The organism is Microbacterium testaceum (genome assembly GCF_001476285.1).
Classification (GTDB): domain Bacteria; phylum Actinomycetota; class Actinomycetes; order Actinomycetales; family Microbacteriaceae; genus Microbacterium; species Microbacterium testaceum_B.
Window position 1 is genome coordinate 1 of the sequence record NZ_LDRU01000085.1, and the last position, 57,553, is coordinate 57,553.

Here is a 57,553-nt window from a genome sequence, read left to right on the forward strand (position 1 = left end):
CTCCGCCCCGCGCCCCGCGGCACCCGCGCAAGGCCCATCGCCCCCGGGTGAGCCCGTCCCTACAATGACGCCATGACGGCAGGCCAGCCCGAGTGGGTGATCCGAGAGGACGCGGGGTCGCCGGTGCTCGTCGCGCTGTATCTACGCCAGGTGCTCGGCATCCGGTCTCCCGAAGACCTGCCCTCCCTGCGGCACGTGCCGGCGGCCGCGGAGACGACGAGAACGGATGCCGCGCAGTCGGAGCTCGAGAGACAGTGGCGCGCCTACTGGGCGTTGACGGTGGAGCCCCAGGCGCATCCCTCCCCCGTCCCGCTCGAACTGGTCGAGGGCTTCGACGGACTCGTGACGCTGCCCATCGAGGGCGCGGAGGCCCTGCGCGACGCCGCGTCGCCCTTCGCCGACGAGGCCACCGACTTCGCTCAGCAGGCGCACGGACGGTACGCGCGCGAGACGTCGGCACGGCCGGGGGTGTCGTATCGCGCCTACGCCAGCGCAATCGCGGCGCACGAACGCATCGTCGGTCGTCGCGCGCACTCGTTCGAGCTGAACGTGCAGATCCTGCCGCTGGCTCAGCGCGGAGTGTGGTGGATCGGCTCGCTCACGGTCGCCGTGACCGACGGTCTGCGCGGAGACGTGGCGGCATTCGACTCCGCGATCCACCCGATCATCGCGGAGCTCGCCTGAGCGTCAGACGCCGTGCTGCTCGTGGTCGACGATGACCTGGCGGGTGCGTCCACCGAGGACGCGCTCGAAGATCAACGCGACGATGGCCGCCACCGTCACACCGGCGACGACGCAGATCAGCGCGGTGAAGCCGAACACCTGCAGCTGCGAGTACACGACCTGCGTGTACGGGCTCACGTCGGTGCTGTCGATCGCGAACGTGAGGATGAGGGCGACCAGGATGCCGACGAACGCGCCCGCGGCCAGGAAAACGCCGTACTTGGGGGCGCGACGAACGCTGGCCGTCTCGATCTCATCGCGTGAGAAGGACGGTCGTTCGGGGGCGGGCTGATCGGCCATGACTCCATTGTCCCACCACCGCGTCGCAGACGGGGCGCGCGGGATGCAATCGAGCAGCGAGCACTGACGCCCCACCCCGAGCGGCGCAACGTGCACACCCGGCACGCCGACGCCTTACACCTCGTGGAGCGGGAATGAGGTGGTCGGATCTACTCAGCGCCCTTCAACGCCCCCAGCACGTCAACCCGACGCAGACGACGCGCCAGGAGGAAAGATGCGCTCAGGCCGCACCCCACGACGATGACGACGCACAGCGCGATGGCGGCCGGCGATGCGGCCGGTGCGTAGACGATGCGGTCCGTGCGGAAGACCGCGAGGTACGCCGACAGAAAGGCGATGCCGGTAGGGATGCCGATGAGCGCACCGGCGACGGTGACGGCGACGTTCTCGCGCAGCAGGAGCGCTCGGATCTCGCGCGGACGCACTCCCAGCACCGCGAGTGTGGCGTAATCGCGGGTGCGCTCGGCGAATGCCAGAGCGCCCAGGTTCACCAACACGACCATGGTCAGCAGCAGCCCAAACCCTTTGATGAGCGCGAAGACGTCGCCGAGGCCGTCGATCACCTGCTCGGCGTTCGCGCGCCGGGCGTCGTGTGTCAGGACGCTCGCGATTCCGGGTCGACCGTCGAGGACCTCGGCGGCCTCAGCCCCCCTTGCAAGCAGCACGTTCGGTTCGAAAACGCCGCCCGCGCGCTCCCACGCGGACCGCGAGAGGAAGAGTCCCTGCGGCTCCGCCGCGTCAGTGACCCCGCGCACGGTGACGGCGACGCCCCTCGCGGAGCCAGGCGGAAGCACCGTGACCTCATCCCCGAGCGCGATCCCGCGCGCGTCGGCGAGCGCGATACTCACGAGCGCACCATCGGCGGGTAGTGCCACGGCGGTGTCAGCGTCCGACAGGCGATAGAGGTCGCCGTCCGACAGGACGTTCACGGCTTCTCCCCCTGACAGAGCGTCACCTGGCGCGAGGAACGTCATCTGCCACTGGACGTCGGCGATTCCGGATGCCAGGGCCTCACCCTGCTGCGACCACGCGCCCGGAGAGAGCCGCGCCTGCGCGTCGAAGAGGTATTGCGATTCGAACGACCGCGCGACCTGGTGGTGCAAGGAATCCGGCATCCCGAATCCCGCGATGAGAAGCGTGGTCCCGCCCACCGTGGCGGCCAGCGCCGTGAGAAGTCGTCCGCGCGCTACCGCGATCTCCCGCAGGCCCCACGCGTTCAGCGGCGACAATCGTCGGAGCCGCGGAAAGACGCGCCGGGCCGTCGCGCCCCCTCCGCGCATCGCCGCGGCCGGCTCCGCGCGCCGCGCCGCGCGAGTGGCGACGACCGACACGATCGACGCACCCGCGACCAGAGCGACCGCCAGCGCCACAGGCGCGGGGGTGTACGCCGGAATCCAGGTGATCAATCCGAAGCTCGACCGTTGAGAATCCAGGACGAAAAGAGAGAGCACGGGGGCGAACGCGAAGCCGACGAAGGCCCCCAGAGCGACGACGACTGCGTACTGGGAGTAGTGCCGTCGCAGCTCCGCGTCGGTGACACCGAGCGCCTTCAGCGTCGCGATGTCGCGCTGCTGCATGTCGACCAGTCGCCGCATCGAGGTGAACATCGCCAGCATCGCGACCACGACGAACAGGCTGAGGAACAACAGAGACAGACTGCGGATCTGTCGAATGCGGTCGGTCAACCCCACCACTCCCGGCTGAGAGGAGCGATCGGATATGGTCAGGCGTTCCGCCCCGAGCAGCCCGGGCGCCTCGGCCATGATCTGCTCAGGCGAGCCCGCCAGGGCAACGGATACACGACTCGGACCGAGAGCTTGCATCTGCTGCCGCGAGACGTAGGCATACCCGTACGCCGCCGGGTCAGGCGCGTACAGACCATCGACGCCGGTATCCGACACCCGGTCGACTGCCCGCACCGAGGCCGCGACGGTGAAGGAGTGATCCGTCCCCGCGATCCGTAGCCGCACGGTGTCCCCCACCCGAAGCGCGTGCGCCGAAGCGAACGCGGCGTCGAGAGCGATCTGGTCGTCCGAGAGACCGTCCAGGCCTCCGTCGACCGATTCCGGGACGTCGATCCGTTCCGGCAGCGCGCTTACGACGAGGACGCTTCGACCATCGACGACGGTCGCATCGACGAGACCCGACGTCTCCGCATCCGAGACCCCCGAAAGACCCCGCAGCGCGTCGAACTGTTCGGGCGACACGGACGACGCGGTGATCCAGACGTCGGCGAGGTGGGCCTCGGCATCCATCCGCTCCTGCTCGACCTGCATCCCCCGCCACCCGCCCTCGAGCCCGCCGTAGACGGCGAGGCACAGCGCGCTCATGACGAAGACGGCGCCGAACTGCGCCGCGCGGATCCGCAGATCGCGTATGAGCTTGCGACGCAGCAGGGCCGGGACGCTCATGAGACGGGCGGGCGGGAGTCGGCCACGACCCGCCCATCGCGCATCGCCACGATGTGATCAGCGAGGTCGCGGATCGCGGGGTCGTGCGTGACCACCGCCACGATCGTGCGGCCCTCGCGGGCGACGTCCGTCAACAGGGCCATCACCTCGACCCCGGATGCCGAGTCGAGGGCTCCCGTCGGCTCATCGCACAGCAGCACGTCGGGCCCCTTCGCCAGCGCCCGCGCGATCGAGACCCGCTGCATCTGGCCGCCCGACAGCTGCGGAGGAAAATGGCCTGCGCGATCACGCAGCCCGACGCGCTCGAGCAGTTCGATCGACGTCGGCACGTCCGCGCGTTTACGAGATGGGAGGCGGCGCGCCAGCTCGACGTTCTCGAGGGCCGTGAGCTGCGGGAGCAGGTTGTAGAACTGGAACACGAATCCGACGCGGTCGCGACGGAACTCCGTGAGCTTTCGCGGGCCCGTGCCCGTGAACGTGGCGCCGTTCAGTTCGGCATGACCAGAGTCGGGTGTGTCCATCCCTCCGAGCACGTTCAGCAGCGTGCTCTTGCCCGACCCCGATCGTCCGACTATCGCCGCGAGCCCGCCCGGTCGCAGGTGCACGGAGACCTGATCGAGAGCCATGACCCTTGTCGGTCCCGTGCCGTACTCGCGCGACAGCGCCGTGGCGCGCAGCCCGGTTCCGGATGCCATCTGCTGCGTCCTTCAGTGCTGGTAGATCACGCCGCCGTAGAGCGTGCCCGACCCTGTCCCGACGAGGAGGAGACGCTCGCCCTCGGCGATCTGCGCCCGGTGGAGCGCGACGGGAATACTCGCCGCGATCGTGTTGCCGAGCTCGGGGAGCGTGACGACGACCTTCTCGGGCGACCACAGCTTCGCCATCAGTTCGATGCCCGCGCGGCTGGTCTGATGCGGCACGACCCTATCGACGCTCGGCGCCCCCTTGCTCAACTTCGGTTCGATGCTCTCAAGGAACCGGGGAAGGACCCTTAGCGCACCCCCCATGAGTTTCATGCCGTCCATATCGAACTGGTAGTCCGTTGCATTCCCCCGGACAGATCCGGCCGGGAGACGCGAGCCACCTCCCCGAATCTCGGCCGACCGGACACCCTTCGTATCGAGCAAGAACTGCGACGAGACAACGCCCTGCTGAGGGTTCACCGGTCGGCTGACGACCACCGCGCCCGCAGCGTCCCCGATCAGTAATGAGCTTTCGAGCTGATCGAAATTCAGCCCTCGACTGCCGCCCTCCATCGACACCACGAGGACGTTTTGGGCACGGCCCGAACTGACCAGGAATGCCGCTTCGCGCAGCGCGAAGAGAAAGGAGAGACACGTCCCGTGCATCGAGTACGCGTACCCACCCATCGGCAGACCGAGCGCAGCCGCGATGATCGAACCGCCATCGGGAATCGGCTGCAGGGGCGTGCCTGAGGCGTTGATGACGACATCGATGTCCGCCACCGAGAGGTTCGCGGACTTCAGCGCTCGGTGCGCGGCTTCGATGCCGAGATCAAGCGGGTCCTCTCCGTCGCTGAGCCAGCGACGAGTGACGACGCCCGAACGTCTGATCGCTTCCTCGGTCGTGATACCGCACAGTCGCGCGACCTCCTCGGTGTGAACCACACGCGACGGCAAAGACACGCCCGTCCCAGAAATACGGCATGCAAGCAAAGACATCGGCAGCCCCCCGGTAGTCGATAGCGCCACGTACGCGACGCATTCACCGAGGTTGGCGCGGGCCGCGCCCACCCCTCACGAGCGCAGCTCACGATGTGGAGGGTGAGTCCTGACCGCGCACTGGATCGAGGGCACGGGATCACAGCGCCACACGGGTGGGAAGTGCCTCTTCGGTCCTCAGGTTCTTGCTCGGAAGTTTCGCCCACCGATTAGCCCGACGCCACAGCCCGCGAAGTGCTCGGCCATCCACTCCGACGTGAAGCGTTCTCTGCCGATCACACGGGACGGACCGAGATCAGAACGGCGGACCCGTCAGGGTCGATCGCGCGCGACGACGCCATGCCCTACGGCCGCAACGGCAACAGCGCGCTCAGGTCGGCGCGGACGCCCGAGGCGACGATGCGGCCGGCGGCGACGGCATCCGTCCAGTGCTCCTGGCCCGTGGCGACGGCGATCCAGGTGGCGGCGTCGGTCTCGACGACGTTGGGCGGGGTTCCGCGCGTGTGACGGGGCCCCTCGATCACCTGTACGGCACCGAAGGGCGGCACCCGCATCTCGACGGAGTTGCCCGGGGCCTTCTCGGCGAGCAGCTGCAACAGGTAGCGCACGGCGGTCGCCGTCGCCGGGCGCGGGGCGTCGCCGGCGGCCACCGCCTCGAGGGCGGCCCGGCCGTCGCCGGTCTCGATACGACGTGGGGGCATGGCATCCACGGTACTCGCGGGGCACGCGCGCGGGCCGCGTGCCCGTCCGCCGCACGACCGCGACCGCGCGTACCTGCCGCGCAGCCCGCACCGCACGGGCCGCCGCCGCACGGGCCACCGCTGCACCGGCCGTGCCGTGCGCGCGCCACGCGCGAAGAGCCCGCTCGGTAGGCTGGCCGCGTGAGAATCCTGGTCCTCGGTTCGGGCGCGCGCGAGCACGCCATCATCCTCGCCCTGCGCTCCGAAGAGGCATCGCACGCGATCTTCGCCGCCCCGGGCAATGCCGGCATCGCGCGCGACGCTCACCTCGTCGCGCTCGATGCGAACGACCCCGCCGAGGTGCTCACGTTCGCGAAGGACGAGGCGATCGACCTCGTCGTCGTCGGACCCGAAGCACCGCTGGTCGCCGGAGTCGCCGACGCCCTGCGCGAGCACGGCATCCCGGTCTTCGGTCCGGGCAAGGCCGCCGCGCAGCTCGAGGGCTCGAAGACCTTCGCGAAGCGGATCATGGATGCCGCGGGCGTCCCCACCGGACGCGCGGTGCGCGCTGCCGACCTCCCCACCGTCGAAGCCGCGCTCGACGAGTACGGCGCGCCCTACGTCGTCAAGGCCGACGGACTCGCCGCGGGCAAGGGAGTGATCGTCACCTCCGACCGCGAGGCCGCGATCGCGCACGCCACGACCTATCTCGCCACCGGCGCGGTGCTGGTCGAGGAGTTCCTCTCCGGCCCCGAGGTGTCGCTGTTCTTCCTCAGCGACGGCGACCACGTGCTCCCGTTGAGCCCCGCGCAGGACTTCAAGCGCCTCCGCGACGGCGACGAGGGACCGAACACCGGCGGCATGGGCGCGTACTCGCCGCTGCCCTGGCTCGATGAGCGGTTCGGCAGCGAGGCCGATTTCGTCGACCAGGTCACCCGCGAGATCGCGGAGCCCGTGATCCGGCAGATGGATGCCGAGGGCACCCCGTTCATCGGACTCCTCTACGCCGGCCTCATCCTGACCGACAACGGCATCAAGGTCATCGAGTTCAACGCCCGATTCGGTGACCCCGAGACCCAGGTCGTGCTCCCCCGCCTCATCGACCCGCTGTCGGAACTGCTGCTCGCCGCGGCCTCGGGAACGCTCGAGGACCGCCCGCGCCCCGCCTTCGCCGAAGCCGCCGCCGTGACGGTCGTGCTCGCGAGCGAGGGATACCCCGAGGCACCGGTCACCGGTCGCCCCCTGCCCGGCATCGACGACGCCGACGAGGTCGACGGCGTCCACCTCGCCCACGCCGCGACGGCGGCATCCGGTAACGGATTCACGGCGACCGGTGGGCGCGTGCTCAGCGTCGTCGCCCTGGGGTCGACGTTCCGCGAGGCGCGCGCCGCCGCCTACGCGGGACTCGAGCGCATCGGCCTCGAGGGTGGCCAGTACCGCACCGACATCGCCGCGAAGGTCGCCGCGGACTGACCCGCGCCGCTACCCTCTGGCCATGGTCGACAGGGATGCCATGGCCCGCGCGCACGAGGTCTTCGACCCGATCGCGGAGCGGCAGTGCCTGCTGCCCGACATCGACATCGGTCGCATGTTCGGTACGGAGGGGCTGCGCGTCCGCGCGAAGGTGTTCGCGTTCGTCGTGCACAACGGCTCGCTGGTCGTGAAGCTCTCGGAGGAGCGCGCGGGCGAGCTCATCGTCGAGGGCCGCGCGGGCCCCATGGTCATGCGCGGTCGACCCCTGCGCGAGTGGGTCGAGGTGCCGATGGATGCCGGAGCGGCGACGTGGGCCGACCTGATCGACGAGGCGCGGGTCTTCGTCGACGCGATCACGCCCTGAGCGTCGAGCGGCGTCAGCGCCGCACCGGATCCCCACCGCCCGCGAGGAACCGCTCGAGGTCGCGACGCGTCGGGGCCGCCTCCCAGTCACCGGGAACGAGGCAGGCCATCGCTCCGCACGCGTTGCCTCGGACGAGGGCGTCCTCGGTGGGTGAGTCTTCGAGCCACGCGCTGAGGTAGCCGGCGACGAACGCATCGCCCGCCCCGACCGTGTCGAGCGGCTCGATCACGAAACCGAGCGCCTCCGTCAGACCCTCGGGGGTGAAGACGGCGGCACCCTCGGGTCCGCGCTTGACGACCACCTGCGCGACTCCCGCCGCGAGGAGCGAGGCCGCGGCATCCGGCCCCAGCAGGTCGAGCTCCTCGACGCCCCCGAACACGAGCGTCGCGCGCTCCGCGATCTCGCGCAGCACCGGACCGGCAATCCCGGCGACGGCGAGCGCCGAACGGTAGTTGATGTCGAAGCTCACCGGAATCCCCGCGGCGCGTGCCCGTTCGACGGCCGCGAGCACGGTGGAGCGCGCGGTGTCGGACAGCACGGGCGTGATGCCGGTGACGTGCAGAAGATCGGCATCCTCGATCCACCCGGCCGGCAAGTCATCGGGAGCCAGCCGTGACCCCGCTGATCCGCGGCGGTAGTAGTGCACAGCGGTGGATGCCGCGGACGGGCGCTCCTTGATCATCAGGCCCGTGGGGGCTCCGGCGTCGACGAGCGCGAGAACGTCGAGCCCCTCGCCGCGGAGCTCGCGGGCGATCCGCTCTCCGAGAGGGTCGTCTCCGACACGGCCGAGCCACGCCGCGTCGATGCCGAGGCGTTGCAGCCCGACCGCGACGTTGCTCTCGGCTCCGCCGATGCCGAGCGCGAGCGTCGACGCGTGACGCAACGAGCCGATCTCGGTCGTGCGGGCGAGAGCCATGGTCTCGCCGAGGGTGACGACGCGCGTCATGACGCGCACACCTCCGCGAACCGCTGCGCCCGGTCGCGCAGCGCGCCGAGATCGCCGCCGCGGAACGCGTCACCGAGGAGCGGCCCGCCGACACTGACGGCCACGGCGCCCGCCGCGAGCCAGGCGGCCGCGGAATCGGCATCCACTCCTCCCGAGGGGACCACGGCGATGTCGGGGAACGGTCCGCGCAGGTCTTTCAGGTAGCCGGGGCCGACCTGGCCCGCCGGGAACACCTTCACCGCCGACGCGCCCGCCGACCACGACGAGAACAGCTCGGTCGGGGTGAGGCCGCCGGGGATGATCGGCATGCCGGCGTCCACCGCCCGCGCCACGAGCGCGGGAGAGGTGATCGGCGTGACGACGTAATCGGCGCCGACCTCGATCGCGCGCTCGAGCTGCTCGAGGTCGGTGACCGTGCCGATGCCGAGGTCGCCGTCGAACGACGAGCGCAGGGCAGCGAAGGCGTCGAAGGTGCCCGGGGTCGTGAGCGTCAGCTCGACGCTCTGCACCCCCGCCTCGGCGAGCGCGGTGAGGACGGGTGCGTAGTCCGACGCCGCCGAGGCGCGGGCGACGACGACGAGCTTCGACGCGAGCGTGCGGGCGGGCAGCTCACCAGTCATGGACGGTCCCATCCAGCAGGCGGTTCACCGGCAGGTAGGCCTTGGCGTACTCGAACGTGCCGGCAGCCTCCTCGTCGAGCTCGACGCCGAGACCGGGCTGGTCGCCCGGGTGCAGGAAGCCCTTGTCGAAGGTGAACGAGGTCTGGAAGACCTCCAGCGTCTGCTCGTTGTGCGGCATGTACTCCTGGATGCCGAAGTTGTGGATCGCGAGGTCGAGGTGCAGGGCCGCGGCCATACCGATGGGCGAGATGTCGGTGGGACCGTGGATGCCGGAGCGGATGCCGTAGATCGCGGCGAAGTCGAGGAGCTTCTTCATCGCGGTGATGCCGCCCGTGTGGGTGACGGCCGAGCGGACGTAGTCGATCAGGCGCTCGGTGATGAGCGTCTGGTAGTCGTACACGGTGTTGAAGACCTCGCCGATGGCGAGCGGCGTGGTGGAGTGCTGACGGATGAGGCGCAGCGCCGTCTGGTCCTCGCCGGGGGTGGCGTCCTCGAGCCAGAAGAGGTCGTAGGGCTCGATGTCCTTCGCGAAACGCGCGGCCTCGATCGGCGTCATGCGGTGATGGCCGTCGTGCAGGATCCGCAGGTCGGTCCCGAACTCCTCGCGGATCTGCGCGAACACCCCGGGCATGTGGTTGAGGTACTGGCGCGTGTCCCAGGTCTCCTCGGACGGCCGGTCGCCCGAGCGCTTGGCCGGCTCGTAGTCGTAGCGCACGCCCGGGCCGGTCGACGAAACGCCATAGATCTGTCCGAGGCCGGGGACGCCGGTCTGCACGCGAACGGCCGTGAACCCGAGTTCGCGATACCCGGTGATCGCGTTCGACAGGGCGGCGAAGTCGGTTCCCGAGGCGTGGGCGTAGACCCGCACGCCGTCGCGGCTGGCACCTCCGAGCAGCTGGTACAGCGGCATCCCGGCTTTCTTCGCCTTGATGTCCCACAGCGCCATGTCGACCGCGGCGATCGCGGCCATCGTCACGGGTCCCCGCCGCCAGTAGGCGCCCCGGTAGAGGTACTGCCACGTGTCTTCGATGCGGTCCTCGTCACGGCCGATCAGCATCGAGGCGAGGTGGTCGGAGAGGTACGAGGCGACGGACAGCTCGCGGCCGTTGAGGGTGGCATCCCCCCATCCGACGACGCCGTCGCTGGTGGTGACCTTGAGGGTGACGAAGTTGCGGCCGGGGCTCGTGACGATGACGTCGACGGAGGCGATGCTCATGAGGGTCTTTCTGGTCGAGGGGACGCGCCGGTGGAGCCGGGCTCGTCGAAGGGGGGAGGATGCCGGGCGGACTCGCCGTCACGAGTCCGCCCGGGGCCGCAACGTGGGCGGCCGGGTGCGGGGCCGCGCGATGGCGGCCCCGCGGTTCACATCGCGGCGCGCGGGTCGGTCAGGTCGCGACCGGTCCACTCGGGGGCGACGATCGCGGCGACCAGCGCCGAGGCGGTGAACACGCCCATGAGCACCATGATCGGGACGATGCTGCCGGTGGCGGCGGCCACCCACGCGGCGGCGACGACCGGGCCGACACCGGTGGCGATGATCGCCGCGATCTCGCGGACGACCGCGGTGAGGGTGTAACGGTTGCGGGCACCGAAGATCTCGGGGATCGAGATGTTCTCCATGGATGCCAGACCCAGCACCGAGATGTTGTGGATCAGCGCGTAGCCGACGAAGATCCAGCCCACCTCGCGGGAGTTGATCAGCAGCAGCGTCGGCACGATGAGCAGCAGAGACAGCGCCGACATGACGATGTACATGCGACGGCGGCCGAACTTGTCGCCGAGGAAGCCGACGACAGGGATCGTGACGAAGCCGATCAGCGACGAGACGATGACGATCTCGGGTCCGACCTCCTTGGAGATGGCGAGCGTGATCGTGATGAACGAGATGAGGTAGGTCTGCACGATGCCGGAGTTGCCCGCCTGGCCGAAGCGCAGGAAGAACGACACGAGCACGGCCTTGAGCGGCTTCTTCTGCAGCGACTCGAGCGTGCGGATGTCGTTGGTCTCGGTGGCGACCTTGTGCAGCTCGGCGCGCGAGAGCGCCTTGCCGTCGACGACATCGGTGCGCTCCTCGAAGACCGGGCTCTCCTTGAGGTTGAAGCGCACCCAGAGCGCGAAGAGCATGATGACGGCGCTGCCGATGAAGGGGATCCGCCAACCCCACGCGATGACGTCGCTCTCCATCATCACGGCGAGCAGGATTGCCCAGATGCCGGAGGCGAAGAGCGTTCCGCAGTTCGTGCCGAGGGCGACCAGCGAGGCGACGATGCCGCGGCGGTTGTCGGGGGCGTACTCGGCGAGCATGACGCCCGCACCCGAGATCTCGGCGCCCGCGCCGAAGCCCTGGGCCAGGCGCAGGATCACGAGGAGGATCGGGGCCAGGATGCCGACCTGCTCGTATGTGGGCAGCACGCCGATCAGCGTGGTCGCCGCCCCCATGAGCAGGATCGTGTAGAACAGCACCTGCTTGCGGCCGATCTTGTCGCCGATGCGGGCGAAGACGAACGCGCCGACCGGACGGGCCACGTACCCCACGCCGTAGGTCGCCATCGCGAGCACGACCGCCATCGCGGCGTCGCCCCCGGCGAAGAAGATCTGGCTGAAGACGAGGGCGGCGGCCAGCGAGTACAGCTGGAAGTCCATGAACTCCAGTGCGGTGCCGAGCCAACCCGAGACGGCGGCGCGGGCGAGGTCGCCGACCGACCGCTTGGCGACGGGCGGAGGCGTCGAGGCGTCGACGCCGGGGGCGGAAGAACTGCTCATCGGATTACTCCTTCGTAGTGATGACGGGTGGTGCAGTCGAGTGGCGGGTCAGAGCGAGAGAAGGACCTTGGCGGATGCCGACGAGTCGCGCGCCGTGGCGAACGCGGCGACCGCATCGGCGGCGGGGATGACGTGGGAGACCACCGCGTCGAGGGCGTCGGCCGAGGCGAGCAGGGCGATCGCGTCGTCGATCTCGGTCGAGAAGCGGAACGCGCCGCGTACGGTGAGCTCCTTGGCGAGCATCGGGGCGAGGTTCACGCCGATCTCGGAATCGGGGAGCATGCCGACCTGCACGACGGTGCCGGCTCGACGGGCGGCGCGGACGGCCTGCGTCAGCGCGACGCCCACGCCCGAGCACTCGAACACGACGTCGAAGGACTCGGGGTCGATCGCGTCGGTGCCGACGAGGAACGTCTCGGTCGCGCCGAGCGATCGCGCCCGGTCGAGGGGCTCGGGGCGCACGTCGCTGGCGCCCACGACCGCGGCACCCGCGTTCACCGCCGCGGCGATGACGAGCAGACCGATGGGCCCTGCGCCGATGACGAGGGCGCGCTTTCCCGTCAGGTCGCCCGCGAGGCTCGCCGCGTGGATCGCGACGGCCAGGGGCTCGGCGAGCGCGGCACGCTCCAGGGAGAGCCCCTCGGGGAGGACGCGGATCATGTGCTCCTCGACGACGAGCATCTCGGCGGCACCGCCCTGACGGTGGGGGAAGCCCGCCGCGCTGCCGAGGTAGTCGCCGCCCGCGCGGAGGTGCGGGCGGTCCTCCAACCCCGGAACGGACGGACCGAAGCGCGCGGGGTGCACCGTGACGGGCGTCCCCGGCGCGAGGCGGCCGGAGGGGTCGAGGTCGACCTCGGCCGACAGTTCGTGACCGGGGACGAGCGGCTCGCGCACCGCGTACTCGCCGTTCTTGCCGTGGAAGTAGTAGTGCAGGTCCGATCCGCAGATGCCGACATAGCGCACGCGCAGGCGCACTTCGCCGTCACCCGGCTCGGGGGTGGGACGGTCTTCCCAGCGGATGTCTTCCGCGCCGTGGATCGCGAGAAGCTTCATCGCGTCTCCTTCGTGTCTCGCGCCCCGCAAGGCGCCCGGTGGTCAGAGGGTGGGGCGCGCCAGGCTGCCCGCCGCGGCGAGGCTGTCGGCGATGGCGCTCTCGACGCCACGCTGAACGATCGTGTCGACGAGGTCACCGACCCGATCGACGAAAGCGGTGCGGTGGGCGACGTCGTCGCCGAACAGCCGCAGATCGACGATGGCGCGGTGCGCGACGTCACGTCCGCCGCGCGTGGGCACCGCGGTGAGGCGCTCGCGGGCGGGGTCGGTCATCGCCGCGGCGTGCGGGCCCGGATCGAACCCGGCCGGAGGGGCGATGCAGGCGAGATAGGCCGCGACGGTCAGCGCGATGAGGTGCGGGAACTCGCCGCGGTCGAAGGCGTGGGCGAGCGGGCCCGGGATGCGCTGGGCGAGCTTGACCGATCCGTCCGAACCGACCTGGCTCGTCCGGTGTCCGAGGGCGCTGTTGCCCCACCGCGCGAACAGTTCGCGCTCGTACTGCTCGATGTCGACACCGGCCGGGGCCGAGACCGAGGGCTCGTACTCCCCGCGCAGCACGGCTGCGGCCGCGGCTTCGACATCAGCCAAGGCGATGGCATCCGGGATCGTCGGAACGCCCCGCAGCGCGCCGAGGTAGGCGATGAGCGAGTGGGTGCCGTTGAGCAGGCGCACCTTGAGCTGCTCGTACGCACCGACCTCATCGGTGAACACCGCTCCGCCTGCCTCCCACGCCGGGCGCCCCGCCGCGAAGCGGTCTTCGATCGCCCACATCGTGAACGGCTCGGCCGGGACGGGTGCGTCGTCCCGCAGGCCCAGCAGCGCAGCGACACGGTCGGTGAACTCGCCGGTGGTCGAGGGGACGATGCGGTCCACCATGCTCGAGGGGAAGGTCACGGCGCTGTCGAGGTAGGCCAGGACGTCGGCGCCCTCGGCATCCGGAAGCTCCTGCAGGAACTCGCGGACGAGCTTCTCGGTGTGCGAACCGTTGGACAGCAGGTTGTCGCAGCTGAGGATCGAGAGCGGCGCGCCACCGGCCGCGGCGCGCGCCTGGAGCCCGCGGGCGAGCTGACCGATGGTCGAACTCGGCGCTCCCCCGCGCAGGTCGGCGCGCACCCGCGGATCGGTGACGTCGAGGCGCTGCGTCGACGGCGAGAAGCTGTATCCGTTCTCGGTCACCGTGAGCGTCACGACGCGGAGGGACGGGTCGGCGAGGTCGGCGACCACTCGGGCCGGATCGTCGGCGGCGACGTACGAGTCGGTGTGGGCGCCCGGGATGCTGAGCGTCGTTCCCTCGGGCGAGATCGTGGCGACCGAGTAGAGGTGATCCTGGGCGTGCAGGGCGTCGACGACCCGGCGGGAGCGCGAGGCGACGCCGATGATGCCCCAGTCGCCGCCTTCGGCGCGAAGGGCGGCGGCGGTGTAGACCGCCTGGTGCGCGCGGTGGAAACTTCCGAGACCGAGGTGGAGGATGCCGGCGGCTCCCGGTGCCGCGGGAACGGCCACGGACGCCTGCGCTCCGCGTCGAAGGCTCGCGGTCGGTCCGGAGGGATCGTCGATGATCGGCATACAAGGAGTGTGCAGTGTTTGTACAAACTTGTCAACTGTTTACACAGCGTGATGCACGATGATGGGACGACAGCTCGAAGGAGAAGGAATGGCGGCAACCCTCACCGACGTCGCCCGGCACGCCGGGGTCTCCATCGCCACGGCTTCCCGCGCCTTCGGCGAGCCCGATCGACTCGCCGCCGCCACGCTCGAACGCGTGCGTCTCGCCGCCGCCGAGCTCGGCTACACCACCTCGCAGGTCGCGACGGGAGCGCGGACGATCGCGGTCGTCGTTCCGGATGCCGCGAACCCGGTCTACGCGACCCTCCTCAAGGCCATCCAGGGGCAGGCGTGGCACGGCCGCCACCGCATCGTGCTCTATGACGCCGACGAAGACCTGCGCCGCGAGCGCGAGTCGATCGAACTTGCGGGCAAGGCCGACGGCCTGCTGCTCTGCTCCCCGCGCTTGCCCGAGGCGGACGTGCTCGCGCTCATCGGCGATACCCCGCACGTCGTCATCAACCGCCTCATCCCCGGGGTCGCGTGCGTCATCATGGACGCCGACCGGGGTCCGAGCCAGGCCGTCGAGCACCTCGCCGCCCTCGGTCACACGCACATCGCGTACGCCTCCGGCCCGCACGGCTCGTGGGCCGACGACCAGCGCGCGCACACCGTCGGTCGCGCGTGCGAACGGCACGGCATCCGCCTGACGCGCCTCAGCAATCACGCGGCGTCGATCCAGGGCGGGCGGGCGAGCGCGGCGGCGGCCGTCGCGAGCGGCGCGACCGCCGTGATCGCGTACAACGACCTCGTGGCCCTGGGCCTCGAGGCGGGGATGAGCGAGCTCGGCCGCGTCTGCCCCGACGACGTGAGCATCGTGGGCATCGACGACATCGAGCTCGCCGGCGCGGTCACCCCGAGCTTGACCACCGTGCGCATGCCGATCGCGCGCTCCGGAGCCCTCGCCGTCGAGCTCCTGCTGCAGTCGATGGCCGGCACGACCCCGGACGAGGCAGCGGTCCTGCCGTCGGAACTGATCGTGCGCGGCTCGACGGCACCCCCGCGCGGCTAGCGGCGGGAGTTTCGTCCGACCGGAGCGACACGAGCCCGGGCGCCGTGGGCCACGGGCTGCGGGCCGCGGGCAGTGGGCCGTGGGCCGTCACGCGGACTCCACACCCGACACGCCGACCCCGGATGCCGCCACCCCGGCGTTTCACCACGAACTCCGCACGACGGTACCGCGAGTCCACCGCCGCGGCGGGCGGGCGACGAGGCGCGCGCGGCGCGGATCAGCCGCGGGCGGCGACCATCGCCTCCACGTCGTCGACGAGACCCGCCGCGCCCGGAGCGGCCTCGATCGCGTCGCCGATCGCTCGCGCGCGGGCCGCGTATCGCGGGTCGCCGAGGATCCGTTGGACGGCCGAGCGGATGGCATCCGGAGTCGGGCGACCCGTGCGCAGGTTCACGCCCACTCCGGCGTGCTGAACACGGGCCGAGGTCTCGACCTTGTCTTCGGAGTCGCCGGCGATGACGATCGGCACGCCGTGGCGCATCGCGTGGTGGAGCCCGCCGTACCCGCCGTTGGTCACGAGCACGCTCGTGCGGGCGAGCAGTTCGTCGTACGGCAGGTAGCTCGCTGCGAAGGCGTTCGCCGGCAGAGGCGGGAGCGTCTCGACGGCGCGCCCGCCCGTTGTCACGGCGACCTGGACGGGCAGATCCGCCAGGGCAGTGAAGGTGGGCTCGATCACCTCGCGGTAGTCGGTGTTGGCGACGGTGCCCTGCGTGACGTGCACGAGTGGGAGGGCCGGGTCGAGCTCGTCGAACCATGCCGGTGCCGGCGTCGGTCGGGCGGCCGCCGTCGCCATGGGGCCGTAGAAGCGCAGGTTGTCGGGGGCGTCCGTGCGGGGGTACTCGAACTCTTCGACCGTGAACTGCGCGAGCAGGTCGCTGCGCGAGAGCACGTCCATGAAGAACGCGCCGTTCAGGGGTGGCGCCCCGACACCGGCGAGGAAGAGGTCCAGCGACCGATGGACCGGCCGCAGCACGGCCTTCGCCGTCACGCCGAGGACCCGATTGCGCAGACGGTTCAGCACCGGCTGACGCAGGGGCGTGATGCCGAGACCGTAAGGCGGGGTATCGCGACTCGAGAATCCCGCGGCGGTGATTCCGCACATGACGGTGAGGGGACGCTCGGAGCGCGGTCGCCCGAAGAGGGTCTGCACCCCCAGGAAGAGCATGTCGTGCAGCACGACATCGACCGGTTCTTCCGCGAGGACGTGCTCCAGGGTGGCCGCCGCGGGGCCGGCGGGATCGAGGAACGCCCGCTCGACACCGCGGTTGATCGTCGCGAGTCCCCGCTCGCGCACGTCGTCGCCCGTTCCGATGTCGTCGAGCGTGTCGGCCTCGGGCGGAAGGGGGAGGAATCGGATGCCGGCCGCCTCGACCATCGATCGGTATCGGGCACCGGTGAGCAGGCGTACGTCCCACCCGCGACGCTGCAGTTCAGTGGCGACGACGAGGAGCGGGCCGACGTGACCGACGGCGGGCATGCTGCAGATGAGGGCGGAGGGGGTCATTTCCCGTTCTTTCCGGACGTCCCCGCCGCGCGTTCACGCGAGATTGTCGGCGAGGTGGATGAGTTGCGCTGTGAGCCACGACCGATACGTGGCGAGGTCCCATCCGCGGGCGACGATGAAGTGCGTCCAGGGATCGGGTCCCGTGATGAGGCCGAGCACGTCGGCGGCGATGGCGACCTGGTCGACGCGGATACGTTCGCGCTGCAGGAACCACCCGGCCCCGATCGTCATGTCGCGGTGACGCCGCATCTCCAGCTCGAGGTAGGCGGAACGCACCTCCGCGTCACTGTCGGCCGCAGCGAGCATGGCCCGGACGATCGCCGCCGATCGCTGATTCGCCTCGATGAGGAAGTCGACGTACCGACCGATCGCCGTATCGGTATCGGGCTCACTCATGATCTCGACGAGCGCGGGACGCTCGGTGAGCGAGTGCCGCCCCTCGTCACCCGCGAAGGTCCGCTCGAAGGCGGCGATCAGCAGAGCATGCTTGGGGCCGTTCAGGTGCACCGTCGGGATCGACACCCCCGCCTCGGCGGCGATCGCCTTGATGGTGGTGGCGACGTAGCCGTCACGGACGAAGAGCCGGCCCGCCGTGTCGACGATGTTCGCGCGCGTGGCGGCGGCCTCTGCCTGCCGTTTGGGGGACTGATAGCTGCGGGGCACGTCCCACACGCTACTTCGCTGCGGCGACGGCGGTCCGGGCGATGAGCAGCCCCGCGATGATCTGCGCGCCCGTGGACACGAAGTACATCGTGTTCGTCAGGGCCTCGATCGAGCTCGCGTTGATGACGGCACCGAGCGCGAAGCCGATGATCGCCAGCACGAGCATCGCCCACCGCGCGGGGCCGGTGAGCACCCGTGCGCGCGCGATGACGATGCCCCCGACGAGCAGCAGCACGCCCTGGACAGCGCTCATCCCGAAGAGGAAGGCCATCGCGCCGTCGGTGGGCTCCGCGGTCGGCAGCAGGTACGCGGCGAGCAGGTAGAGGCTCTGGTTCGCGAGGAAGAAGGCGCCGAAGCCGAGCAAGGCGATCTTGCCGACGACCGACGGGCCCACAGCGCCCTGACCGTCACCGCGGCCGAGGGCGAGAGGGAACATTGCCGCGACGTGGGCGAGGGTGCTTGCGAGGAACAGCACCCAGAATGCGGCGGCGGGCCCCGGTTCGGAGGATACGTCGGTTCCGACCTCGAGGGCGGTGGCAGCGGTCAGCAGCACACCTCCGGTGAGGATCAGGATGCCGGCGCCCCGGGGCCACGCGCGGCCCGAAACACTCTCGGGAGACGAACGGACGGCAGTGACGGTAGCGCTCATGGGTAGCTCCTTCGAGAGGCAAGGCGGAGAACGTATGAGATGTCCCGCTCTGGTAATTCACCATATAGCCATATAGACCAATACGGGAAGCCCACCTTGAGGCGAACCACGGTCAGGCACGAGTGCGACAAGGGTGAAACCTCGCAGGACTGCGAGTCGACGCGCTGACGCGCACTTTCACAATATTGTCGTATAAGCGATTTTTGATCCGCACGCCACAGCGGATCACGCCTGTGGGCGCGCGGGGGTGGCCGGCCGGGGACCCCGTGAGGCCCGAGGTAGATCCCGCCGGATCAGCGCGCCCCGGGAACGACGACGGGAAGCTCCAGCGTCACCGTCGTCCGCTCGCCCGGATCACTCTCGATGTGCACGCGCCCCTCGTGCGCGTTGACGATCGCGCGCACTCTCGTCAGCCCCAGGCCATACCCCTGGACGGCGCGCGAGCGCGCGTGGGCCGTGCGGTAGAAGCGGTCGAAGACTCGGCGCTGCTCAGCGTGCGAGAGCCCGACTCCCCCGTTCGACACCGTCAACCGGACGCGATCATCGTGCGCACAGCAGGACACGGACACAGGCGATTCCGGCTCGCCGAACTTCACGGCGTTCGTCAGGATCTCGGCGACAGCCTCCTCCAGGCGATCGCGGTCCGCGCGCACCTGAACGCGGGCGGCGTGCGCGACGCGCACGGGCGTCGAGCGCGCGTCGGCGAGCTTCGCGATGCGCCGGGCTGCGGCATCCACGATCTCCCCGATGTCAACGTCGGAGAAACGGAGGTCACGGTCGCAGGCGGTCGCCGACACGAGGTCGGTGATGCGGTCGAGGAGGTCGCCGGCGCGACGGTTGACGACGTCGATGTATTGCCGCAGTTTCGGGTCCTCGTGGCCGACGGCATCGTCGATGAGGGCGAGGAAGCCGGTCACGCTGGTGAGGGGCGTGCGCAACTCGTGCGAGACGGTCCGGAGGAACTGCTCGCGCACCTCGATGGCGTCGGCGAGGTCGGTGACGTCGTGCGCGACGACGACGGTGCCCTGGACGGAACCGTCCGGCCTGCGAAGCTGGTTCGAGGAGGCGAGAACGGCCATCTGCGCATCGGGCGGCCCGAGCCAGGCGAGGTGTCCGCGGAAGATCTCCCCTTGGAGTGCGCGCGGGATGAACTGCTCCTCGGGAGGAATCCGCGTGAGGCGGTCCGCGGCGAGCACGTTCTCTCCCGCGTAGGGGGGCTCGTCGAGACGGAAGCCGGCCGCAGTCGCCATCGTCCGAGCGGCCGCGTTGGCGACTCCGAGACGACCGTCCGCGTCGAAGAATGCCACGCCCGCCTCCACGGTGTCGAGGATCCCTGTCACGAGAGCTTCGGCATCCTGAGCCTCCGACAAGGCCCGCAGCTGTGCACGAGTCGCTTGCGCAAGCTGGCCCTCACGACGCTTCAGCCTCCGTGCAGCGAGGAACGCGGTCACCGCGAACGCGACGATTCCCAGAGGCAGAGTGACGGTGTTCGCCCACTCCGCGGCGGACTGCGGCGGAGCACCCTCGTAGAAGAAACGGAAGGCGACGATGAACACGGAACCGAGAATCGCGAGGGCGACTCCGACCCAGTCGAACGAGTACGCGGCCCAGGCCATGGGGAAGATCGCCAACAGAGTGACACCGGGGAGCACCTCGACGACCTCGGCGCGCACGAAGGCCACGGCGACGATGTCGAGCACCGCCACCGCCAGCAACCATGCCGGCGGAAATCGTTCCCACGGGACCAGCCTGGCAAGGACGGTCGCGACGATGCCGACGGAGAACCCAGCGATCGAGATCGTCTCGACGAGGGTGGGCAGATCGACGATCGCGACGACGACGGCGACGTAGACGAGCCCGAGCACGAAGGGAAGCTGCGTCCGCGCGAAGACGACACGACGGCCTCTCGGGGAACTCCGCAGATCGACGATGTGCACGGGTCGCTTGCACCTGCTCTCGGGCCGGTGGAACGTGTGGGACAGCCGGGAAACGAAACGTATGATATCGGACGCGCATCTCCCCCCACAGCCAACGCGGGCGCGTAGGGCCCGACAGACGCGGAACGCCGCCATCCCCGGGGGAGACGGCGGCGTTCCGGAGCGAGCGCTACTGGCTCGCCGCTGCGTTCGCGGGTTTCGCGGCGGAAGCCGCGTCACGCGGCGCACCGTGAGGGCGGATCATCGCCGGCCGACGCATGAACAACACGGCGACGAGACCCACACCGATCACGATGATCGGCAGGACGAGCGACTGCCCCATCGCCTGCGAGAAGCCGCCGACCACCTGCGGCGGCAAAGCCCCGCCGCCGAAAGAGGCCGAGGCATCCGCTGCCCCGGGCAGGTTCGCCTCGAGGCGCGCCTGCATGAAGGCGGCGATGGATGCCGAGCCGATGACCGATCCGACGGTCCGGGTCGTGTTGTAGATGCCGGCGCCGGCGCCCGCCTGGCGCGGCGGCAGGTTGCGCGTCGCGGTGGTCGCGAGCGGACCCCACATTCCGGCGTTCCCGACCCCCATCAGCGCGGACGGGATGAGGAAAGCCCAGATCGGGGCATCGTTCAGAATGAGCGCGACGTAGATGCCGAGCGATCCGCCGACGAGCAGCAGCCCCGGCACGAGCAGGAAGCGCGGGTCGGTGCGGTCGAGGAGCTTGCCGGCGAACGGAGCGAGCACGCCCGAGAGGATCGCGAGCGGCACGAGCAGCAGGGCCGACTCGGTCGGGGTGAGGCCGCGCGCGAGCTGCAGGTAGAACATCTGCGGCAGAGCCATGCTCGTCACGGTGAAACCGACCGCGGCGATGGCGAGGTTCGCGACCGAGAAGTTGCGGTCGCGGAAGAGGTCGAGCGGCACGAGGGGCTCCCCCTTGCTGCGCGCCTGCGTCCAGACGAACAGCGCCATGACGACGACACCCGCGGCGACCATCCCCCAGATCCACGCCGCCCACGAGTAGTGCTCCCCCTCCTGCAGACCGAAGACGATGAGGAACAGACCGATCGCGCTGAGCACGACGCCGAGGATGTCGAACTTGTGCGCCGTCCGCGGAAGCTGCGGGACGAGGATCATCGCGGCGACGAAACCGATGATGCCGACGGGGATGTTGATGAAGAAGATCCACTCCCATCCGAGGCCGTCGACGAGCAGACCGCCCGCGAGCGGCCCGACGAGGGTCGCGACCCCGGCGGTGGCGCCCCACAGCCCCATGGCCGCACCGCGGTTCTGCGGCGGGAAGGTACGCGTGATCACGGCCATCGTCTGCGGCGTCATGAGCGCGGCCCCCAGGCCCTGAACCGCACGAGCGACGATCAGCACCTCGAGCGAGGGAGCGAGACCGCACGCCAGCGAGGCGAGCGTGAAGATCGCGAGGCCCGTCAGGTAGATGTTCTTCGGACCGAAGCGGTCGCCGAGGCGCCCGGTGATGAGCAGCGGCACGGCGTAGGTCAGCAGGTAGGCGCTGGTGACCCACACGACGTTGTCGAGGTTGTTGGTGTCCGGGTCGAGAGCCGCCTTGATCGCGGGGTTCGCGACCGAGACGATCGTGGTGTCGACGAGGATCATGAAGAAGCCGATGACGAGCGCCCAGAGGGCGGGCCAGGGGCTGCGTTCGTGGGTCTTGTGCGACCCGGTTCGGGTGGATGCCGTCGAGGCGGCGCGGGCGTCGGTCATGCGAATGTCTCCCTCGAGACGCGGTGCTTGTTCTTGATGTGTTCGGGGATCTCGGCGACGCCCCAGGGCAGGGTGCGATCGACGAGACGCGCGCGCAGCGAGTCCTGCCACGCGAGTTCGGCGTCGAGCAGAGCAGCCTGGCGCTGCAGCTCGACCAGGAATTGCTCGGGAGTGTCGCGATCGGCGGCGGACTCGAGACCGGCGCGATGCTCTGCGATGGAGGCTTCGAGCATCGTGCGGCGCTGGTCGAGCAGGGTGACGACCTCGTCGCGCTCGAGGTTGTGTGCTTCGGAGAGGGCGACGCGGAAGTCGCTCTGACGGTCGATCTGTGGCAGCTCGGCGCGGACCCAGTCCTCGACGGCCTGGCGACCGGCATCCAGAAGCGTGTACGTGGTGCGCTCGGGACGGTTCCCCTCGCGGTCGACGCCCACCTCGGCGAGCAGGCCGTCCCGTTCGAGACGAGCGACCGTGTGGTAGATGGTCCCCTTCTGCAGCGGGACGAGCCGGTCGTCGCGGCGCTCTTTCAGCAGGCGCACGAGCTCGTAGGTGTGCATGTCGGCCTCGCGCAGGGTGGCGAGGATCATGACGGCGATCGGGGTGAGGCGGCTGGCGTCTGGCATCCGTCCTCCTCATGGTCCGTGCTGACTAGTCCACGTGGACTATACGCTCATTCGCGCCGCCGCGCGAGCCCGCGCACCAGCACCGCGCGCCCATGCCCACGCCCGCATCCGCGCCCGCACCCGCACCCGCATCCGCGCCCGCACCCGCACCCGCACCCGCACCCGAGCGCAGCGCCGAGTGTCCAAAACACCCGGACGGAATTCCGAAGCGTCCGGGTGTTTTGGACACTGAACGGCCCGACAAGGCGCGGGACCGCGGAGGGGTGAGCGCGGACGTCGCGCGAACGCGCTACGAGTCGGCCGGCGGGGCCGACGGAGGCGTCTCGGCCGAAGGCGCGGAAGACCGCGCCGCGGCGGTCGGTACCGCGCGGCGCACCCAGCGCACCGGGATGCCGAAGATGCCGCGTTGATTGGGCTCCTCGACCTCGAGACCGTAGTGCTCGCCGATCGCGTCGCGCAGCTGCGCCCGCTCGGCCTTGTCGTACGCGCGCATCTCGCGACGGAAGGCCGTCACCGTCGCCCAGCAGATCGCGAGCAGCACGATGCTGAAGGGAAGGGCGATGCTGATCGCCGCGGTCTGCAGGGCGGTGAGCCCGCCCGCGATGAGCAGGGCGAACGCGATGACGGCGGTGGCGAGGGCGAAGAACACGCGGACCCAGTTCTTCGGCTCCTCCTCGCCGCCGGTCGCGATCATGCTCATCACGAGCGCGCCGGAGTCGGCGGAGGTCACGAAGAACACGGCGATGAGGATGAGGAAGCCGACGATCAGCACGACGGAGCCCGGAACACCCTCGAGCATCTGGAACAGTGCCGTCGAGACGTCGACCGACCCATCGGCACCGGTGTACGACGCCGTGCCGGTCAGCTCACCGTAGATCGCGGTGCCGCCGAGGACGGTGAACCACAGGATGCCGACGAGCGTGGGCACCAGGATGACCCCGACGACGAACTCGCGAACGGTGCGACCGCGCGAGATGCGCGCGATGAAGATTCCGACGAAGGGAGCCCACGAGATCCACCAACCCCAGTAGAAGGCCGTCCAGGCGCCCTGCCACGCCACGCCGTCGTCACCCGCGTAGGCGCTGACCGTGAAGGACAGGCCGACGAAGCTCTGGATGTAGTTGCCGATCGACTGCACGACGTCGCGGAGCAGGAACTCGGTGGGACCGACGAAGAGCAGGAAGAGCATCAGGACCCCGGCGAGGACGAGGTTGATGTTCGACAGCCACTTCATGCCCTTGCCGACGCCCGACAGCAGAGAGAAGAGCACCAAGCCGGTGATGACGCCGATGATGATCGCCTGGCTGACGATGTTGGGCGACACGACCCCGAGGAAGTCCAGGCCCGCGCTGATCTGGAGGACGCCGAGACCGAGGGACGTCGCGACGCCGAAGAGCGTTCCGACGAGGGCGGCGACATCGACCGCGTTGCCCCAGCCGCCCTGCACGAGGCGGGCACCGAGGATCGGCTCCAGCGCCCACCGGATGGTGCGCGGACGCTTGCGACGGTGGAAGGCGTAGGCGAGCGCGAGTCCCAGCACGACGTAGATCGACCACGCGTGCACGCCCCAGTGCAGGAAGGTCTGCGACATGGCCTGCTGCGCGAGCTCTGCGGGGGTGCCCGTGACGCCGGGGCGGGGCGAGACGAAGTGGCTGAGCGGCTCGCTCACGCCGTAGAACACCAGGCCGATGCCCATGCCCGCGGCGAACAGCAGCGAGAACCACGACATCGTCGAGAACTCGGGCTCGTCGTCGTCCTGACCGAGCTTGATGTTGCCGAAGCGGCTGAAGCCCATCGCGAGGGCGAAGACGACGAAGAACGCCGCGATCAGCACGTAGTACCAGTTGAAGGTCGAGACGATCGCCGTCTGCACGGTGTCGAATGTGGCCTCGGCCGCGGCGGGGAAGAACAGCGCGAAGGCGATGAACGCCAGAGCGATGGCCGCGGCGGGCCAGAACACCCATCCGCGAATGGTCTTGTGACGACTACCGAGATGGGGATCGATGTTCACCGCGGTATCGGGGGCTGCCTCGGTCATTCCATCAACGGTAGTCAGCGGCGTCCCGCGTGCCGGGGGGCAGGCGCCGCGAAGCGCGGTGTGGCACAATCCGCGCCGGTGCGGAGCGTCCACACCCGCAATAATGAGCGGGTGACCTCCGCTCCCCCCGCCGATCTCGCCGGCTGGCGCCACGTCTACTCCGGCAAGGTGCGCGACCTCTACGTTCCCGCCGACACCGCCGACGACGCCGCGCCCACCCACCTCCTCGTGGTCGCGAGCGACCGCGTGAGCGCATTCGACCACGTGCTCTCCCCCGGCATCCCCGACAAGGGCGTGCTGCTGACGACCCTGAGCCTGTGGTGGTTCGACCAGCTCGCCGGCGGCGACGGAGGGCGTGGCATCCCGAATCACCTCGCTGCCGACCACGTGCTCGCGGGCGACGACGCGGTGGAGCTGATCCCGGATGCCGTGCGCGGACGCGCCATGCTGGTCCGCTCGCTCGACATGCAGCCGATCGAGTGCGTCGTTCGCGGGTATCTCACCGGCTCGGGCTGGGCGGAGTACCGCACGGCGGGAACGGTCTGTGGCATCCCTCTCCCCGAGGGCCTGAACGACGGCGACCGCCTGCCGGAGCCGCTCTACACTCCGGCGTTCAAGGCGCCGATGGGCGAGCATGACGAGAACATCACGTTCGAGCGGTCGGTCGAGATCGTCGGCGCCGAGACCGCCGCGGCGCTGCGCGACCTGTCGCTCGAGATCTACCGCCGCGCGGCGGCGACCGCCGAGGCGCGTGGGCTGATCCTCGCCGACACGAAGTTCGAGTTCGGCTTCGACGCCCAGGGCGTGCTGACCCTGGCCGACGAGGTGCTGACGTCGGACTCGTCTCGATACTGGGATGCCGAGTCCTGGCGCACGGGGACCACTCCGGCCGAGCGGATGGCGAGCTTCGACAAGCAGATCGTCCGCGACTGGCTCGCGGCGAACTGGGACAAGCAGGGCGAGCCGCCCGTGCTCCCGTCCGAGATCGTCGAGCGGACGCGCGAGCGTTACGCCGAACTCCTGCGTCTGCTGACGGCATCCTGACCCGCCCGCGGAGGCTTCGACGAGCTCAGCCACCGCTCCCTCCTCGCCGCATGCGCCCCCCGAGCACCGCGCGCCGAGCCCGAGCACCGGCCCCTGAGCTGAGGACCAGTCCCTAAGCCGAGCACCGTCCCTGAGCCTGTCGAAGGGACCCGCGACCCCCCCCCCACCCAAGGAGACACATGTTCCGCTGGAAGCTGCACGGCAACGGGCGCACCGTCGAGCCCGGCGCGGTCGTCGCCCCGGGCGAACGCCTGAACTGGGGCGCGACGGTCGCGATCGGCCTCCAGCACGTCATCGCGATGTTCGGAGCGACGTTCCTCGTGCCGGTGCTCACCGGCTTCCCGGTCTCGACCACGCTGCTGTTCTCGGGTGTCGGGACGCTGCTGTTCCTCCTCGTCACGAAGAACCGGCTCCCCAGCTACCTGGGCTCGTCGTTCGCCTTCATCGCACCGATCACCGCCGCGACCACGGCGGCCGGCACCGGCTCGGCCCTCGCCGGCATCGTCGCCGTGGGAGTGCTTCTCGCCGCGATCGGGTTCGTCGTGCAGTTCGCCGGACTCGGCTGGGTCGACAAGGTCATGCCGCCGGTCGTCGCGGGAGCGATCGTCGCGCTCATCGGCTTCAACCTCGCGCCGGTGGCGTGGGGCAGCTTCCAGAAGCAGCCGCTCACCGGCACGATCACGCTGGCCGCCGTCATCCTCTTCAGCGTGCTCTTCCGCGGCTTCCTCGGCCGCGTGTCGATCTTCCTCGGCGTGATCGTCGGCTACGTCGCCACGGTGCTGATCCAGGTGACGACCGGCGAGGCCCTCATCGACTTCGCCGCCGTCGAAGCAGCCCCGTGGGTCGGACTGCCGGAGTTCCACTTCCCCGACTTCGCCTCGCCCGGCACGTGGTCGGTGATCGCGATGTTCCTGCCCGTCGTCCTGGTGCTCGTCGCCGAGAACGTCGGCCACGTCCGCGGAGTCGCGGCGATGACGGATGCCACGGCCAACCGCTCCACGGGACGCGCCCTGATCGCCGACGGCGTCGCCACGACCCTCGCGGGCTCGTTCGGCGGCTCCGGCACCACGACGTACGGCGAGAACATCGGCGTCATGGCCGCCACCCGCGTGTACTCGACCGCGGTGTACTGGGTCGCCGGTCTCGCCGCGATCCTGCTGAGCCTCTCGCCGAAGGTCGGCGCCGTGTTCAACACCATCCCGCCCGGCGTCCTCGGTGGGGTCACGACCGCGCTCTACGGCCTCATCGGGATCATCGGCATCAAGATCTGGGTCGACAACCGCGTCGACTTCTCGCGTCCCGTCAACCAGTACACGGGCGCCGTGGCCCTGGTGCTCGCGATCGCGGGCTTCACGATGGACATCGGCCAGTTCCAGCTCGGCGCGATCGTGCTCGGCTCGATCGCGGCCCTCGTGATCTACCACCTCGGCAACGCGATCGCCCGCGCCCGCAAGACCGGCGCCGACGACGGCGGTCCGATCCCCGCCGTCGGCCCGCTGGGCGGCGACCCGGCCTGAGCCGGCTCGTCCGCCCCCACCCACCCCGGAGCATCCATGACCGCCACCACTCGCCCCACCGCCCGCACCGGCATGATCCTTGTCGCCATCGGCACCGTGGGCCTCGCCGTCATGCTGTGGTGGGATGCCAACGGCGCCCCCACCGTGGCCCACTTCCTCACGGCGTCCTTCGGGTACCTGATCGGCCAGGGCATCGTGACGTTCTACGCCGCGCGGCGCCGCCCGCGCTGACGGCCGAGACCGCGGCATCCGGTCCGTCGCGCGGGGTCCGGGCCGCGGCATCCGGACCGTTAGGCGGAGTGCGGGCTGCGGCACCCGGGCCGTCGCGCGGAGTTCGGGTCGCGGCGTCCGGACCGTCCCGCGGAGTCCGGCCACGACACGCCGCCCGCACGCACCACCCACCGGCGCGTCGCGCCTGAACTCCGCCTGACGGCACGCCCAGCGCGCCGGATGCCACGACCCGTCCCACGGACTCCGGGCCGCGGCATCCGGGCCGTCGCGCGGAGTCCGCGGCGGCGGCATCCGCACCGTCCCGCGGAGTCCGGCCGCGACACGCCGCCCGCACGCACCACCCACCGGCGCGTCGCGCCTGAAGTCCGCCTGACGGCACGCCCGCGCACCCCGGGCGCCAGAACCCACGGATGCCGATAACCCGCCGCCGCCGCCACCGTTGCCGGACCGTTACTTGACACCGGCGGGCCCCAGACCGCACACTGATCTCGGTCGCTGATAAATCGGTTTATCAGCAAGATAAATCGATTATCCAACGGAGGGTGGAGCGATGACTCGAGTGCGTCTCGCCGACGTCGCGAAAGCGGCGGGCGTCTCTCCTGCGACCGTGTCGCTCGTGCTCAACGGCGCCGAATCTCGCATCTCCGACGAGACCAAGGAGCGAGTCCGCCGCGTTGCCGAAGAGGTCGGCTACTCGCCCAACCCGATCGCGCGGAGCCTCCGCACCCGCGTCACCGGGACGATCGGCCTCGTCTCCGACCGCATCGCCACGACCCCCTTCGCCGGACGCATGCTCGCCGGCGCTCAGGAAGTCGCCCGCGAGAACGGTCGCCTCGTGATCCTCGTCGACACCGACGGCCACCCCGAGATCGAGTCCGACGCGATCTCGACCCTGGTCAACCACCGCGTCGACGGCATGGTCTACGCCTCGATGTACCACCGCGTGCTCCCGGCCCCGGCGGGCCTCCCCGACGGCACGGTCTTCCTCGACTGCCGCCCCGAGAACGGCGGCTACCCGGCGGTCGTCCCCGACGACTACGCCGGAGGCCGCGCCGCCACCCGGGAGCTCGTCGACGCCGGCCACCGACGCATCGCCTACATCGACGACGGTGACGCCGATCGTCCCATCGCCGCCGAGCTACGCCTCCAGGGGTACCTCGACGTCCTCGCGGAGGCCGGCATCGAGCACGACCCGGCCCTGCACGTCTTCGCCCCGACCTCCGCCGCGGGCGGCCAGCAGGCGATCGCCGAGCTGTTCGCCCTCCCCGAGGATCGACGCCCCACCGGGATCTTCGCCTTCAACGACCGGATCGCGGCGGGCGTCGTCATGTGGGCGCCCCGGCACGGCATCCGGATTCCCGAAGACCTGTCGATCGTCGGTTACGACGATCAGCAGTTGGTCGCCGCGGAGCTCGATCCGCCGCTGACCACCGTCTCGCTCCCCCACGCGGCCATGGGCCGCTGGGCCATGGAGGTCGCCCTCGGCCTCCGCGCGGCGGACACCGATTCCCCCCACCTCATGGACTGCCCGATCGTTCGTCGGGCTTCCGTCGGCCCTCCCGCGCACCTCGGCAGCGCGCGGGACCCCCGGGTCACGGACTGACGCCTCCCGGCGTCCCCTCACGATGGCGACAGCGATGTCGCCGCACACCGAAAGGAACACGATGAAGAAGTCCTTCATCCCGCTCGCCGCGACAGGCGTTGCTGCCGCGCTGGTGCTCACGGGCTGCGGTCAGGCCGGCCAGGGCAGCACGACGACCGAAGACGGTCGCACCGTACTGACCATGTGGACGCACTCGGCCGGTAACCCCGCCGAACTCGCGGTCTACGAACAGATCATCAGCGACTTCAACGCCTCGCAGGACAAGTACGAGGTCAAGACCGAGTCGTTCCCGCAGGGCGCATACAACGACGCGATCGTCGCTGCGGCGGCCTCGGGCGACCTGCCCTGCCTGCTCGACCTCGACGGCCCGATCATGCCCAACTGGGCGTGGGCCAACTACCTGCAGCCGCTGAACATCTCGAGCGGCATCACCGACAAGCTGCTCCCGACCGCCGTCGGAAAGTACAACGGCGAGATCTACTCCGCCGGCTACTGGGATGCCGCGCTCGGCATCTTCGCCCGCAAGTCGGTCCTGGATGCCAATGGCATCCGCATCCCCACCATGGACCAGCCGTGGACGGCGAGCGAGTTCGACGCGGCCCTGGCGACGCTCAAGGCCGCCGGCTACGAGACCCCGATCGACATCGGCGCCGAGGACAAGGGTGAATGGTGGCCTTACGCCTACTCGCCGTTCCTGCAGAGCTTCGGCGGCGACCTGATCAACCGCGACACCATGCTCACCGCGGACGGGGCACTGAACGGTGCGGATGCCGTGAAGTGGGGCGAGTGGTTCCAGTCGCTATTCAAGAACGGGTACGCCAACAGCGGCGGAACCGTCGGCAACCAGGAGTTCGTCGACGGCAAGGTCGCGCTCAGCTACACGGGCGTCTGGAACGGTCTCGCCGCGGTGGACGCGGTCGGTGACGACCTGCTGATCCTCCCGCCGCCGAACCTCGGCAATGGCCCCAAGATCGGTGGCGGCTCGTGGCAGTGGGGGATCTCGTCGTCCTGCAACGACGCGGACGGCGCGCGCCAGTACCTCGAGTTCAGCTTCAACGACAAGTACATCACCCAGTTCGCCGACGAGCAGCTCGTGATCCCTGCCACCGAGGCGGCGACCGAAGCGTCGAAGTACTTCAACTCGACCGACGGTGCTCTGCGCCCGTTCGCGGAGTTCTCGAAGGAGTACGCCGTACTGCGCCCCGAGACCCCCGCGTACGCGGTGATCTCGACCACGTTCGAGACGGCGGCGAAAGACATCATGAACGGCGCCGACGTGAAGTCGGCCCTCGATGCCGCCGTCACTGAGATCGACACCAACATCTCGTCCAACGACGGCTACGGCGCGAAGTAACGCCGAGCCCGCGGTGGGGGCCCGCTCGGGCCCCCACCGCACCCGGGAAAGAAGAACTCTGATGACCGTGTCACCCCCGATCGCCGCGGCGAAGCAGCCGCGCCGATCCCTCAGCCGCTTCCGCTCCGCACGCGGACGCGAGACGTGGGCGGGCCTGGCGATGATGGCCCCGGCCGCGCTCCTGCTCCTGCTCTTCCTCATCATCCCCGTGCTGCTGGCGTTCACGCTGTCGTTCACCAACGCACGCTTGATCTCCCCCAACCCCCCGCGGTTCGTCGGCCTCGACAATTTCTTCCGGGCCTTCACCGCCGACCCGGTGTTCCTGCAGTCGGCGCTGAACACCTTCCTGTTCGCCCTCGTCGTGGTGCCGGTGCAGGCGGGCCTCGGGCTGCTGCTGGCCGTGCTGGTCAACCAGCGCCTGCGCGGCACGACGTTCTTCCGCGTCGTGTTCTTCGTCCCCGTCGTGACCTCGATCGTCGTGGTGTCGATCCTGTGGCGCTTCATGTACCAGAGCGACGGCCTGATCAACTCGATGATCGACACGCTCACCTTCGGTGCGTTGAAGGGCGCCGACTGGCTGAACGACCCGAGCACGGCACTCGGCGCGATCATCGTGCTGTCGATCTGGCAGGCCGTCGGCTTCCACATGATCATCTGGCTCGCGGGACTGCAGACGATCCCCGAAGAGCTCTACGAGGCCGCGCGCATGGACGGCGCGGGACGGTGGCGCCAGTTCACCAACGTGACCTGGCCGGGCCTGCGCCCGACCATGGTGTTCGTTCTCGTGACGATCACGATCGCCGCCCTCGGCCTCTTCGTCCAGGTCGATGTGATGACCCAGGGCGGACCCCTCAACTCGACGTCGACCGTCGTGTACCACGCGGTGCGCAAGGGCTACGAGCAGCAGGAGATCGGCTACGCCGCGTCGATCTCCCTCCTCTTCTTCGTCGCCGTGCTGATCATCGCGCTCATCCAACGCTGGTTGACCCGAGAGAAGAACTGATATGACCGGCATCCTGGAGCGCCCCGAGCGCACCGCACGCACAGCGCGTCAGACCACGTCGACCCGGCAGCGCACCCGCTCGTCGGAGGGGCGTACCGGTCGCATCCTCACCTACGTGTCGATGTCGATCCTCGCCGTCTTCTTCCTGTTCCCGTTGGTCTTCATGTTCGTTTCGAGCCTGAAGCCCGACGCGCAGATCCTCCGCGACATCAACTCGCCCGCGGCGTTCCTGCCCACGGGCGACATCAGCCTCGACAACTACTTCGGGGTCTTCGACCGCGTCCCCGTCGGGCAGTTCCTCTTCAACTCGATCCTCGTGACCGTGCTGACGGTCGGACTCGGGCTGATCGTGAACTCGCTCGCGGGCTTCGCCCTGTCGCGACTGCGGTGGAAGGGGCGGGTCGTCGTGATGGCCCTCGTCATCGCGACGCTCATCGTGCCGTTCGAGACGATCGCGGTGCCGATGGTCTACTGGGTCAACCAGCTGCCCACCCTCGTCATGGAGGGCGGAGTGCTGAAGTACGACTTCGGCTGGCTGAACACCTACCAGGTGCAGATCGTGCCCTTCATCGCGAACGCGTTCTCGATCTTCCTGTTCGCGCAGTACTTCTCGACGATCCCGCAGTCGCTCGACGAGGCGGCCCGCATCGACGGGGCGAGCTGGTTCACGATCTACCGGCGCATCATCGTGCCCCTGTCGGGCCCGGCGTTCGCGACGGTCGCGATCCTGACCTTCCTTCCCGCGTGGAACCAGTACCTGTGGCCGCTCATGGTCGTGCAGAAGGAGAACCTGCGGCCGGTCATGGTCGGCATGCAGTACTTCTTCCAGCTCAACACCGCGTGGGGTGAGGTCATGGCCTACACCTCGCTCATCACCCTTCCCGTGCTGATCGTGTTCCTGGTGTTCCAGCGCGCGTTCGTGAGCAGCATCGCCGCGAGCGGCGTGAAGGGGTGACCCACCGACTCGATGGCGCCGTGCTCGATGCAGCAGCGGTCGCCATCGCGCATCCTTCCGCCGGGGCGGCCGAGCGCCCCGGCGGAAGCCTCGCCCGGCGCCGCACGCGGTGACCACGCGCGGCGACCTGAGACCCCCGACCCCCTGAGCCCCGCAGCACAGCGCTGCGCTGAAAGAGAGTGCCTGACGTGTTCGACCTCGCCGATTCCTACGTGTGGGATTTCTGGTTCGCCGACGACGGCGACCGCTACCACCTGTTCTTCCTGTACGCCTCGCGCGCGCTGCACGATCCGGAGGACCGCCACTACCGTGCCTCGGTGGGCCACGCCGTCTCGACCGATCTCGTCTCGTGGGAACGCGTCGCCGATGCGCTCGTCCGGGGCGGTGCCGACGACTTCGACGCCCTCGCCACCTGGACAGGCTCCACCGTGCGCCGCGACGACGGCACCTGGTTCCTCTTCTACACGGGCTCTCGCCTGGGCGAGGACGGCCGCAACGTGCAGCGCATCGGCTACGCCACCAGCGACGACCTGTACACGTGGCACAAGAACCCCGCCAACCCGGTGCTCGAGGCCGACGGCGAGATCTACGAGCGTCTCGCGACCACCGACTGGCACGACGAGGCCTTCCGGGACCCGTGGGTGTTCGCCGATCCCGCGGGGAACGGCTGGCACATGTACGTCACCGCTCGCGCACCCCGAGGACCGTTGAACGGCAGCGGCGTCGTGGCTCACGCGACCTCGCGCGACCTCGAGACGTGGACGCTGCAGGCGCCCGTCAGCGAGCCCACCGACGAGGGCTTCGGCCAGCTCGAGGTGACCCAGGTCGAAGAGGTCGACGGCCGCGCCGTGCTGCTGTTCTCGTGCATGCCCGCCCAGGCGATGGATGCCGTGCGCGCACGCCACCCGCGAGGGGCGGTGTGGGCGGTCGCCGCCGACAGCGTGCTCGGCCCGTTCGACATCTCGACCGCGACGCCGCTCACCGACGACGACCTCTACGTCGGCCGTCTGATCCGGGATCGCGCCGGCCGCTGGCAGCTGCTGGCGTTCCGCAACGTCGGCGTCGACGGTCGCTTCGTGGGCGGGATCACCGACCCGATGCCCGTCGGCTGGCAGGGTGACCGCCTGGTCATCACCCAGCCCGCCGCTCTGTCGGCCTGACGTCGCGTGCGCCCGGGCTCCGGTCCCGTCTCCCGGGACGGGCCGGAGCCCGATCCGTCCCGCGGAGTTCGGGCCCCGGCATCCGTACCGTCCGGCGGAGTCCGACCGCGACACGCCGCCCCCACCCGCCGCCCACCGGCGCGTCGCGCCTGAACTCCGCCTGACGGCACAGCCCCGACCCGGCCGCGTTCGCGCCGGCACGCTCCATGCACCATGATGACGGCGAGGCGATCGCCCACCGGAAGGACCAGGATGACGACCACCGAAGCCCACATCCACGACGTCGCCGTGCTCGGCGAGGCCCTCGTCGACATCGTGACCACCGCGGCGGGAGCGTCCGAGCGGCCCGGAGGCAGCCCCGCGAACGTGTCCGTCGCTCTCGGCCGGCTCGGCCGCGATGCCGCGCTCGTGGCACGCGTCGCCGACGACGAGCGCGGGGCCGCGTTGAACGCGTGGCTCTCGGCATCCGGAGTCGACCTGGTCACGGCCGGATCACCGGAGCGCACCGCCACCGCCCGCGCCACCATCGGTGAGAACGGCAACGCGACCTACGACTTCGACATCGACTGGGTGCTGCCCTCCCCCGTCGAGATCCCCGCCGCGCGGATCTTCCACACCGGATCCGTCGCCGCGACACTCGCACCGGGTGCCGACGAGGTCCGCGCCGCGGCCGAGCGCGCCCGCGCGACGGCACTCATCAGCTACGACCCCAACATCCGCCCCGCCCTCACCGGCGGCCACGATGACGCCACCGCGCGCGTCGAGGCTCTCGTCGCCCTCGCCGACGTCGTGAAGGCAAGCGCCGAGGACGCCGAGTGGCTCTACCCGGGCGTCGCGCCCGTCGACGTCGCGCGGCGATGGGTCGAGCTCGGCGCCGGACTCGCCGTCATCACCGACGGCGAAGCGGGATCCCTCGCCGTCACCGCCCACACCACCGTCGACATCCCCGCCGTCCCCACGACGGTCGTCGACACCGTCGGCGCGGGCGACACGTTCATGGGAACGCTGCTCGACGGCATCCTGAACATCCCCGGCGACATCGACGAGCTGCGCGCGCGAGTCCGGTCCCTCGACCACGAGGCCGTGCTGGCACTGTTGAATCGCGCGGCGCGTGCCGCCGCGATCACCGTCGGGCGCGAGGGAATGGACCCGCCTACGCGCGACGATCTGGCCGGTTGACCCGGCGAGTGCTCGGTGGGCGTCCGGCGGCATAGACCAGCACGCACAGCGCGCCGAAGGATGCCGGGATGACGACGGCCCACCAGGGGAAACCAGGGATGTCCGGCACCTGCCCCGCGGCGTCGACGTCGGCCTGCGGCGTCGGAGTCACGCGCTCTCCCGTCACCAGGATGCGATGGGTGTTGATCCCCAAGGGCGTGCACGTGACGAGGGTCACGAGGTCTTCACCGGCCTGCGGGAGAAGAGCCTCGGTCTCCTCCGGCAGCACCACCCGCGTATCGCGCACACGATAGGTGAGCACCTCGCCGAAGACCTCGAGGGTGAACGTGTCGCCGACGACGACCTGATCGAGGTCGTCGAAGAGCGTGGCCCCGGCGAGCCCCCGGTGCGCGGTGAGCACGGAGTGCTGGTCGGCGCCGCCCACGGGCAGCGACGTGCCCTCGAGGTGACCGACCCCCTTGTCCAAGATGGCGTCGCTCGTGCCGTGATAGATCGGCAGATCCACATCGATCGCGGGGATGCGCAGCCGGGCCATCACCCCGTCGGCGCTCGCGCGCAGCAGATCGTCGTAGACGAATCCCGGTGCGTGCGCACCAGAGCCCGTCGGTACGCGCGCCCCCGCCTCGATCAATGCCCCGCCCACGAGGGCGGCGTTGTAGGAGTGCGCTTCGGACAGCGCCTCGCTACGAGTCGAGCGGGTCGTCGCGCCGAGGTCGGTCTCCACGCTCACGATGAGCCGCGACTGGTTGTACTGCGTCCACCAGCTCGCCACCGTCGGGTACATGAGCAGCAGAACGCCCACGAACGCGACGAGCGCGAACACCACCGTTCCCCACGGCAGGTGCCACCGGCGACGACGGGCCCGTCGGCGGGATGCCGGGTGCCGGAGATCGTCGCCGAGGGGACGCCAGGACCGACGTCGACGCGGGTGCGGCGCGACGTCGGTCCCGGCTGCGGGAGAGGTGGCGTAGGGGGAGCCCGCCCCTCCCGGCTTCATGTGGTCAGGACCGCTTCGCCCGCACGCGGCGAGCGACGATGGTTCCGACGCCGGCGACGACGAGGCCGCCGCCGAGGATCGAGAACAGGGTGCTTCCCGCACCACCGGTCAGCGGGAGGTTCGGGCCCGTCTGCTGGGTGTTCTCGAGGGTGACCGTCGTCGGCGCAGTCGCTCCACCGGCGTTGACGGTGACCTGGGTCCACGGGTCGGCGGGGAGGACGTATCCGGCCGGCGCCTGCGTCTCCTTCACCCAGTACGTGCGCGACGTCACGGAGTCGTTACCGACCCACAAGCCGTCGATCGAGATCTTTCCGGTCGAGTCGGTGGTGAGCGGACCGGTGACGAGGGTGCCGCTCTTCGCGTCGTACACCTCGAAGATCGCTCCGGCGAGGGCGTTGGAGGTCGCGGCATCCGTCTTCTGAATCACCACCGCGCCCCAGTTCGTCTGCGGCGTGTTGGTCTCACGGTCGGACCCGTTCGTGTTGACCACGGCGGTGTTGGTGATCTGGCCGTCGGGGCCGAGGCTCGTGACCTTCGTGGAGATCCTCGCCTGAACGGCGGTCTTGCCAGCGAGCTTCGACAGACCGGTCGTGGTGAAGGTGATCTTGACGTTGCCCGACACCGTGTAATCGGTGTTCTCCACCAGCGTCGTCCCGTCGACCGAAACCGTGGCGCCGGTGTAGGACAGGCGGGCGTCGAGGTCGTCGGTGATCGAGAAGCTGCGGTAGGTGTCGCCCGCGGCCAGCGCCGGAAGGGGAGCATCCACCGTCCACACCACCGTCGAACCGAGCACCGGCGCGTCCGGGGCGGAGACCGACTTGGTCGGGGTCGTGTCGTTCAGCTTGTTCTTGGGGTAGACGTGCACGTCGTACAGCCAGGTGCCCTGGTTCGGGTACGGCACCGAGACGAGGAAGGGCTGCACGGGCGAGACGATGGGGTTGGGGCCCGGATCGATCTCGCTGACGTAGTACAGACCGTACGGGAGGTCCGCCACAACCGCCTGTCCGTCCGCCCCCGTCGTGACCGTGGTCGAATTCGAGAACGAGAAAGGCGCCGAGGTGACGGTCGCGGGCGTGGCGGTCGCGGCCTGGTCCCAGCCGGCGGCGGTGGTGAGATCGATCGCCGTGCCGTTGTAGGCGACGCGCTGCACCGAGAACTGCACGCCCGACAGGGCCTGCCCGAGCTGCTGGACGGCGCTCGGATCGGTGATCTCGGTGCCGTTTCCGGCGGCGCCCGGCTCACCCGCGTGCTTGTGGATGGTCAGCGTTCCAGTGGTACCCGTGATATTCGACGGGCTCGCCGGATCGGCGGCATGTGCCGCCCCGCTCGCCGCTATCGTCCCGAGGGCGGCGAGGGCCGCGATTCCGATGCCGGCGGCCAGCTTTCGCAGCCGCATCGATCTGGTGGACATGTGGTTCTCACTTTCTTTCCATGGCGGCCGTGGTCGGCGGCAACCGGCGTGAAGAGGGGATGTTCGGGGAAGGCGGACGGTCAGCGCGAGGACCGCAGCCGGCGCCTGAGCTTCAGGATGAGTCCGATGGCGGTCGCGCCGACGAGGGTGCCGAGGCCGACGATGACGAACGCATCCGATCCGATGCCGCCCGTCAGGGGCAGGCGGGCCGCCGGCTGCTGCTCGTTCGTCTGCGGACCGAGGTCCTGCGACGTGCCGGCGTTGGCGGCGGTCACCGTGAAGGCCAGCGAGCCCGCGGCGATGTAGCCCACCGGCGCCCGGGTCTCGGTGGCGGTGTACGACCCCCAGGCCAGCGCCTCGAGGCGGAACGCCCCCGGAGTGGGATCCTTGTCCAGCCCGGTGCACGGGCTCGTGACACAGTCCACGACAACGTTGTTGGGCGCGGCGAACGAGGGACCCGAGACCGTCCACTCCGATCCGGACAGCAAGTCGCCGGTCGTCTTCGACGTTTTGGTCCAGGCGACGCTTCCGGGCCTGCTCGCGTTCGTCATGGTGCACACCACGTCGGCCTCAGCGGCCACGGCGACGGACGCACCGGTCGCGGTGCCACCTGTACAGGCCCAGGTTCCGGCCTGATAGCCGGCGGGCGCGCCCGATTCGGACAGCACGTAGGAGCCGGGGGCGACCACCGCGGAGGTGATCGCGCTCTCGCCGGTCTTGCCCGTGATCGTCTGCGGTCCCGTTCCGGTCAGCGTCCAGTCGGCCGGTGTCGAGCTGCCGCCGTACGTGTTGTCGACCTGCTTCTTCAATGTCAACAGGCCCGAGACGGGCTTGTTGGTGAGGGTGCAATCGACTGCATCGCCGGGCGCGATGTTCGACAGAGCGGCACCGGCCGCGTTGGCCAGGGGCACCGTCTGGCTGCCGCCCCCGGCCCGGGCGATGGTGCAGACGCCGCTCACGAACCGCCACCCGCTCTGCTGCTGCTCCGCGACCGTCACCTGGGCCAGCGCCGAGGTGCCACCGAAGGCAAGCTGCCAGGACACGCTTCCGGATGCCGAGGTGACCTGGGTGGTCGCGGACGGCGAGGCAGTGCCGGAACCGGTCGTGAAGGTCGTCGCCGCGCCGAGTGTCCATCCGCTCCCGGGAAGCGGGTTCTCTCCGCGGATGTCCTGAACCACCTTGTGCACCGTGACGCTCGCTGTCAGTGGCCGGTTGGTGAAGGTGCAGTCCACACTCGCGCCCGAGCGGTTGGGAATCGTCAACGTCGATCCCGCGCCCACGGCGATGGCGGCGCCGGTCTCATCGACGCAGCTCAAACTGCTCGCGTAGTTCGCGATCGAACTGCTCGATCCGGGCGCCATCTGTTCCGTCAACGTGTAGGTGGCGCCCTGCAGAACGGCGAGCGGGCCGACGTGGGCCGCCTGAACTCCCGTCGCCGAACCGGACGTCGTCGCACTGCCGGAGACGGTCGAGCCGCGCGCGACGGAGAGGGTGAACTGGTCGGAGTTCGCGACGCGCGCCGCCACGTCCTTGCGGAGGGTGAGGTTGGCCGGCGAGTTGCAGCTGGCCAGATCCGTGCTGCTGTTCAGTCCCGTCGTGACGACCGAAATCAGCGTGCCCGTGGAGGTGTCGTACTCGCGCACGGTCGTGCCGTTGCCGAGGAACATGCTGCCGCTGGTGTTGAACGCGATCCCGTTGATACCGGTGAAGCCCCCCGTGCTGAAGCTGAACGACGGCGACGAGGGAATGACTCCGCCACTCGCCGCGGCGAGGGAGGCCCCCGTCACGGAGAAGATCGTCGTGCTGGTGTCGCTGCCGACGATATAGAGGTTGCCGCTCGCGTCGAACGCCATGTCGCCGTTGAGTGTTCCGCCGCCGGCGGAAGAGGTGTCGACCGAGCCGACGAACGTGAAGGCTCCGGTCGCGGGCACGTACCGGGTCAGGAGGAACCGCCCTTGAGCGTTGTAGCCCCCGAGGTAGTAGTTCCCCGTGCTCAGATCGAGCGCTCCGGCGACGAACGAGGTCACCGAGTTATCGGTGTAGGTGTCGGTCGTCCGGACCCACTTCGTTCCGTCGAAGTAGTACATCGTCGCCGTTCTCGCCGAGTTGGTGCGCTCATAGGCCAATGCGGCGGTGCCGTTGGCACCGATACCCAGACCGTTGAACGACGACACCCCCTGCGCCGCGGTGCCCACCGACGAGACCGTGCCGTTGGCGATCCGTCTCAGCTGACCGGACGAGGAGACCGAGTAGAGGGTCTGCGGGGCGCAGGTCAACGACGCCGCCACTCCGGACGGGATCGAGGCCGGCCGCACCGGCGAGAGACTCCGCTCGAGCGGGACGGCCGTCGTCGATGAGACGGCGGCGCCGACCGCGGGGCGCAACTCGGTCGCGCTCGCTGACGTACCCGAGCAGATCAGCCCCAGAGACACGGCGACGACCAGCGCGATGCGCGCAATCTTCTCATTCATATGTAGGCATTTCTTCCGCTCGGCGAATAGCGCCGATTCCGGCGGTGATACTCGCGATCCGACGATCGGTCTCGTTCGGGTAGAGACCGTGCGCGCCACGAAATCCGTCGCGTCTTCGGATGACGTCCGACGGATACCGGGTCCGACCCTATTGATCACATCCGAGAGTGCGAAATCTTTAATACCCGACCTAATCCCCGCGCTTAATACCATGCCTTCATGGCGGCTTCCGCACGCACCGCACGGCAGCGGGCGTGGCCAGCGCCGGGCGCCGTCGGCGACGACGCGGGGGAAGACGAGGAGCCGGCTCCGTGCGCCGAGCCGGCCACTCGGAGCAGCGCGCGTCCGATGCCACAGCATCGACCCGAAATGGCCGCGACCAGGAGTCGGGCAACATCTCCCCTCAAGAGGGAAGACACCGCCGAATAAATGTCACTCCCTTTTCAATCGTTCACAGAAGAGCTGCTCATTGACCGAGGACATGAAAAAGTCGCGCTCATCCAGAAACGCCAGCGCTTGCTCTCGACTCGCCACTCCGAGTTTTCGGTAGAGCGTACTCAACTGCACCTTGACCGTATTCACGCTGACGCCATCCTTTTCGGCGATGTCTTTGTTCGACGCGCCGTGATAAATGCTCCAGGCGAGAGACTCTTCGCGCGACGTCAAGACCGGAACGACGAATGGCAGAGGAGGATTCGACAGGCTGCGGCGGTATCGCTCGAGCTGGGACAGGAGGACCGTCGCCTCCGGCGTCACGTCACCGAGCCACCGGACGACCTCGCTCAGATCGACGCCGGCCAAGCCGACGAAGGCAGCCGACGAAAGGGACCCACGAGCCGCCATCCGCAAGCCGTCCGTCAGCGACCGGCGCGCTCTGACGTTCTCGCCGAGGCGGTGCTGGGCCACGCCTCGCACGAGCATGATCGCCACGGCTGCGCGCAGGCCGTGTTCAGCGATGCGCCCGAGACAGGGTTGTGTCACCCGGAGGACGGACCGGTAGTCCCCCATCATCTGCAACGCCATGGCGCGGTGGACCTCTACGCAGACGAGGGGCGGGACCGGCGGGTCGCAGGCGCTCAGAACGGCCAGCGCGCGTCGCGGTTCCCCGCGCAGCAGCAGGATGTCGAAGTGCAGGCTCAGCAGGATCGCCCGCACCGTCCAGTGACCGCGCGACGAACCGCTGGCAAGCAGGTCGCTGGCGAGGCAGACGGCTTCGTCGATGTCACCGGAGAGCACCTGGGCCTGCACCGTCACCACGTCGGCCGCGTAGTGCACGCAGTCATCGCTCCCGTCCGACTGGCGCAGGTTCGCCGCCGTGCGCAGGAGACCGTCGGCGTCCTGATCGTTCGCGAGGACAAGGAATCGCGCCATGTTCAGAATGTAAGAATCTTGCGACCAAGAAGGGTCGTTTCGCTGTGCGAGGCCGTCACATTTCGATACCTCAACGGATGCCGCCGCCATATCCCCGCGGAGCCCCAGGCAGAGAGCGAGGACGCTTTTCGCGCGGAATGATTCAGCCGCATTCGCACTCATACTCAGCGCTCGGCGTGAATGGAGAGCGGCCGCGGGAATGTTCCCGAGAGCGCAATACGCCTCCGCCGCATTCGCCTCGAGGAAAAAGCTCGCCTGGCGATCCAGCGAGACGCGAGAGCGAAGGTGATAATTCCGCCAATAGCTCTCTAAAAGATGAGCGCAGCTCTCGACATCATCTAAACGCGCGTGAGCCACCAGCGCTGCGCTCAATATCGATACATCATCCTCGGAAATTTTATGCGGCTCTGCATGAATTCGCGAAGATCTCACATAATTCAGATCATGAATCTCAGCAGTTCCTCCCGTCGGCAGCGTGCTCGCATTCACTCGACGCGCCGACTCAACCACCGGGTCATATGACTCCAAAAGGCTCACGACTCTCCCCCTGTCATCGCTCGAGACCCAATCCGCGAAAGGCCAAGAACTGCCACTTACGCCTTTATGCAACAGGCGCGGCCCAATACGGCGTGCAACTGTACAGGGACGTGGCACGTGGGTTTCGGCCCTTATCCAGCGCGAAAGTGCGCACAGGGATCCCCTCTGTCGGGGTTCCGAACACGCGCCCGGAAGATCGGTGCCACGACGACGATCCGCCCACGGCGAGCCGAATTCGCGATGAGTTCCGAGACGGTCGCAGCCACCCCGGCAGCCGATCGCACGATCATTCCGTATGCTTTGAGAGCGCTCCCATTCTCTTGTCGAACGACCCTTCGCGCGGGGTCAGCCACGGCGTGTCGCGCTCACCCGACCGATCGCGACGAGGCACTCCGCCGCACTTCGATGGGCGCCTTGCGGTCTCGGCGTCGCGCGCACGCGGTGCTCTGCCGCATTCTTGGCGCGCATTCAATGGGTTCTCCATCACGATGGCGAAATCGAGATGCGATTAGCCAGAGAACGCAATAGGCGCATCACCGATCGTCCCCGTTCTTATCGAGTAATGCTCGATGCGCCGAGCCCCGCGACGGGCCCGAGTGAGGGCCGCGCTGGCTGCCCGTAAACTAGACGGTGGTGCGTCGGGAAGTCTGGTCGACATTTCGTCGATCGACCCCTCTGGAGGCCTCATGAGCCATGACACCGTCCGCGCGCCGAGCTGGCCCGGGTACGCCGAAGTCCACCGCGTCACCACGCTGCTCCGCCGCGAGTCCGTCGGCGGGATGCTCCTCGTCGTCGCGGCGATCGCGGCGATCATCTGGGCGAACTCCCCGGCGTCCGAGGCGTACTTCGCGCTGCGCGACTTCCGCTTCGGTTACGAGCCCTGGCACCTCGAGCTCAGCGTCGGAGCGTGGGCCGCGGACGGCCTCCTCGCGATCTTCTTCTTCCTGGTCGGTCTCGAGCTCAAGCGCGAGATCGTCGTCGGGAGCCTCCGCCGGCTGAACACCGCGATCGTCCCTGTCACGGCCGCTTTCGCGGGCGTCGCCGTGCCCGCGCTCATCTACGTCGCGATCGTGCACACCCAGCCGAGCCTGCTCGCGGGCTGGGCGATCCCCACGGCGACCGACATCGCCTTCGCTGTCGCCGTGCTCGCCCTCGTCGGCTCGCACCTGCCCGGCCCTCTGCGCATCTTCCTGCTGACCCTCGCCGTGGTCGACGACCTCATCGCGATCGCGATCATCGCGATCTTCTACACCAGTGACATCGCGCTGCTCCCGCTCGGCGTCTTCGCCGTGCTCGTCGTCGTCTACGGCGCGATCGCCCACCGCGCCCGCGCGTGGTTCGCCCGCACGCCGTGGGCCGCGTGGGTGGTTCTGCTCCCGATCGGATTCGCCGCGTGGGCCTTCCTGCACGCCTCGGGCGTGCACGCCACCATCGCCGGCGTCGCGCTGGCCTTCACCATTCCGGTCGCCGCCTCGCGCCGCCGCGAGGCGAACACGATGGACCTTGCGGAGCAGTTCGAGCACCGCTTCCGTCCGATCTCGGCCGGCATCGCCGTCCCACTGTTCGCCTTCTTCGCCGCGGGCGTCTCGGTCGGCGGCGGCGACGGCCTTCTGCGCGCTGTCATGGACCCCGTCACGATCGGCGTCGTCGCCGGTCTCGTTCTCGGCAAGCCCATCGGCATCCTGCTGGGCGTGCGCCTGCTCACCCTGGTGACGAAGGTGCGTCTCGACCCCGCGCTGAAGTGGATCGACCTCGCGGGCGTCGGTCTGCTGGCGGGTATCGGCTTCACGGTGTCGCTGCTGATCGCCGAGCTGAGCTTCGGCGACGGCTCGCCGCACACCGACGACGCGAAGATCGCGATCATGGTCGCCTCGCTCCTGGCATCCGTCCTGGCATCCTGCGTGCTCCTCGTCCGCAACCGTCGCTACAAGCAGTTGGCGCGCGACGAAGAGGTGGATGCCGACGGCGACGACGTTCCGGACGTGTACCAGCAGCCGCTGCCGCCGGGGCGCTGAGAGGTCAGACCGGCGCGTACCTCGGCATCCGGCATCGCAGTTCGTGAACACCGGAACCGACCTCGACCACCTCGCCGTCGGGGAGGCTGACCACACCCGACGCTCCGGTGGGCACTGTCAGGGCGACCCGCATCACCCCTTCGTCGAGGCGCCACTCGATCGCCGCCCGACCATAGGGCGTTTCGTGCGCGGTCCGCGCGAACTCCAGGCCCCCACCCGGGTGGGGCGCGAACGCGATCCTCCGGTAGCCCGGCTCGAGCGGGGCGAGGCCCCCTACTGTGCGGTGGATCCAGTCCGCCACCGCCCCCAGTGCAAAGTGATTGAACGAGGTCATCCCTCCCGGGTTCACCGTGCCGTCGGGCAGCAGGCTGTCCCACCGCTCCCACGTCGTCGTCCCGCCCGACAGCACCGTGTACATCCACGACGGGCACTCGCGTTCGAGAAGCAGGTCATACGCGACGTCGACGTGACCGGAGTGGGTGAGGGCATCTGTGATGAGCGGAGTACCCGCGAATCCGGTGGCGATACGGTTGCCGCCCGCGCGCACGAGATCGGCCAGCCGGCTCCCCCAGCGCGCGAGTTCCTCCTGATCGGCAGCGAGCTCGAACTCGATCGCCAGGGCATAAGCGGTCTGAGCATCGCTGGTGAGAAGACCCGAGTCCGCGACGTACTCCGCACGGAAGGCGGCCTTCACCTCTGCAGAGAGTCGCGCATACGTCGTTTGATCGTCGGCCTTGCCAAGCACGCCCGCGGCCTTCGCGAGGTGCAGGCTCGACCAGGCGAAGTAGGCGGTGGCGACCAGATATCGGTCGGTCGTGGCATCCGCGGGGTCGTGCGGAGGCGCGGCGGGATCGAGCCAATCGCCCAGCTGGAAGCCCGTGTTCCACAGCCGCGAGGGACCGGCTAGCCGGGCGACGAGGTCAACCCAGCGCTTCGCCGAGTCGTACTGATCGCGCAGGATCTGCTCGTCACCGAACTGCCGGTACAGCGTCCAGGGGGTGAGTGCGGCCACGTCGCCCCAGGCCGCGCCCGGGCGGATCGGCGTCCACTCGTCGCCGCCGGGGATGACTGGGACGTACCAGGGGACCGTGCCGTCGGGGAGCTGCTCGGCAGCGACATCACGGAGCCATGAGCGCAGCATCCCCGAGCAGTCGTAGAGGTAGGACGCAGCCGGGGCGAAGACCTGCAGGTCACCTGTCCAGCCGAGCCGTTCGTCGCGTTGGGGGCAGTCGGTCGGGATGTCGACGAAGTTGTCGCGCATCGACCACCGGATGTTCTCGTGGAGTCGGTTGAGCAGGGGGTCTGATGACTCGAACCATCCCGTCCGCTCCATGTCTGTGTGGTAAACCCGGGCGACGACGTCCCCGGGGGCGATCTCGCCGGACCACCCTGTGATCTCGGCGTAGCGGAAGCCGTGGATTGTGAAGCGGGGCTCCCACGAGATGCGCGAGCCGTCTGCGATCAGCACGTCGGTCGCCGCCGCGCCGCGCAGGGGGCGGGTGTACAGCTCCCCGTCCTGCAGCACTTCTGCGTGACGGAGAGTGAGGACGCGGCCTTCGTCGGCCTTCACGTCGAGGCGGAGCCTGCCCGAGATGTTCTGACCGAAGTCGAGGATCCACGCACCCGACGCCGACGCGGTCACCGAGACAGGCAACAGCTCCTCGGTGCAACGCACGGGAGGGCCCTCCGGCGCGATCAGCGTGGCGTGGTCGACGGGCAGTGCTCGAACCCCGGACCACTCACGCCCAGGGGCCGTCGCCCAATCGTCGCGCTGGAGACGCGCGTCGTAACGCTCGCCCTCGTAGAGACCCGTGCTGATGATGGGGCTCGGCGCCGCTTCCCAGGATTCATCGGTGGCCACCACGGTGCGCGTGCCGTCGGCATGCTCGATCTCGAGTTGTGCAATGAGACCGATGTCGCTGCCGTAGAGATTCGGATACCCGCCGTGGAAGCCGAGTCGACCGCGGTACCACCCATCGGAGAGCCACGAACCGATGGCATTCTCCCCGACGGCGAGGTGCTCGGTCACGTCGTAGGTGTAGTAGCGCAGACGCTGCCCGTACACCGTCCATCCGGGCGAGAGGGCGTCGTCTCCGACGCGCTGGCCGTTGATCTCGACTTCGTACAGACCGTGAGCGCTGACGTACAGTCTGGCTCGCGACACGGTCGACGCCACGGAGAACGACGTGCGCACGCGTGGCGGTCGGCGCAGCTCTTCGGCGTCTTCCTGCCACGCGGGACCCACCACCGAGGCCACCCAGTCATCAGCGTGAAGCAACCCGGTCTCGACGGGCGCGGACGGTGACCAATCGGAGATCACCCCGTCGTCACCGCATACCCGCACACGAACCGACGCGCGCTGTCGCGAGCGGAGGGGCTCGAACGGCCAGTCCACCAGGACGGACTCGCGGCTCTCGACCCGCACCCTTTGAGGTGGCCCTCCATCAGAGACCGCCTCGAGCTCATAGGCGCTCTGCCGCCACCGCGCAGGCGCCGTGGTCTTCCACGACAGCCTCGGTTCGGGCACACCGATTCCGAGCGCACCCGGCAGGTGCTCGAAGGTGGGGGGGGATACGTCGATGGTCATGCGGAGGTCGTCTCATCCTGCTGGGGGTGAATCATGGGCTTGAGCGCGGAACGGTCGTGTCCGGGAAGAAGGAGGGCCTCGTGGACGCCACTCAACGGATGAGTGCTCGTCACGAGGCGGCGAAGGTCGAGCCGCCCACTGCACGCCAGCGCGATGGCATCCGGGTACTGGTGGGCATAGCGGAACGTCCCCGTCACGGTGATCTCTCGTGATTGGACGATGTCGAGCGGCAGTGTCACGTGCCCATCGCGCGCCACGCCGACGAAGACCGCTCGGCCGGCGCGGCCGAGGGCGGTGACGCCGGCCATCACCGCCGAAGGTGCTCCCGAGCACTCCACCAACGCGGTGAACTCACCAGACAAGGCTTCGTTCGCGACATCGATCGTTCTCTGCGCACCGAGGTCGAGCGCGATGGAGAGCCTCTGGTCAGACAGGTCGCAGACAGTGACGTCTGCGCCTGCAGCGCGAGCAACCTGAAGCACGAGCAGGCCCACGGGACCCGCGCCGCTCACAAGGACGCGATCACCGAGTCCGACGCCGGCCTTGCGCACGGCCCACAGTGCGACGGCAAGAGGCTCGATGAGCGCCGCCTCATCGTCGTCGAGCGCGTCCGGCACGTCATGCGCGAAGTCCGAGGGGATGACGAGGTGGCTCGCAAAGGCCCCGTCGACGGGCGGCGTCGCGAGGAACCGCACGTGCGAGCACAGGTTGTACCGGCCCGCGCGACAGTCGCCGCACCGTCCACACGGGACTCCCGGTTCGATGGCCACCCGCGAACCGACACGCTCAGGTGAGACGTCGGCACCGACCTCGACGATGACCCCGGAGGCCTCGTGCCCGAGTACCAGAGGTTCGGTGACCCACGTCGAGCCGATGTGCCCGTCGCGATACCAGTGCACGTCGGACCCGCAGACACCGACGGCACGCACTTCGACGAGCACGTCGAGAGGGCCTGGCACCGGCATTGGACGCTGCTCGACATGTGTGGCATCCACTCCCGTCATGACCGCGGCACGAAGATGTCGCGGCGCGCTCACCCCTTGACCGCCCCGCTCGCAAGGCCTGCCATGATGCGCTGGTTCAATACCAGGTAGATGGCGAGGATGCCGAAGACGTTGATGCAGATCGCGGCGAAGAGCGGGCCGTACTGCGTCGCGCCGAATTGACCGGTGAAGTTCAGCAGCCCGACCTGCACGGTGCGCAATTGCGACGAGTTGGTGAAGGTCAGAGCGATGAGCAGGTCGTTCCAGAAGAAGAAGAACTGCACGAGGCCGACGGTGACGATGGAGTTGCGTGCCATCGGCAGTGCGACCGAAAAGAATGACCGGAAGATCGACGCGCCGTCCAAAGTTGAGGCTTCGAACACCTCACGGGGAATGGCGCGGAAATAGGTGGCCATCATGAAGACGGTCAGCGGCAGCCCGGTGGCGGTGTACGTGATGATCAGCGGCAACAGCGATCCGGTGATGCCGGCTTGGAAATACACCGAGAACAGGGGCAGGAGGATCATCTGCCCCGGCACCATGATGCCCGCGAGGAACAGCAGCAGAATGCCAGCCCTTCCGCGGAAGACCATCACCTCGAGCACGAATCCGGCGGCTACTCCGAGCAACAGCATGAGGAACAGGGCGGGGAACACTGCCAGGACGCTGTTCCCGAGGTACTGACCGATGTTCCCCGTGACCCACGCGTCCGCGTAGTTCTGGAGGTTGAGGGAGCGCGGCAGAGCCCACGTGGGCGCGTTGAGGAACTCGTCCTGACTCTTGAACGAGTTCATGAGCAGCCAGAGAAGCGGCAGGACCTCGATGGCGACGAGCAGCGCGATCAGGACCGAGCCGGGAAGACGGCGCATCGTTGTTCCGCGCACGGTACGGCGGCGGCCGCCGGGGCGGACGGCGTCGGGATTCTTGGGCAGCGTAGTGGTGGACATGGGATCAGCCCTTCGTGACGTCGCGGCGGGACGACCGGAAGATGAACACGGTCACGATCAGACACAGAACAGTCAGCAGCAGCGCGATCGAGGCGCCATAGCCGTACTCGCCGTAGCTGAACGACGTCTGGAACATGTAGAGCGTCAGCGGAGTGGTAGCGGTTCCCGGGCCGCCGTTGGTCAGCGCCACGATGGAGTCGAAGACCTTCAGAGTTCCGTTGATCGAGAAGATGATCGACGACAGCAGCACAGGGAGCGACAGCGGCAGCACAATGCTGCGCACCATCCGCCATCCGTTCGCGCCGTCGAGGCGGGCGGACTCCATGATGTCGTCGGGGATGTCCAACAGACCGGTGTAGAGCAAAACCGCGTAGAAGCCCATGGACCGCCAGAGATCCATGATGACGAGGACCACGATCGCGCTCACCGGACTTCCGAACCAGTCGATCGAGCTGATCCCTAAGACATTCAGAAGAGCGTTGACGGGACCCGTCTGCGGAGCCACCTCGAACAGCTTCTGGAACATCAGAGCGACGGCGACCGTGGGAATGATGACCGGGAAGAAGACGAGTGTTCGCACCACACTCCCCCGGTTGCGGAGGACGAACACGTAGAACAACGCCAGCAAATAGCCCAGCAGCACCTGGCCGGCGGTGATGATCACCGCGTACAACAGCGTGAAGCGCAGCGCTTCAGCGACGCGCGGGTCGCTGAACAGTCGCGCGAGATTCTCGATCCCGACGAACTCGAATCCCGAGATCGCATTGCCCTCGAACAGGGTGTAGCCGAGCGACCACACCACCGGGATGAGCATCACGAGCGTGTAGACGAGCAGAGCGGGTCCGAGCAGGAGCGCAATCGCCCGCTTGTCGCCGAGGACTTTGTGCATGGGTGTTCCTTCGAGCGGGAGTGGAGGGTGGGAGCCGCCGCAGAGACGGCCCCCACCTCGGGACGGCGTCAGCCCAAGTCGGCCTGGACCAGACTCATGAAGTCCTGCGGCGAGATGGCACCCGTAACCAGCTGCGCGGCGTTCTTCTGGCTGGTCTCGGTGGCCTTGGCATTGAACAGGGCCTCGAACCACAGCACCGATTCCTTGGTGGATGCGATGCGGTCTTGGACGAGGGTGGTCAGCTCATCGGCTTTGACATCACCGTTGACCTTGAACCCCGAGATCGTGTTCGCCTCCGACAGCGACTGAGCACCGTAGTTCTTCGCAATGCAGGTGAGCCATGAGCCGGTGTTGTCGTTGTACGCCTTGGCCGACAGAGCCATGGGCAGACCGACGTTCGCCGGAGTTTGGCTGGAATCACCGGCGCCACCCTGCACGTTCGGGAACGGCATGAATCCGATGTTCTCCGACCCGATCTGGTTGGCCGCGTCGTCCGCGAAGTTCGCGAGCGCCCAGCTGCCCATGTAGAAGAACGCCGACTTGCCCGTGAGGAAGGTGTTGAAGGCGGTGTCGTAGTCGATCGACCCGACGCCCTGACCGAAGTAGCCGGCGGTGCCGAGATCGGCCACGGCCTGAGCCGCGGCGACGTACTCGGGATCTGTGAGCTTCGCCTGTCCGTCGGCGACCTTTTGCAGAGCGTCGGGACCGAGGTCGCGGAAGATATAGCCGCTGATCAATCGGGTGATCGGCCACCCCTGCTCGCCCGACGCGGAGAACGGTTGGACGCCCGCGCCCTCGAGCTTCGCCGCGTCAGCGGTGAGCTCGCTCCACGTGGAGGGGACATCGATGCCATTGTCGGCGAGGAGCTTCTTGTTGTACCAGATGCCCTCGATGTTGTACTGGTAAGGTAAGACGTTGAAGCCGCCGTAGAGCTGCTCGATCGTCGAGATCGCAGCGGGCTCGATCTGGTCGATCACCCCGAGGTCGGTCAGCGTCTTCTCCAGGTCGAGCACCTGACCGCCCTTGGCCAGTTCCTTCGTCAGCGCGGGAGCGTTGCCCGCGGCGTATTGGGTGGGCAGAGCATTCTGCCCCGCCAGCAGCTGGAGCTTCTGGTCGAGTTGCGTCTGGGGCACCGTCTCGACCTGCAACGCCTGGGCATCGTTCTCCGCCTTGCACTGGTCGGTGCTCAGAGTCTTCAGAACCTCGGGAATCGTGGTGTTCTCCTGATTCACCAGAAACGAGAACGACGAACCGGATGCCGCGCCTCCTCCGCCGGCGCACGCGGTCAACGCGAGCAGACCGGCGGCACCGGTAGCGATGAGCGCGGCTGTGCGGCGCGAGCGCGTGAATGCTGTGGACACTTTTCCTCCTCGAAAACGCGCCTCGTTCATTGAAGCGCTTCAAGAGGATTATGCAGGGCACCATCGGGCGCGTCAAGAACTTTTTGAAGCGCTTCAGAGCTGCGTCAGCGCGGCAGCTCGCCCGACCGTGCTTTCGCGCACGACGAGCTCGGGGCGCAGCACGGTCGTCACGTGCTCATGCCCGACTGGGCCGGCCGCGATCTCGGCCAGCAGCAGACGTAGTCCCTCACGACCCATGTCGAGCCCCTGCATCTGCACCGACGTCAGCGGGATCATCCCACCCCACGCCGCGGAGTTATGGTCGCAGCCCATCACCGCGACATCGCCGGGGACGTCGACGCCCTGCGCACCGAACACCTGGATGATCGCCATCGCAAGAAGATCGGTCACGGCGATCACCCCGTCGAGACGACCGCCGCGCACCTTCGCCACGAGCCCCTCAGCTGCGCGGAGCCCGCCGGGGGGATCGAGATTCTCGGTGGGAACCTCTTCCAGCGTGACGCGCCCGCCCGCCTCCGCGACCGCGCGGCGGACACCTCGTCGCCGCAACGCGACAGGCTGCAGGTAGTCTCGCCCCCCGACGAACGCCAGGCTGGTACGGCCGATGTCGATGAGATGACGCGCCGCCAGATAGCCGACCTCCTCATTGTCGACCAGCACTTGGCAGCAGTCCCCGCGCCCGGTGTCGTAGTTCAGCATCACCGTCGGACGACCGTGTCGGCGAATACGTGCAACGTCCTCGCTCGCGTCCTCCATGGGAGCGAGCAGGATCCCGCTGACCCTGGCCTCGTCGAAGAAGTCGAGGTCGGCGCGCTGTTGATCGATTCTGTTGTCGCTATTGGCGACCAGCACATTCATCCCCAGCTCGGCGGCGTGACGCTGCGCCCCCCGGGCGATGTCGACGAAGAGCGAGTTACTGATGTCGATGACCACGAGTCCGACGCTGCGCGAGCGCCCCGCCGCGAGTTGCTGCGCGTTGGAGTTGCGGACGAAGCCGAGTTCGGCGATTGCCTTCTGAACCTTCTCTAGCGTGGCCGGAGCGACCTTGGCGGGATGGTTCAAGACGTTCGAGACCGTTCCGAGCGCGACCCCGGCGTGCCGAGCAACGTCGGAGATACTCGGCATCCGGTCGCCTTGCTGCACTCGAGGTCCCCTTCGCCAACGGTGTCGATCAGTTGGATGCTAACCGATCGAGGCGCCTGTTGATGCGCTTCAACACCCATCGCGCCAGAGGCAGCATCCCCGTGACCGCGTGCGAACCGGCCGTGCGCGTATGAGACGCGCGTGAGCGATTGCCCCGCTTATACAAGCGGCGCGACGCTCAGGTGCTCGTCCATCGCGACCGGCTCCCACGCGGGCAGGATCTCGTCGAGGATGAAGCGCCCCGCCTCGCGCCACATCTCGACGATCTCGTCGTCGGGAACGACGTCGAGCTCGGCGCGGGTGAGCAGGCGGATGTCGGTCGACTCTCCCGTGTCGGGGGCTCCCGCGGGTTCTTCGGCGGTGACGAGGGCGTAGAGCAGGTCGGTGTGGAAGTGCGCCGGGTCGGCCGAGGTGCAGGCGGTCGAGGACAGCACCGGCACGGGGTGCGCGGCCGCGTCGGTGAGGTGGCGGATGCGCACCACGGGCTGGAGCAGCCGCACCTGCTCGGGCTGATATCCCGACTCCTCGACGAGCTCGCGCCGCACCGCCGCCCAGGGGGTCTCGTCGTGCTCGACGTGGCCGCCGAACATCATGAGCTTCCGGGCGCGCCGGTGCAGGTGGTAGCTCAAGCGCGGCTCGGGGCCGTCGACGCGGACGATGAAGAGGCTCACGGTGGCGTCGTGATCGCCGGGGCGGGTGTGCAGGTGCGGCATCGGCGGCTCTCTCCGCGGGTCGGGACTGTCGACGGTACTGGTGACGCCGGAACGAACGTCAGCGCGAATCTGTGGGGTCTCGGGCGATTTCGATCGTGATGCGACCGCCCGCTTCGATCACGCCCGGGCCGCGGTCGGGCGTCGGCGCGGGGACGGGGATCTCTTGCTCCGCTTCCCATACAATCCGCGCGTCGTGCGCCGTGGGATGGAATAACTCATCGAAGCCCAGCAGACCTCCGGACGACATCGCGGAGGCACCGGACCGCCGCTGACGACGACCCACCGCATACGCGACCGCCGCGAAGACGACGGGCACGCTGAGGACGATCGCGATCGTCGCCCATCCCCATACGTCCTTCATCCCTGCGACTCCGCCAGACCCATCTCCTGCAGCACGCCGGACTTCGTGCGGGTGAATGCCTCGACCTCGCCGTCCTCGCCCTCACCGAATCGGGTCGAGTAGCCGTCACCGCGCGGCCGGGACGCGAACAGCGCCTCCACCGCGCCGGAGAGATCGGCGGAGATCGTGGACCCGCCCGGCGACAGCTCACCGTACCCGGGGACGATGGACACATCGACACGGTTCCGCTCCGCGACGGGGATCACCGCGACCAGCACCGCACGGAGCATCTCCTCCGACACGGCGTAGTTCGGGTACCAGCTGTTCAGGTCGGGACGATCGGTGGTGTCGAGGTCGGCGACGTCGGCGGGCTCGATGCTCACATCGACGCGCAACTGGCAGGAGCCTTCACAGTTGTCGCTCCCCCGCTCGGCGACGATGCGCCAGACCCCGCCGTCGGCGACGCCGCTCTCGTCGATCGCGGCCTGGATCGGCGGGATCGCCTTCTCGATGTCGCTCTTGCTCGAGCCGAAGGGGTCGTCGAACGGAGATCGTCCGTCGATCAGCGGGATCATGAAGCAACCCGACAGGGTCACCGCGACCAGCCCGGCGAGAGCGGCGGCCAGCGCTCCGCGGATCACTCTTCTCACCCTCGCGCGCCTCCCCCTCGTACGCTCCCTCCGGCGGGCCGTGCGGTCAGCCGAAGATCTGCGACGTGATCTCCGACAGCCACGGCCGAGCGTTGATGTTGACGGTCTCGAGGTAGAGCCACTTCCCGTCGCCCGCGACCACCACGTCCTCGGTCTCGGGGGTGTCGGAGGGCTTCGCGCAGTACTGCGCGCCGAAGTCCTGCGACGGCTGGCACTCGAAGCCCTGTGCACCCAAGCCCTCGAGACCGGCCGTGATGTCCGCCGCCGGCGCGGTGCTCACGATGAGCAGCACGGCCGCCGCCTCCTCCTGGATCCAGTTGCACGACAGCACGGTCGTCGCGTTCACGGGCGACGGGCGCACGAATCCGTCGGCGTGCTGCGCGGTCAGGTCGCCGACGGTCTGCTGGCGGGTCTCGGCGGTGCCGAGATCGTCACAGGATGCCGGCAGAGCAGCGGGCGATGACGACGGGACCGCGGGGGTCGAGGCCGTCGGTGAGGCAACCGACGCCGTCGGCGACGCGACCGGGGTGTCGCTCGCGGCCGGCGCGCCGGCTCCCGAGGCGCATCCGGTCAGCAGGGCGGCGGCCCCGATCAGCAGCGCCCCCGTGAAGGCGATTGGTGCACGACGCATGACGGTCCCCCTTCGCGCGGCAGCGATCTCCCCACGCCGTCCGCTTGTCCTTCGCTCAACATAGCTCGGTTCGCCCGCCGCTTCACCCACTTGACCCTCACGCAACGTGAGGGTCAAGCCTGGGGGCATGAACGAGAACTTCGACGCTTTCGACATCAGTCCCGTGCCACCTCCGGGACCGGATGCCATCGCACCCCCGCTGTACCGGGGGATCTACGGCATGCCCCAGTTCGTCACCTTCCCGACGTCCGACCTGGCGGCATCCGTCGACTTCTGGACGCGCGGTCTCGGGTTCTTCGAGCTCTTCGGCATCCCGGGGCAGATGGTGCACCTGCGGCGGTGGGCGTTCCAAGACGTCCTTCTCGTGTCGGGCGAGACGCCGGCGTCGGTCTCGGCGGGGCAGGTGAGCTTCGCGTGCCTCCTCGACCAGATCGACCCTCTGCTGGCGTCGCTCGCCACCGTGGGGGCAGCCGCCGAGGCGCGCGATACCCCCTGGAACACGCGCGAGGTCGAGGTCGTCACGCCCGAGAATGCGCGCGTCGTCTTCACGGCGGCCAAGGTGTTCGATCCCACGACCGTCGAAGGCAAAAACCTCCAGTCGGTCGGCATCGGACGCGACGAGAATGACTCCCATGGGTGAGCAGGGGATGCCAGTCGGCGAGACGGCCGCGCAACTCGGGCTGACCGTGCGCACGCTGCACCACTGGGACGAGATCGGGCTTGCGAGCCCCGCGGCCCGATCCGCCGCGGGGTATCGGCTCTACACCGACGACGATCTCGAGCGGCTCCGCCGCATCGTCGTGTACCGCGAGCTCGGTCTCGATCTCGACGCCATCCGCGCGGTGCTCGACGAGCCGGGCGGAGACGTGGCCGAGCAGCTGCGCGTCCAGCGGGCGCAACTCGCGCGCCGCATCGCGCAGCTGCAGCACCTCGACGAGGACCTCGAGCGCATGATCGCGGCGCAGGAGCATGGCATCCTGCTCTCCGAAGACGAGCAGCGCGCGACTTTCGGGCCGGGGTGGGACACCAGCTGGCCCGCCGAAGCTCGAGAGGCCTACGGCGGGTCGCGGCAGTGGCAGCAGTACGCCGAGCGGGCGGCGTCTCGCTCGGCCGACGACTGGAAAGCCGTCACGCGAACGGTCGCAGCATTCGACGAGGAACTCGGCGCGGCCATCGACGCCGGCGCCCGCCCCGGCGACGCCACGGCCGACGCGCTCGTCGAACGGCATCGCGCGGTGTTCTCGCAGTACTTCCCGATCACGCGCCAGATGCAGGTGCACCTCGGCCGGATGTACGCCGCCGACCCGCGCTTCGCAGCCCACTACGACGCGGTGCGACCCGGGCTCGCCGTGTGGCTGCGCGACGCGATCGAGGCGAGCGCCCGCGCGCACGGCATCGACCCCGACACCGCCACCTGGGAGTGATCAGGCCGAGCCGCGCTCGATGATCTCGGTCGGCAGGATCGCGGTGCTCGCCGGCGCGCGCCCGGCGAGCAGGTCGAGCAGCATCCGCGCCATCTGTCGCCCCTGGTCGTGGGACGGCTGACGGATCGTGGTCAGGGCGGGGAGCAGGGAGGTCGCGGCCGACGAGTCGTCGAACCCGATGACGGCGACGTCGCGCCCGGGCTCAAGCCCCCGCTCGCGCAGGGCCGTGTACGCGCCGCGGGCCATGAGGTCGCTGGCCACGAACACCGCGTCGGGGACGTCTCCGGATGCCAGAATCCGCCGCATCGCGTCGGCACCCTCGGTCTCGGTGAACCCGCCGTCCTCCACGGCGAACGGTTCGAGTCCAGCGGCGGCGAGGGCGTCGCGGAACCCCTGCAACCGGTCGATGCCGGCGGGCATGTCGGCGGGACCGGCGACGGTGGCGATGCGACGGTGTCCACGGTCGAGCAGGTACTGCGTGGCATCCCTCCCGCCCTGCACGTTGTCGACGTCGACGTAGTGGTCGGTGGGGCGCACACGCGCGGGGCGCCCGCCGTAGACGACGGGCACGGTGTCGGCGAGACGGTCGATGAAAGTGTCGCTGGTGTGGTGCGAAGCGACGATCGCGCCGTCGACGCTGCCGCTGCGGAGGTAACCGAGCGCTTTCGCGCTGGCGTCGTCGCTCGCGATGAGCATGTTCATGACGTAGTCGGACTCGCCGATCACCTGCGAGATGCCGGCGACGATGGAGCCGAAGAACGGGTCGCCGAAGAAGCGGTCGGTGTCTTCGGGGATGACGAGGGCGATCGCGCGGGTCTGGCGGCTGGCGAGGGAGCGGGCGGCCCGGTTCGGGACGTACTGCAGCTCGTCGATCGCTCGCTGGACGGCGTCGAGAGCGGCCGGCGACACCGCGGTCGAGCCGTTCACGACGCGCGAGACGGTGGAGCGCGAGACACCCGCTCGTGCGGCGACCTCTTCGATGGTGGCAGCACCGCGCACGGGGGTGAGTGACATCGATCTTCTCCCGGGCTCTGCGATGCGACCGCGCCGTTTCACCAGCGGCGACGTTGTGAGCGTACTCCCCGGACCGGTCCGGATGCTGCTCGACGCTGCCGCGGTCGAATCGAGCCGAAAATGCGCTAGAGAAACCGTCCCAGAGGTCACGGGGCGAGGGCGTGCGCGAGCGAGCGTTCCGAGGGGAAGCCCGACAGTTTCGCGACGCTCGCCAGGGAGAAGTCGGGATCCGCGGCGAGGAACATGCGGGCGAGGCGGAGCCGCTCCTCGCGGAGCATCTGGCCGGGCGACCGGCCGTGGGCGGCGAACGCCCGCTCCAGCTGACGACGCGTCACGCCCGTGCGCTGAGCGACACGATCGACCGTGAGATCGACGTGCATCGCACCCGAGGCGATGACGACCGACGCCCGGTGATACAGGTCGGCGTAGTCGACGACGTCACGCGGCCTCGCCCGGGGTGAGGCGCGCAGCGCTCCGGCTTCAGCGCGCGCCGCGGCGATCAGCGCCTCGACGGATGCCGCGACCGCGGTCGCGACGCTGATTACCCCCCCCCCCCCCGAAACGGGGGTGTGGAAGAGGGCGTTGACGGCCGACAGGATCATGCTCGCCGACACCAGCTCGCCGGCACCGTGGACCCAGGCGGCGGCGCGGTCGTGTGCGCGGTAGTCGATCTCGATGCGCGCGGTCGGCTCGTCGGACACAAGTGAGAACGCCTGGCCGCCCGGGAGGAAGACGACGGCGTTGGGGCCGAGGGCGACCGCCGCGTCGTCGCCGAGCGAGAGACGCGCCTCACCGGCGACCTGCACGAGAAGCGTGTCACGCGGGCTCCCCGTTCTCGTCGCCGCGCGGGTGAGGCTCAGAGCCGTGTGCCAGATGCGTCGCACCGAAACCTCGGCGACCTGCGCCTCATCGATGAAGGCGTGGCTGGGGGCGATGTCGCCGCGGACGTCCATCCCCCGCGCCGCGAACCACTCGGCGACCGCTGATCCGGTCAGAGGGACGCGGGCGATGTTCCATACGGGATCGCGATGGCCAGAACTCGGCGAACCGGGCGCGCTCACGTGCTCTCCCTCCACGATGCGTGGCGACCGACTCTAAGCGGCGGGGCGTCGCCGCCGAAGCCGCTTCACCCCCGTCCTTCGGCCACCGCCTCCGGGGGTCACCCGGCATCCACCCGCCGGTGCGCCATCCCGACAGCGCGCCCCACCTTGCGACACCACTTACATAGCCGGCAGGGATGCACGGCTTGATGTGACA

At 69.1% G+C, this 57,553-nt stretch carries 51 protein-coding genes; 17 read left to right on the forward strand and 34 right to left on the reverse strand.

What is annotated here, in order from left to right; translation table 11 throughout:
- Positions 1–72: 72 nt before the first annotated feature.
- Complete coding sequence (locus NS283_RS14195; protein WP_058597510.1) at positions 73–684, forward strand: hypothetical protein; 612 nt, start codon at positions 73–75, stop codon at positions 682–684.
- 3 nt (positions 685–687) lie between these two features.
- Here NS283_RS14195 and NS283_RS14200 read toward each other — a convergent pair whose 3' ends face one another.
- From NS283_RS14200 to NS283_RS14220, 5 genes are all read right to left on the reverse strand, one after another.
- Positions 688–1,023 carry a hypothetical protein gene (locus NS283_RS14200; RefSeq protein WP_058597511.1) on the reverse strand — a complete coding sequence of 112 codons (336 nt, stop codon included), beginning with the start codon at positions 1,021–1,023 and terminating at the stop codon, positions 688–690.
- A gap of 149 nt (positions 1,024–1,172) precedes the next feature.
- Entirely contained in the window at positions 1,173–3,434 is a 2,262-nt protein-coding gene (locus NS283_RS14205; protein ID WP_058597512.1) for an ABC transporter permease, read from the reverse strand.
- Positions 3,431–4,129 carry an ABC transporter ATP-binding protein gene (locus tag NS283_RS14210; RefSeq protein WP_058597513.1) on the reverse strand — a complete coding sequence of 233 codons (699 nt, stop codon included), beginning with the start codon at positions 4,127–4,129 and terminating at the stop codon, positions 3,431–3,433. The genes NS283_RS14205 and NS283_RS14210 overlap by 4 nt, the downstream gene beginning before the upstream one ends.
- A 12-nt stretch (positions 4,130–4,141) precedes the next feature.
- Positions 4,142–5,062 (reverse strand): 3-oxoacyl-ACP synthase III family protein, encoded by a 921-nt coding sequence (locus NS283_RS14215; protein ID WP_206542562.1) that lies wholly within the window; start codon positions 5,060–5,062, stop codon positions 4,142–4,144.
- A 398-nt stretch (positions 5,063–5,460) separates the two neighbouring features.
- On the reverse strand, positions 5,461–5,817 hold the full coding sequence (locus NS283_RS14220; RefSeq protein ID WP_058597514.1) for a sterol carrier family protein: 357 nt from the start codon (positions 5,815–5,817) through the stop codon (positions 5,461–5,463).
- On the opposite strand from NS283_RS14220, the gene NS283_RS18740 reads away from it, so the two are divergent.
- Genes NS283_RS18740 through NS283_RS14230 form a run of 3 tightly spaced genes read left to right on the forward strand, consistent with a single transcriptional unit; the run spans position 5,816 to position 7,633 of the window.
- Positions 5,816–6,001 carry a hypothetical protein gene (locus NS283_RS18740; protein WP_153003378.1) on the forward strand — a complete coding sequence of 62 codons (186 nt, stop codon included), beginning with the start codon at positions 5,816–5,818 and terminating at the stop codon, positions 5,999–6,001. The two genes, NS283_RS14220 and NS283_RS18740, sit on opposite strands and share 2 nt — an antisense overlap.
- Entirely contained in the window at positions 5,998–7,269 is a 1,272-nt protein-coding gene (purD, locus tag NS283_RS14225) for a phosphoribosylamine--glycine ligase (protein WP_058597515.1), read from the forward strand. Before NS283_RS18740 ends, purD begins: the two co-directional genes overlap by 4 nt.
- A 22-nt stretch (positions 7,270–7,291) precedes the next feature.
- A complete protein-coding gene (locus NS283_RS14230) occupies positions 7,292–7,633 on the forward strand; it encodes a TfoX/Sxy family protein (protein ID WP_058597516.1) in 342 nt (113 codons plus the stop codon).
- 13 nt (positions 7,634–7,646) lie between these two features.
- On the opposite strand, the gene NS283_RS14235 is transcribed toward NS283_RS14230, so the two are convergent.
- From NS283_RS14235 to NS283_RS14260, 6 genes are all read right to left on the reverse strand, one after another.
- The gene (locus NS283_RS14235) at positions 7,647–8,579 is read right to left on the reverse strand and encodes a sugar kinase (RefSeq protein ID WP_058597556.1); all 933 of its coding nucleotides are present in this window, start codon (positions 8,577–8,579) and stop codon (positions 7,647–7,649) included.
- Complete coding sequence (locus tag NS283_RS14240) at positions 8,576–9,199, reverse strand: bifunctional 4-hydroxy-2-oxoglutarate aldolase/2-dehydro-3-deoxy-phosphogluconate aldolase (RefSeq protein ID WP_058597517.1); 624 nt, start codon at positions 9,197–9,199, stop codon at positions 8,576–8,578. The genes NS283_RS14235 and NS283_RS14240 overlap by 4 nt, the downstream gene beginning before the upstream one ends.
- A complete protein-coding gene (manD, locus tag NS283_RS14245) occupies positions 9,189–10,415 on the reverse strand; it encodes a D-mannonate dehydratase ManD (protein WP_058597518.1) in 1,227 nt (408 codons plus the stop codon). Before manD ends, NS283_RS14240 begins: the two co-directional genes overlap by 11 nt.
- Before the next feature lie 146 nt (positions 10,416–10,561).
- Positions 10,562–11,962 (reverse strand): MFS transporter, encoded by a 1,401-nt coding sequence (locus NS283_RS14250; protein WP_058597519.1) that lies wholly within the window; start codon positions 11,960–11,962, stop codon positions 10,562–10,564.
- A gap of 48 nt (positions 11,963–12,010) precedes the next feature.
- The gene (locus NS283_RS14255; RefSeq protein ID WP_058597520.1) at positions 12,011–13,015 is read right to left on the reverse strand and encodes a zinc-binding dehydrogenase; all 1,005 of its coding nucleotides are present in this window, start codon (positions 13,013–13,015) and stop codon (positions 12,011–12,013) included.
- 42 nt (positions 13,016–13,057) lie between these two features.
- Positions 13,058–14,581, reverse strand: a complete 1,524-nt coding sequence (locus NS283_RS14260) for a mannitol dehydrogenase family protein (RefSeq protein WP_058597521.1) — start codon at positions 14,579–14,581, stop codon at positions 13,058–13,060.
- Between the two features lie 88 nt (positions 14,582–14,669).
- Here NS283_RS14260 and NS283_RS14265 point away from each other — a divergent pair, with 88 nt between their 5' ends.
- Positions 14,670–15,632: a LacI family DNA-binding transcriptional regulator gene (locus tag NS283_RS14265; protein ID WP_058597522.1), complete on the forward strand. Its 963-nt coding sequence runs from the start codon at positions 14,670–14,672 to the stop codon at positions 15,630–15,632.
- Between the two features lie 217 nt (positions 15,633–15,849).
- On the opposite strand, the gene NS283_RS14270 is transcribed toward NS283_RS14265, so the two are convergent.
- From NS283_RS14270 to NS283_RS14300, 7 genes are all read right to left on the reverse strand, one after another.
- The gene (locus tag NS283_RS14270; RefSeq protein ID WP_058597523.1) at positions 15,850–17,136 is read right to left on the reverse strand and encodes a glycosyltransferase; all 1,287 of its coding nucleotides are present in this window, start codon (positions 17,134–17,136) and stop codon (positions 15,850–15,852) included.
- A gap of 33 nt (positions 17,137–17,169) precedes the next feature.
- Positions 17,170–17,799, reverse strand: a complete 630-nt coding sequence (locus NS283_RS14275; protein ID WP_193752691.1) for a TetR/AcrR family transcriptional regulator — start codon at positions 17,797–17,799, stop codon at positions 17,170–17,172.
- Between the two features lie 10 nt (positions 17,800–17,809).
- On the reverse strand, positions 17,810–18,448 hold the full coding sequence (locus NS283_RS14280; protein WP_058597525.1) for a hypothetical protein: 639 nt from the start codon (positions 18,446–18,448) through the stop codon (positions 17,810–17,812).
- 293 nt (positions 18,449–18,741) lie between these two features.
- Positions 18,742–20,385, reverse strand: a complete 1,644-nt coding sequence (locus NS283_RS14285) for a sensor histidine kinase (RefSeq protein ID WP_058597526.1) — start codon at positions 20,383–20,385, stop codon at positions 18,742–18,744.
- 169 nt (positions 20,386–20,554) lie between these two features.
- Positions 20,555–22,108, reverse strand: coding sequence for a DHA2 family efflux MFS transporter permease subunit (locus tag NS283_RS14290; RefSeq protein WP_058597527.1), 1,554 nt, complete (start codon positions 22,106–22,108; stop codon positions 20,555–20,557).
- Positions 22,105–22,728, reverse strand: coding sequence for a PadR family transcriptional regulator (locus NS283_RS14295; RefSeq protein ID WP_058597528.1), 624 nt, complete (start codon positions 22,726–22,728; stop codon positions 22,105–22,107). Before NS283_RS14295 ends, NS283_RS14290 begins: the two co-directional genes overlap by 4 nt.
- Before the next feature lie 289 nt (positions 22,729–23,017).
- A complete protein-coding gene (locus NS283_RS14300) occupies positions 23,018–24,766 on the reverse strand; it encodes a BCCT family transporter (protein ID WP_058597529.1) in 1,749 nt (582 codons plus the stop codon).
- A gap of 111 nt (positions 24,767–24,877) precedes the next feature.
- On the opposite strand from NS283_RS14300, the gene NS283_RS14305 reads away from it, so the two are divergent.
- The 9 genes from NS283_RS14305 (at position 24,878) to NS283_RS14345 (ending at position 34,812) form a co-directional block, all read left to right on the forward strand.
- A complete protein-coding gene (locus tag NS283_RS14305) occupies positions 24,878–25,810 on the forward strand; it encodes a phosphoribosylaminoimidazolesuccinocarboxamide synthase (protein WP_058597530.1) in 933 nt (310 codons plus the stop codon).
- Positions 25,811–25,989: 179 nt separating this feature from the next.
- On the forward strand, positions 25,990–27,327 hold the full coding sequence (locus NS283_RS14310; RefSeq protein WP_058597531.1) for a uracil-xanthine permease family protein: 1,338 nt from the start codon (positions 25,990–25,992) through the stop codon (positions 27,325–27,327).
- A 36-nt stretch (positions 27,328–27,363) separates the two neighbouring features.
- Positions 27,364–27,558, forward strand: a complete 195-nt coding sequence (locus tag NS283_RS14315) for a hypothetical protein (RefSeq protein ID WP_058597532.1) — start codon at positions 27,364–27,366, stop codon at positions 27,556–27,558.
- A 550-nt stretch (positions 27,559–28,108) separates the two neighbouring features.
- Positions 28,109–29,161 carry a LacI family DNA-binding transcriptional regulator gene (locus tag NS283_RS14320; RefSeq protein ID WP_058597533.1) on the forward strand — a complete coding sequence of 351 codons (1,053 nt, stop codon included), beginning with the start codon at positions 28,109–28,111 and terminating at the stop codon, positions 29,159–29,161.
- Positions 29,162–29,222: 61 nt separating this feature from the next.
- On the forward strand, positions 29,223–30,515 hold the full coding sequence (locus NS283_RS14325; RefSeq protein ID WP_058597557.1) for a sugar ABC transporter substrate-binding protein: 1,293 nt from the start codon (positions 29,223–29,225) through the stop codon (positions 30,513–30,515).
- A gap of 61 nt (positions 30,516–30,576) precedes the next feature.
- On the forward strand, positions 30,577–31,518 hold the full coding sequence (locus tag NS283_RS14330) for a carbohydrate ABC transporter permease (RefSeq protein ID WP_153001385.1): 942 nt from the start codon (positions 30,577–30,579) through the stop codon (positions 31,516–31,518).
- A gap of 1 nt (position 31,519) precedes the next feature.
- Positions 31,520–32,473: a carbohydrate ABC transporter permease gene (locus NS283_RS14335; RefSeq protein WP_058597534.1), complete on the forward strand. Its 954-nt coding sequence runs from the start codon at positions 31,520–31,522 to the stop codon at positions 32,471–32,473.
- Positions 32,474–32,661: 188 nt separating this feature from the next.
- Positions 32,662–33,633: a glycoside hydrolase family 68 protein gene (locus tag NS283_RS14340; RefSeq protein WP_058597535.1), complete on the forward strand. Its 972-nt coding sequence runs from the start codon at positions 32,662–32,664 to the stop codon at positions 33,631–33,633.
- A 252-nt stretch (positions 33,634–33,885) separates the two neighbouring features.
- A complete protein-coding gene (locus NS283_RS14345; RefSeq protein WP_058597536.1) occupies positions 33,886–34,812 on the forward strand; it encodes a carbohydrate kinase family protein in 927 nt (308 codons plus the stop codon).
- Here the strand turns inward: NS283_RS14345 and NS283_RS14350 are convergent.
- The 4 genes from NS283_RS14350 to NS283_RS14365 form a co-directional block, all read right to left on the reverse strand.
- The gene (locus tag NS283_RS14350) at positions 34,787–35,809 is read right to left on the reverse strand and encodes a class C sortase (RefSeq protein WP_241492257.1); all 1,023 of its coding nucleotides are present in this window, start codon (positions 35,807–35,809) and stop codon (positions 34,787–34,789) included. The genes NS283_RS14345 and NS283_RS14350 overlap by 26 nt on opposite strands.
- A 4-nt stretch (positions 35,810–35,813) precedes the next feature.
- Positions 35,814–37,220 carry a SpaH/EbpB family LPXTG-anchored major pilin gene (locus tag NS283_RS14355; RefSeq protein WP_081317436.1) on the reverse strand — a complete coding sequence of 469 codons (1,407 nt, stop codon included), beginning with the start codon at positions 37,218–37,220 and terminating at the stop codon, positions 35,814–35,816.
- An 80-nt stretch (positions 37,221–37,300) separates the two neighbouring features.
- A complete protein-coding gene (locus tag NS283_RS14360; RefSeq protein WP_058597538.1) occupies positions 37,301–39,691 on the reverse strand; it encodes a prealbumin-like fold domain-containing protein in 2,391 nt (796 codons plus the stop codon).
- Between the two features lie 432 nt (positions 39,692–40,123).
- Positions 40,124–41,062, reverse strand: coding sequence for a helix-turn-helix transcriptional regulator (locus NS283_RS14365; RefSeq protein ID WP_058597539.1), 939 nt, complete (start codon positions 41,060–41,062; stop codon positions 40,124–40,126).
- A gap of 1,223 nt (positions 41,063–42,285) precedes the next feature.
- On the opposite strand from NS283_RS14365, the gene nhaA reads away from it, so the two are divergent.
- Complete coding sequence (gene nhaA / locus NS283_RS14370) at positions 42,286–43,614, forward strand: Na+/H+ antiporter NhaA (RefSeq protein WP_058597540.1); 1,329 nt, start codon at positions 42,286–42,288, stop codon at positions 43,612–43,614.
- Positions 43,615–43,618: 4 nt separating this feature from the next.
- Here the strand turns inward: nhaA and NS283_RS14375 are convergent, their stop codons facing one another.
- The 10 genes from NS283_RS14375 to NS283_RS14420 all read right to left on the reverse strand — a co-directional run bounded on the left by NS283_RS14375 (position 43,619) and on the right by NS283_RS14420 (position 53,858).
- Positions 43,619–45,934, reverse strand: a complete 2,316-nt coding sequence (locus NS283_RS14375) for an alpha-L-rhamnosidase (RefSeq protein WP_241492258.1) — start codon at positions 45,932–45,934, stop codon at positions 43,619–43,621.
- 263 nt (positions 45,935–46,197) lie between these two features.
- A complete protein-coding gene (locus tag NS283_RS14380; protein ID WP_241492259.1) occupies positions 46,198–47,166 on the reverse strand; it encodes an NAD(P)-dependent alcohol dehydrogenase in 969 nt (322 codons plus the stop codon).
- 68 nt (positions 47,167–47,234) lie between these two features.
- Positions 47,235–48,131 (reverse strand): carbohydrate ABC transporter permease, encoded by an 897-nt coding sequence (locus NS283_RS14385; protein ID WP_058597543.1) that lies wholly within the window; start codon positions 48,129–48,131, stop codon positions 47,235–47,237.
- A 4-nt stretch (positions 48,132–48,135) separates the two neighbouring features.
- Positions 48,136–49,020 (reverse strand): carbohydrate ABC transporter permease, encoded by an 885-nt coding sequence (locus NS283_RS14390; RefSeq protein ID WP_058597544.1) that lies wholly within the window; start codon positions 49,018–49,020, stop codon positions 48,136–48,138.
- Positions 49,021–49,088: 68 nt separating this feature from the next.
- Positions 49,089–50,381 carry an ABC transporter substrate-binding protein gene (locus NS283_RS14395; protein WP_241492260.1) on the reverse strand — a complete coding sequence of 431 codons (1,293 nt, stop codon included), beginning with the start codon at positions 50,379–50,381 and terminating at the stop codon, positions 49,089–49,091.
- Positions 50,382–50,474: 93 nt separating this feature from the next.
- Positions 50,475–51,524, reverse strand: a complete 1,050-nt coding sequence (locus NS283_RS14400; protein WP_206542563.1) for a LacI family DNA-binding transcriptional regulator — start codon at positions 51,522–51,524, stop codon at positions 50,475–50,477.
- 158 nt (positions 51,525–51,682) lie between these two features.
- The gene (locus tag NS283_RS14405; protein ID WP_058597546.1) at positions 51,683–52,237 is read right to left on the reverse strand and encodes an NUDIX domain-containing protein; all 555 of its coding nucleotides are present in this window, start codon (positions 52,235–52,237) and stop codon (positions 51,683–51,685) included.
- 58 nt (positions 52,238–52,295) lie between these two features.
- Positions 52,296–52,598, reverse strand: a complete 303-nt coding sequence (locus NS283_RS14410) for a hypothetical protein (RefSeq protein ID WP_058597547.1) — start codon at positions 52,596–52,598, stop codon at positions 52,296–52,298.
- The gene (locus NS283_RS14415) at positions 52,595–53,218 is read right to left on the reverse strand and encodes a hypothetical protein (RefSeq protein ID WP_058597548.1); all 624 of its coding nucleotides are present in this window, start codon (positions 53,216–53,218) and stop codon (positions 52,595–52,597) included. Before NS283_RS14415 ends, NS283_RS14410 begins: the two co-directional genes overlap by 4 nt.
- 55 nt (positions 53,219–53,273) lie before the next feature.
- Positions 53,274–53,858, reverse strand: coding sequence for a hypothetical protein (locus tag NS283_RS14420; protein ID WP_058597549.1), 585 nt, complete (start codon positions 53,856–53,858; stop codon positions 53,274–53,276).
- Between the two features lie 127 nt (positions 53,859–53,985).
- Between NS283_RS14420 and NS283_RS14425 the strand changes: the two genes are divergently transcribed.
- Positions 53,986–54,498 carry a glycosyltransferase gene (locus tag NS283_RS14425; protein WP_058597550.1) on the forward strand — a complete coding sequence of 171 codons (513 nt, stop codon included), beginning with the start codon at positions 53,986–53,988 and terminating at the stop codon, positions 54,496–54,498.
- Complete coding sequence (locus NS283_RS14430; protein WP_081317438.1) at positions 54,491–55,282, forward strand: MerR family transcriptional regulator; 792 nt, start codon at positions 54,491–54,493, stop codon at positions 55,280–55,282. The genes NS283_RS14425 and NS283_RS14430 overlap by 8 nt, the downstream gene beginning before the upstream one ends.
- Here NS283_RS14430 and NS283_RS14435 read toward each other — a convergent pair whose 3' ends face one another.
- Together NS283_RS14435 and NS283_RS14440 are read right to left on the reverse strand one after the other, a co-directional pair.
- Entirely contained in the window at positions 55,283–56,296 is a 1,014-nt protein-coding gene (locus NS283_RS14435) for a LacI family DNA-binding transcriptional regulator (RefSeq protein WP_058597552.1), read from the reverse strand.
- Positions 56,297–56,442: 146 nt separating this feature from the next.
- On the reverse strand, positions 56,443–57,357 hold the full coding sequence (locus NS283_RS14440; RefSeq protein ID WP_153003381.1) for a helix-turn-helix domain-containing protein: 915 nt from the start codon (positions 57,355–57,357) through the stop codon (positions 56,443–56,445).
- Positions 57,358–57,553: the final 196 nt, after the last annotated feature.

Coding starts and splice junctions, on each gene's coding strand:
- NS283_RS14195 (WP_058597510.1), top strand. CDS start 73: ATGACGGCAGGCCAGCCCGAGTGGGTGATCCGAGAGGACGCGGGGTCG.
- NS283_RS14200 (WP_058597511.1), bottom strand. CDS start 1,023: ATGGCCGATCAGCCCGCCCCCGAACGACCGTCCTTCTCACGCGATGAG.
- NS283_RS14205 (WP_058597512.1), bottom strand. CDS start 3,434: ATGAGCGTCCCGGCCCTGCTGCGTCGCAAGCTCATACGCGATCTGCGG.
- NS283_RS14210 (WP_058597513.1), bottom strand. CDS start 4,129: ATGGCATCCGGAACCGGGCTGCGCGCCACGGCGCTGTCGCGCGAGTAC.
- NS283_RS18740 (WP_153003378.1), top strand. CDS start 5,816: ATGGCATCCACGGTACTCGCGGGGCACGCGCGCGGGCCGCGTGCCCGT.
- NS283_RS14220 (WP_058597514.1), bottom strand. CDS start 5,817: ATGCCCCCACGTCGTATCGAGACCGGCGACGGCCGGGCCGCCCTCGAG.
- NS283_RS14230 (WP_058597516.1), top strand. CDS start 7,292: ATGGTCGACAGGGATGCCATGGCCCGCGCGCACGAGGTCTTCGACCCG.
- NS283_RS14235 (WP_058597556.1), bottom strand. CDS start 8,579: ATGACGCGCGTCGTCACCCTCGGCGAGACCATGGCTCTCGCCCGCACG.
- NS283_RS14240 (WP_058597517.1), bottom strand. CDS start 9,199: ATGACTGGTGAGCTGCCCGCCCGCACGCTCGCGTCGAAGCTCGTCGTC.
- manD (WP_058597518.1), bottom strand. CDS start 10,415: ATGAGCATCGCCTCCGTCGACGTCATCGTCACGAGCCCCGGCCGCAAC.
- NS283_RS14250 (WP_058597519.1), bottom strand. CDS start 11,962: ATGAGCAGTTCTTCCGCCCCCGGCGTCGACGCCTCGACGCCTCCGCCC.
- NS283_RS14255 (WP_058597520.1), bottom strand. CDS start 13,015: ATGAAGCTTCTCGCGATCCACGGCGCGGAAGACATCCGCTGGGAAGAC.
- NS283_RS14260 (WP_058597521.1), bottom strand. CDS start 14,581: ATGCCGATCATCGACGATCCCTCCGGACCGACCGCGAGCCTTCGACGC.
- NS283_RS14265 (WP_058597522.1), top strand. CDS start 14,670: ATGGCGGCAACCCTCACCGACGTCGCCCGGCACGCCGGGGTCTCCATC.
- NS283_RS14270 (WP_058597523.1), bottom strand. CDS start 17,136: ATGACCCCCTCCGCCCTCATCTGCAGCATGCCCGCCGTCGGTCACGTC.
- NS283_RS14280 (WP_058597525.1), bottom strand. CDS start 18,448: ATGAGCGCTACCGTCACTGCCGTCCGTTCGTCTCCCGAGAGTGTTTCG.
- NS283_RS14290 (WP_058597527.1), bottom strand. CDS start 22,108: ATGACCGACGCCCGCGCCGCCTCGACGGCATCCACCCGAACCGGGTCG.
- NS283_RS14295 (WP_058597528.1), bottom strand. CDS start 22,728: ATGCCAGACGCCAGCCGCCTCACCCCGATCGCCGTCATGATCCTCGCC.
- NS283_RS14300 (WP_058597529.1), bottom strand. CDS start 24,766: ATGACCGAGGCAGCCCCCGATACCGCGGTGAACATCGATCCCCATCTC.
- NS283_RS14310 (WP_058597531.1), top strand. CDS start 25,990: ATGTTCCGCTGGAAGCTGCACGGCAACGGGCGCACCGTCGAGCCCGGC.
- NS283_RS14315 (WP_058597532.1), top strand. CDS start 27,364: ATGACCGCCACCACTCGCCCCACCGCCCGCACCGGCATGATCCTTGTC.
- NS283_RS14320 (WP_058597533.1), top strand. CDS start 28,109: ATGACTCGAGTGCGTCTCGCCGACGTCGCGAAAGCGGCGGGCGTCTCT.
- NS283_RS14325 (WP_058597557.1), top strand. CDS start 29,223: ATGAAGAAGTCCTTCATCCCGCTCGCCGCGACAGGCGTTGCTGCCGCG.
- NS283_RS14330 (WP_153001385.1), top strand. CDS start 30,577: ATGACCGTGTCACCCCCGATCGCCGCGGCGAAGCAGCCGCGCCGATCC.
- NS283_RS14335 (WP_058597534.1), top strand. CDS start 31,520: ATGACCGGCATCCTGGAGCGCCCCGAGCGCACCGCACGCACAGCGCGT.
- NS283_RS14345 (WP_058597536.1), top strand. CDS start 33,886: ATGACGACCACCGAAGCCCACATCCACGACGTCGCCGTGCTCGGCGAG.
- NS283_RS14350 (WP_241492257.1), bottom strand. CDS start 35,809: ATGAAGCCGGGAGGGGCGGGCTCCCCCTACGCCACCTCTCCCGCAGCC.
- NS283_RS14355 (WP_081317436.1), bottom strand. CDS start 37,220: ATGTCCACCAGATCGATGCGGCTGCGAAAGCTGGCCGCCGGCATCGGA.
- NS283_RS14360 (WP_058597538.1), bottom strand. CDS start 39,691: ATGAATGAGAAGATTGCGCGCATCGCGCTGGTCGTCGCCGTGTCTCTG.
- NS283_RS14365 (WP_058597539.1), bottom strand. CDS start 41,062: ATGGCGCGATTCCTTGTCCTCGCGAACGATCAGGACGCCGACGGTCTC.
- nhaA (WP_058597540.1), top strand. CDS start 42,286: ATGAGCCATGACACCGTCCGCGCGCCGAGCTGGCCCGGGTACGCCGAA.
- NS283_RS14380 (WP_241492259.1), bottom strand. CDS start 47,166: ATGCCGGTGCCAGGCCCTCTCGACGTGCTCGTCGAAGTGCGTGCCGTC.
- NS283_RS14385 (WP_058597543.1), bottom strand. CDS start 48,131: ATGTCCACCACTACGCTGCCCAAGAATCCCGACGCCGTCCGCCCCGGC.
- NS283_RS14390 (WP_058597544.1), bottom strand. CDS start 49,020: ATGCACAAAGTCCTCGGCGACAAGCGGGCGATTGCGCTCCTGCTCGGA.
- NS283_RS14405 (WP_058597546.1), bottom strand. CDS start 52,237: ATGCCGCACCTGCACACCCGCCCCGGCGATCACGACGCCACCGTGAGC.
- NS283_RS14410 (WP_058597547.1), bottom strand. CDS start 52,598: ATGAAGGACGTATGGGGATGGGCGACGATCGCGATCGTCCTCAGCGTG.
- NS283_RS14420 (WP_058597549.1), bottom strand. CDS start 53,858: ATGCGTCGTGCACCAATCGCCTTCACGGGGGCGCTGCTGATCGGGGCC.
- NS283_RS14425 (WP_058597550.1), top strand. CDS start 53,986: ATGAACGAGAACTTCGACGCTTTCGACATCAGTCCCGTGCCACCTCCG.
- NS283_RS14430 (WP_081317438.1), top strand. CDS start 54,491: ATGGGTGAGCAGGGGATGCCAGTCGGCGAGACGGCCGCGCAACTCGGG.
- NS283_RS14435 (WP_058597552.1), bottom strand. CDS start 56,296: ATGTCACTCACCCCCGTGCGCGGTGCTGCCACCATCGAAGAGGTCGCC.